This is a genomic window from Aeromonas sp. EERV15 (genome assembly GCF_900079845.1).
Lineage (GTDB): Bacteria > Pseudomonadota > Gammaproteobacteria > Enterobacterales > Aeromonadaceae > Aeromonas > Aeromonas sobria.
In genome coordinates this window covers 1-42,510 of record NZ_FKKY02000027.1, presented here as the reverse complement: position 1 = coordinate 42,510, position 42,510 = coordinate 1, and the positions used below count along the sequence as shown (strand labels likewise).

General features: G+C 56.7%; 40 protein-coding genes. 8 read left to right on the top strand and 32 right to left on the bottom strand.

Features of this window, described 5'->3' with window-relative positions; genetic code table 11:
• Positions 1–172 precede the first annotated feature (172 nt).
• On the bottom strand, positions 173–4,123 hold the full coding sequence (gene purL / locus BN4575_RS19150) for a phosphoribosylformylglycinamidine synthase (protein ID WP_068979375.1): 3,951 nt from the start codon (positions 4,121–4,123) through the stop codon (positions 173–175).
• A gap of 149 nt (positions 4,124–4,272) precedes the next feature.
• On the opposite strand from purL, the gene mltF reads away from it, so the two are divergent.
• Both mltF and BN4575_RS22130 read left to right on the top strand, forming a co-directional pair.
• Positions 4,273–5,757, top strand: coding sequence for a membrane-bound lytic murein transglycosylase MltF (gene mltF, locus BN4575_RS19145; protein ID WP_068979374.1), 1,485 nt, complete (start codon positions 4,273–4,275; stop codon positions 5,755–5,757).
• 175 nt (positions 5,758–5,932) lie between these two features.
• The gene (locus BN4575_RS22130) at positions 5,933–6,079 is read left to right on the top strand and encodes a hypothetical protein (protein WP_162850107.1); all 147 of its coding nucleotides are present in this window, start codon (positions 5,933–5,935) and stop codon (positions 6,077–6,079) included.
• 50 nt (positions 6,080–6,129) lie between these two features.
• On the opposite strand, the gene BN4575_RS19140 is transcribed toward BN4575_RS22130, so the two are convergent.
• From BN4575_RS19140 to trmJ, 20 genes are all read right to left on the bottom strand, one after another.
• Positions 6,130–6,354: a zinc ribbon domain-containing protein gene (locus BN4575_RS19140; protein ID WP_068979373.1), complete on the bottom strand. Its 225-nt coding sequence runs from the start codon at positions 6,352–6,354 to the stop codon at positions 6,130–6,132.
• Between the two features lie 124 nt (positions 6,355–6,478).
• Positions 6,479–7,969 (bottom strand): ribosome biogenesis GTPase Der, encoded by a 1,491-nt coding sequence (der, locus tag BN4575_RS19135; RefSeq protein ID WP_068979372.1) that lies wholly within the window; start codon positions 7,967–7,969, stop codon positions 6,479–6,481.
• A 74-nt stretch (positions 7,970–8,043) separates the two neighbouring features.
• On the bottom strand, positions 8,044–9,228 hold the full coding sequence (bamB, locus tag BN4575_RS19130; protein ID WP_068979371.1) for an outer membrane protein assembly factor BamB: 1,185 nt from the start codon (positions 9,226–9,228) through the stop codon (positions 8,044–8,046).
• Positions 9,221–9,871: a YfgM family protein gene (locus tag BN4575_RS19125; RefSeq protein ID WP_068979370.1), complete on the bottom strand. Its 651-nt coding sequence runs from the start codon at positions 9,869–9,871 to the stop codon at positions 9,221–9,223. Before BN4575_RS19125 ends, bamB begins: the two co-directional genes overlap by 8 nt.
• 3 nt (positions 9,872–9,874) lie before the next feature.
• Positions 9,875–11,152: a histidine--tRNA ligase gene (hisS, locus tag BN4575_RS19120; protein ID WP_042019024.1), complete on the bottom strand. Its 1,278-nt coding sequence runs from the start codon at positions 11,150–11,152 to the stop codon at positions 9,875–9,877.
• A gap of 138 nt (positions 11,153–11,290) precedes the next feature.
• Positions 11,291–12,421: a flavodoxin-dependent (E)-4-hydroxy-3-methylbut-2-enyl-diphosphate synthase gene (gene ispG, locus BN4575_RS19115; protein WP_042019023.1), complete on the bottom strand. Its 1,131-nt coding sequence runs from the start codon at positions 12,419–12,421 to the stop codon at positions 11,291–11,293.
• Positions 12,422–12,431: 10 nt separating this feature from the next.
• Positions 12,432–13,373, bottom strand: a complete 942-nt coding sequence (locus tag BN4575_RS19110) for a RodZ domain-containing protein (RefSeq protein ID WP_068979369.1) — start codon at positions 13,371–13,373, stop codon at positions 12,432–12,434.
• The gene (gene tapF, locus BN4575_RS19105) at positions 13,363–14,154 is read right to left on the bottom strand and encodes a PilW family type IVa pilus biogenesis/stability lipoprotein TapF (RefSeq protein WP_098969695.1); all 792 of its coding nucleotides are present in this window, start codon (positions 14,152–14,154) and stop codon (positions 13,363–13,365) included. The genes BN4575_RS19110 and tapF overlap by 11 nt, the downstream gene beginning before the upstream one ends.
• Before the next feature lie 11 nt (positions 14,155–14,165).
• Positions 14,166–15,269, bottom strand: a complete 1,104-nt coding sequence (locus tag BN4575_RS19100) for a bifunctional tRNA (adenosine(37)-C2)-methyltransferase TrmG/ribosomal RNA large subunit methyltransferase RlmN (protein ID WP_042019018.1) — start codon at positions 15,267–15,269, stop codon at positions 14,166–14,168.
• A 177-nt stretch (positions 15,270–15,446) separates the two neighbouring features.
• Positions 15,447–15,875 (bottom strand): nucleoside-diphosphate kinase, encoded by a 429-nt coding sequence (ndk, locus tag BN4575_RS19095; RefSeq protein ID WP_042019017.1) that lies wholly within the window; start codon positions 15,873–15,875, stop codon positions 15,447–15,449.
• Positions 15,876–16,142: 267 nt separating this feature from the next.
• Positions 16,143–17,426 carry an aminopeptidase PepB gene (gene pepB, locus BN4575_RS19090; RefSeq protein ID WP_068979368.1) on the bottom strand — a complete coding sequence of 428 codons (1,284 nt, stop codon included), beginning with the start codon at positions 17,424–17,426 and terminating at the stop codon, positions 16,143–16,145.
• On the bottom strand, positions 17,423–18,727 hold the full coding sequence (gene pepB, locus BN4575_RS19085; protein ID WP_068979367.1) for an aminopeptidase PepB: 1,305 nt from the start codon (positions 18,725–18,727) through the stop codon (positions 17,423–17,425). Before pepB (BN4575_RS19085) ends, pepB (BN4575_RS19090) begins: the two co-directional genes overlap by 4 nt.
• A 160-nt stretch (positions 18,728–18,887) precedes the next feature.
• Positions 18,888–19,226: an ISC system 2Fe-2S type ferredoxin gene (gene fdx / locus BN4575_RS19080; RefSeq protein WP_042019013.1), complete on the bottom strand. Its 339-nt coding sequence runs from the start codon at positions 19,224–19,226 to the stop codon at positions 18,888–18,890.
• Between the two features lies 1 nt (position 19,227).
• A complete protein-coding gene (gene hscA / locus BN4575_RS19075; RefSeq protein WP_068979366.1) occupies positions 19,228–21,075 on the bottom strand; it encodes a Fe-S protein assembly chaperone HscA in 1,848 nt (615 codons plus the stop codon).
• A 28-nt stretch (positions 21,076–21,103) separates the two neighbouring features.
• Complete coding sequence (gene hscB, locus BN4575_RS19070; protein WP_042019011.1) at positions 21,104–21,622, bottom strand: co-chaperone HscB; 519 nt, start codon at positions 21,620–21,622, stop codon at positions 21,104–21,106.
• Positions 21,623–21,736: 114 nt separating this feature from the next.
• Positions 21,737–22,060 (bottom strand): iron-sulfur cluster assembly protein IscA, encoded by a 324-nt coding sequence (gene iscA / locus BN4575_RS19065; protein ID WP_042019010.1) that lies wholly within the window; start codon positions 22,058–22,060, stop codon positions 21,737–21,739.
• A gap of 15 nt (positions 22,061–22,075) precedes the next feature.
• Entirely contained in the window at positions 22,076–22,459 is a 384-nt protein-coding gene (gene iscU / locus BN4575_RS19060; RefSeq protein WP_040094674.1) for a Fe-S cluster assembly scaffold IscU, read from the bottom strand.
• Positions 22,460–22,501: 42 nt separating this feature from the next.
• Entirely contained in the window at positions 22,502–23,716 is a 1,215-nt protein-coding gene (locus BN4575_RS19055; RefSeq protein WP_068979365.1) for an IscS subfamily cysteine desulfurase, read from the bottom strand.
• A 57-nt stretch (positions 23,717–23,773) separates the two neighbouring features.
• Positions 23,774–24,277, bottom strand: coding sequence for a Fe-S cluster assembly transcriptional regulator IscR (iscR, locus tag BN4575_RS19050; RefSeq protein WP_042019006.1), 504 nt, complete (start codon positions 24,275–24,277; stop codon positions 23,774–23,776).
• A gap of 92 nt (positions 24,278–24,369) precedes the next feature.
• Positions 24,370–25,092, bottom strand: coding sequence for a tRNA (cytosine(32)/uridine(32)-2'-O)-methyltransferase TrmJ (trmJ, locus tag BN4575_RS19045; RefSeq protein WP_068979364.1), 723 nt, complete (start codon positions 25,090–25,092; stop codon positions 24,370–24,372).
• A 186-nt stretch (positions 25,093–25,278) separates the two neighbouring features.
• Here trmJ and BN4575_RS21375 point away from each other — a divergent pair, with 186 nt between their 5' ends.
• Positions 25,279–25,695 (top strand): hypothetical protein, encoded by a 417-nt coding sequence (locus BN4575_RS21375; RefSeq protein WP_042019004.1) that lies wholly within the window; start codon positions 25,279–25,281, stop codon positions 25,693–25,695.
• On the opposite strand, the gene BN4575_RS19040 is transcribed toward BN4575_RS21375, so the two are convergent.
• Entirely contained in the window at positions 25,648–26,181 is a 534-nt protein-coding gene (locus tag BN4575_RS19040; RefSeq protein ID WP_068979363.1) for a ubiquinone anaerobic biosynthesis accessory factor UbiT, read from the bottom strand. The genes BN4575_RS21375 and BN4575_RS19040 overlap by 48 nt on opposite strands.
• 188 nt (positions 26,182–26,369) lie before the next feature.
• Here BN4575_RS19040 and BN4575_RS19035 point away from each other — a divergent pair, with 188 nt between their 5' ends.
• Together BN4575_RS19035 and BN4575_RS19030 are read left to right on the top strand one after the other, a co-directional pair.
• Positions 26,370–27,365 carry a ubiquinone anaerobic biosynthesis protein UbiU gene (locus BN4575_RS19035; RefSeq protein WP_068979362.1) on the top strand — a complete coding sequence of 332 codons (996 nt, stop codon included), beginning with the start codon at positions 26,370–26,372 and terminating at the stop codon, positions 27,363–27,365.
• A gap of 12 nt (positions 27,366–27,377) precedes the next feature.
• Positions 27,378–28,250: a U32 family peptidase gene (locus BN4575_RS19030; RefSeq protein WP_068979361.1), complete on the top strand. Its 873-nt coding sequence runs from the start codon at positions 27,378–27,380 to the stop codon at positions 28,248–28,250.
• Positions 28,251–28,312: 62 nt separating this feature from the next.
• On the opposite strand, the gene nlpI is transcribed toward BN4575_RS19030, so the two are convergent.
• The 7 genes from nlpI to queA all read right to left on the bottom strand — a co-directional run bounded on the left by nlpI (position 28,313) and on the right by queA (position 35,296).
• Positions 28,313–29,257 (bottom strand): lipoprotein NlpI, encoded by a 945-nt coding sequence (gene nlpI / locus BN4575_RS19025; RefSeq protein ID WP_305088051.1) that lies wholly within the window; start codon positions 29,255–29,257, stop codon positions 28,313–28,315.
• A gap of 90 nt (positions 29,258–29,347) precedes the next feature.
• Positions 29,348–29,716, bottom strand: a complete 369-nt coding sequence (locus BN4575_RS19020; protein ID WP_068979359.1) for a rhodanese-like domain-containing protein — start codon at positions 29,714–29,716, stop codon at positions 29,348–29,350.
• A gap of 84 nt (positions 29,717–29,800) precedes the next feature.
• Positions 29,801–30,748 (bottom strand): protein translocase subunit SecF, encoded by a 948-nt coding sequence (secF, locus tag BN4575_RS19015; protein WP_042018996.1) that lies wholly within the window; start codon positions 30,746–30,748, stop codon positions 29,801–29,803.
• A gap of 10 nt (positions 30,749–30,758) precedes the next feature.
• Positions 30,759–32,612 carry a protein translocase subunit SecD gene (secD, locus tag BN4575_RS19010; RefSeq protein ID WP_068979358.1) on the bottom strand — a complete coding sequence of 618 codons (1,854 nt, stop codon included), beginning with the start codon at positions 32,610–32,612 and terminating at the stop codon, positions 30,759–30,761.
• Between the two features lie 18 nt (positions 32,613–32,630).
• Positions 32,631–32,966 carry a preprotein translocase subunit YajC gene (yajC, locus tag BN4575_RS19005; RefSeq protein ID WP_042018994.1) on the bottom strand — a complete coding sequence of 112 codons (336 nt, stop codon included), beginning with the start codon at positions 32,964–32,966 and terminating at the stop codon, positions 32,631–32,633.
• A gap of 55 nt (positions 32,967–33,021) precedes the next feature.
• The gene (gene tgt / locus BN4575_RS19000) at positions 33,022–34,158 is read right to left on the bottom strand and encodes a tRNA guanosine(34) transglycosylase Tgt (RefSeq protein WP_042018992.1); all 1,137 of its coding nucleotides are present in this window, start codon (positions 34,156–34,158) and stop codon (positions 33,022–33,024) included.
• Between the two features lie 70 nt (positions 34,159–34,228).
• Positions 34,229–35,296, bottom strand: a complete 1,068-nt coding sequence (queA, locus tag BN4575_RS18995; protein WP_068979357.1) for a tRNA preQ1(34) S-adenosylmethionine ribosyltransferase-isomerase QueA — start codon at positions 35,294–35,296, stop codon at positions 34,229–34,231.
• Positions 35,297–35,508: 212 nt separating this feature from the next.
• On the opposite strand from queA, the gene BN4575_RS18990 reads away from it, so the two are divergent.
• The 3 genes from BN4575_RS18990 to ahpF all read left to right on the top strand — a co-directional run bounded on the left by BN4575_RS18990 (position 35,509) and on the right by ahpF (position 38,926).
• Positions 35,509–35,955 (top strand): CBS domain-containing protein, encoded by a 447-nt coding sequence (locus BN4575_RS18990; protein ID WP_068979356.1) that lies wholly within the window; start codon positions 35,509–35,511, stop codon positions 35,953–35,955.
• Positions 35,956–36,624: 669 nt separating this feature from the next.
• A complete protein-coding gene (gene ahpC / locus BN4575_RS18985) occupies positions 36,625–37,191 on the top strand; it encodes an alkyl hydroperoxide reductase subunit C (RefSeq protein WP_042018986.1) in 567 nt (188 codons plus the stop codon).
• A 154-nt stretch (positions 37,192–37,345) separates the two neighbouring features.
• Complete coding sequence (gene ahpF / locus BN4575_RS18980; RefSeq protein WP_068979355.1) at positions 37,346–38,926, top strand: alkyl hydroperoxide reductase subunit F; 1,581 nt, start codon at positions 37,346–37,348, stop codon at positions 38,924–38,926.
• Between the two features lie 136 nt (positions 38,927–39,062).
• Here ahpF and BN4575_RS18975 read toward each other — a convergent pair whose 3' ends face one another.
• The 3 genes from BN4575_RS18975 to BN4575_RS18965 form a co-directional block, all read right to left on the bottom strand.
• Positions 39,063–39,779, bottom strand: a complete 717-nt coding sequence (locus BN4575_RS18975) for an SIMPL domain-containing protein (protein WP_068979354.1) — start codon at positions 39,777–39,779, stop codon at positions 39,063–39,065.
• A 55-nt stretch (positions 39,780–39,834) separates the two neighbouring features.
• Positions 39,835–40,395 carry a hypothetical protein gene (locus BN4575_RS18970; protein WP_068979353.1) on the bottom strand — a complete coding sequence of 187 codons (561 nt, stop codon included), beginning with the start codon at positions 40,393–40,395 and terminating at the stop codon, positions 39,835–39,837.
• 86 nt (positions 40,396–40,481) lie between these two features.
• Positions 40,482–42,362 carry a type I secretion C-terminal target domain-containing protein gene (locus BN4575_RS18965; protein WP_141689873.1) on the bottom strand — a complete coding sequence of 627 codons (1,881 nt, stop codon included), beginning with the start codon at positions 42,360–42,362 and terminating at the stop codon, positions 40,482–40,484.
• Positions 42,363–42,510: the final 148 nt, after the last annotated feature.

Below are 42,510 nucleotides of genomic sequence, written 5' to 3'. Positions count from 1 at the left end.
GCCTTGCTGGCGTGGAGGAAGTCGAGAGCTTGAGCGATACGCATAAAAAATCCGAAACCAATCAACAGGTTTCGGATTTTCACACATCAGAAGGATCGGTCAATGGATCCTTAACTGATCGGCATTAGGCCAAGTGGCCGGTTTCTGTTTTTATGCGCTTGCGCCGTCTCTATTAACCCAGACGGACCCGGGCGTTGCGGAACATCCGCATCCAGGCGCCATCCTCGCCCCAGTTGTCCGGGTGCCAGGAGTTGGCCACGGTGCGGAACACCCGCTCCGGGTGCGGCATCATGATGGTGGCGCGGCCATCCGTGGTGGTCACCGCAGTGATACCATCCGGCGAGCCGTTCGGGTTGGCCGGGTACTGCTCGGTCACGCTACCGCGGTTATCGACAAAGCGCAGACCCACCAGACCGCTGGCTTGCAACGCGCTCAGGTGAGCAGCATCGCGCACCTCCACGCGCCCTTCCCCGTGGGAGACGGCAATGGGCATCACAGAGCCTGCCATCCCGGCGAAGAAGGCGGAGGGCGACTCCTGCACCTGCACCAGACTGAAGCGCGCTTCGAAGCGCTCGGAGTGGTTACGCACAAAGCGCGGCCACAGATCGGCGCCCGGGATGAGATCCCGCAGGTTGGACATCATCTGGCAACCGTTGCACACACCCAGTGACAGGGTATCGCCACGCTCGAAGAAGCGCTGGAACTGCTCGCTGGCGTTGTCGTTGAACAGGATGGACTTGGCCCAGCCTTCACCGGCTCCCAGCACGTCACCGTAGGAGAAGCCGCCACAGGCCACCAGGGTCTGGAACTCCTCCAGCTTGATGCGGCCAGAGAGAATGTCGCTCATGTGGACGTCCACTGCCGCAAAGCCGGCACGATCGAACGCCGCAGCCATCTCCACGTGGGAGTTGACCCCCTGCTCGCGCAGCACCGCCAGACGGGGGGAGACACCTCGGGCAATATAGGGCGCAGCCACATCCTCAGACGGGTTGTAACTGAGCTTGGCATGCAGACCCGGATCGGTGGCGTCCTGACGGGCGGCGTGCTCTTGATCCGCGCACGCCGGGTTGTCACGCAGACGCTGCATCTGCCAGCTGGTCTCACCCCAGAGAGTGCGCAGCGCGGTGCGGCTGGCGCGATAGAGCTCCTGACCCGCACGCTGCAAGGTGATGAGATCCCCCTCGCGCACCGTGCCAAGCACATGGGAGCAGGCCGCCAGACCGTGACCGGCCAGCAGGGTCATCACCGCCTCTTTATCTTCGCGGCGTACCTGAATGACGGCGCCCAGCTCCTCGTTGAACAGCGCTGGCAACAGCTCGCCGCCGATGCGATCGAGCTGGATGTCGAGGCCGCAGTGACCAGCAAACGCCATCTCGGTCAGGGTAACGAACAGGCCACCATCGGAGCGGTCGTGATAGGCGATCAGTTTGCGATCGGCCACCAGCGCCTGAATGGCGTTGAAGAAGCCCTTGAGCTGAACCGGATTGTCGAGATCCGGCGCCTTGTCACCCAACTGGCGATAGACCTGCGCCAAGGCGGAAGCACCGAGACGCTGCTTGCCGTTGCCAAGATCAATCAGGATAAGGTCAGTTTCACCGAGATCGGTTCGCAGCTGTGGGGTCACTGTGCTGCGCACATCCTCAACCCGGGCAAAGGCAGTGATCAGCAGGGAGAGCGGCGAGGTGACGCTTTGCTCCTTGCCATCCTGCTGCCAGCGAGTCTTCATGGACATGGAGTCCTTACCGACCGGAATGGTGATACCAAGGGCCGGACAGAGCTCTTCACCCACCGCTTTGACCGCCTCATAGAGACCGGCATCTTCCCCCGGGTGACCGGCAGCGGACATCCAGTTGGCAGAGAGCTTGACCCGTTTAAGGGAACCGATATGAGCCGGTGCCAGGTTGGTCAGGGCCTCGGCTACCGCCATACGGGCTGAGGCAGCGTGGGAGAGCAGCGCTACCGGGGTGCGCTCACCCATCGACATGGCTTCACCGTGATAGCTGTCGTAGGTGGCGGCGGTGACGGCGCAGTCAGCCACCGGGATCTGCCAGGGGCCAACCATCTGGTCGCGGTTAACCAGACCTGTGACGCTGCGATCGCCAATGGTGATAAGGAAGGATTTTTCTGCCACGGTCGGCAGGCGCAAGACCCGCTCGGCCGCGTCACTCAAGGTGACGCCATCGAGCTGGAGCGCCTTGCCTTGGGCGGGCAGGGTCTCCACGTCGCGGTGCATCTTGGGCGCCTTGCCCAGCAACACGTCAAGCGGCAAGTCGATGGGCTGGTTGTCAAAGTGTGCATCCGACAGCGTCAGATGCTTCTCTTCGGTAGCGGTACCGATCACGGCATAAGGGGCGCGCTCGCGCTCGCACAGTGCCTTGAACAGGGGTAACTGCTCCTGCGCCACCGCCAGCACGTAACGCTCCTGGGATTCGTTGCACCAGATCTCCAGCGGGCTCATGCCCGGCTCGTCGCTCTGGATGGCGCGCAAATCAAAGCGGCCGCCACGCTCGCCGTCGTTGACCAGCTCCGGCATGGCGTTGGAAAGACCGCCCGCACCTACGTCATGAATGAAGACGATAGGGTTCGCCTCCCCCATCTGCCAGCAGCGATCGATCACCTCCTGGCAACGGCGCTCCATCTCGGGGTTGTCACGCTGTACCGAGGCAAAATCGAGATCTTCGGCCGACTGGCCGGAGGCCATGCTTGATGCCGCACCGCCGCCCAGACCGATGTTCATCGCCGGGCCGCCCAGCACGATGAGGGCCGCCCCAACCGGGATCTCCCCTTTCTGCACGTGTTCGCTGCGGATGTTGCCGATGCCGCCCGCCAGCATGATGGGCTTGTGGTAACCACGCACCTCGACGCCATTGTGGCTCGGCACCTCCTCTTCGAAGGTACGGAAGTAGCCGAGAATGGCCGGACGGCCGAACTCGTTGTTAAACGCCGCGCCGCCGAGCGGACCTTCTTGCATGATGTCAAAGGCGCTGACGATGCGGCTCGGCTTGCCGAAATCCTGCTCCCAGGGCTGCTCGAAGCCGGGGATGCGCAGGTTGGAGACGGAGAAACCGACCAGACCCGCTTTGGGCTTGGCACCACGGCCGGTGGCACCCTCGTCGCGGATTTCGCCGCCGGAGCCAGTGGCTGCCCCGGGGAAGGGGGAGATGGCAGTCGGGTGGTTGTGGGTCTCCACCTTCATCAGGATGTCGACCCGCTCCTGGTGGTATTGATACTCACCATTGGCCGGGCTCGGGAAGAAGCGGCCACCCTGGCTCCCTTCCATCACGGCGGCGTTGTCTTTATAAGCAGAGAGGACATGATCCGGCGTCTGCTCGAAGGTGTTCTTGATCATCTTGAACAGCGACTTGGGCTGCTGCTCACCGTCGATGGTCCAGTCGGCGTTGAAAATCTTGTGACGACAGTGCTCGGAGTTCGCCTGGGCAAACATGTAAAGCTCAATGTCGTTGGGGTTGCGACCAAGCCGGGTGAAATTCTCCACCAGATAGTCGATTTCGTCATCGGCCAGTGCCAGACCCAACGCCACGTTGGCTTCGGCCAGCGCAGCACGGCCACCGCCCAGTACATCCACATGGGTGAAGGGGCGCGGCTCGTGGTGAGCAAATAGCGCGCTCGCCGCTGCCATGTCGGCAAACACCACTTCCATCATCCGGTCATGGAGCTCTGCGGCAATGGCGCTGCGCCGGGCGGCACTCAGCTCACCCTGACCACCTTTGATAGTCAGGTAATAGGCAATACCTCGCTCCAGCCGCTTGACCTTGGTCATGCCGCAGTTGTGGGCGATGTCGGTTGCTTTGGAAGACCAGGGGGAGATAGTGCCGGGACGGGGGGTAACAAGAAACAGCTGACCACTGGGGGTATGTGCGGGGATAGTCGGGCCATGTGGTGCACCGGAGTGCAGGAGCTGGCCCAGCCTCGCTCGCTCGGGGGGCGACAGGGGGCTCGTCAGCTCGGCAAAGTGCACATATTCGGCATAGACATCCTCTATCTCTAATCCACTCTCTTTTCCACTTTCCAGTTCACTTTTTACCGCAATCTGCGCTAAGCGCTGCAGCAGTTTTTGGACACGAAAATCAGACAGCGCTGGGGCACCACGCAAGATATCCATATAACCTTTCTCACCTAGTTTTAAAGTGGGGGGGAATTGAGACGCGCGTATTATAGGGATCTGGCTCACAGCGGACAAACGTTTTTCTCATTTCATGCTGTGTGACTCGGCGCACACTCTCTGGTATAAAGGTGCCTCTTTTTTGACAAATGCCGATTTTTTCAACAAAGGTACTCACCTACTTGCGATGCATTTTTCGACTGTTTATCGGGTTGTTGTTGACGCTGACACTAGTCGGCTGCGACTTCTATAGCCCCTCCAGCCAGCTGGAGCAGATCCGCCAGCGTGGCGAGATCCGGGTTGGCACCATCTATGGCCCTACCTCTTATTACCAGCGTGATGACCTCGCCCAGGGGTTCGATTACGAGCTGGCGCAAAGTTATGCCGACTGGTTGGGGGTGAAGCTCACCATCATCCCGGTCGACACCACTGACGAACTTGTCGCCCTGCTGAAAAAGGGCAAACTCGATCTGGCGGCTGCCGCCATCATGGTCACCCCCGAGCGGCGCGAGCTGTTTCGCTTCGGCCCGGGCTTCTATCAAGTCTCCCCCAAGCTGGTCTATCGCAATGGCAAACCCAAGCCTGCCTCGTTGAACGACATCAAAGGCAAGCTGGTAGTGGCCGCCGGCTCCACCGGTGAAGACCTGCTCAAGGAGATGAGCAAGGAGAATCCCAAACTGACGTGGAGCACCAGCCACAACGCCGATGTGGAGGAGCTGCTCAAGCAGGTGGTGGATGGCAAGATTGACTACACGGTGGTGCAGGATACCGTGCTGGCCCGAACCCAACGCTACTACCCCGAACTCACTGAGGGGCTGACCCTGGCCCAGAAGCAGACCGTCGCCTGGGCCATGAGCAAGCTGCCCGATGACAGCCTCTATGCCAGTGTCATCGACTTCTTCGGTCAGCGCTTCATGGATGGAGCCATCGCCAAGCTGGATGAGAAGTACTTCGGCCACGTGCAGAACTTCGACTTTGTCGATACCCGCACCTTCCTGCAGCGCGCCAAGAACCTGCTGCCAAAGTACCAGTCGCTGTTCCAGACCCACGCCAAAAATATCGACTGGCGTCTGCTCGCCGCCATCAGCTATCAGGAGTCCCACTGGGACCCGCAGGCCCGCTCCTACACCGGCGTGCGCGGCATGATGATGCTGACTGAACCGACCGCCAAGGCGATGGGGGTCAATAACCGACTTCATCCGGAACAGAGCATCAAGGGGGGTTCCCTCTATCTGCAACAGATGATGGAGAAGGTGCCCGATTCAGTGCCCGATGACGAGAAGGTGTGGTTTGCTCTCACCGCCTACAACATAGGTTACGGCCACATGATGGATGCTCGCCGCCTGACCAAAGAGCTGGGCAAGAATCCCGATGCCTGGAGCGATGTAAAAGAGGTGCTGCCGCTGCTGCAACAAGCACGCTGGCATCGCAAGGTGCGTTATGGCTACGCCCGTGGCAGCGAGGCGCGCAACTATGTCAATAACGTGCGCCAGTACTACCAGAGCCTGCTGTGGCTCGATAACGAACAGCAGAAAGCCCATCAGCGTGAACGTCTCGACAACGACAGCGAGCCGGAAATTGCCGAGCGCCCCACCGTCATCGCCGAGGTGGTGCGCCAGATCACCATGAGCTAACAAGCCATTATTCGGCTATTTTCAGGCACACTTCTCTGTTACCATCTGATTACATCGGAGCCTATCCGAAATCGCATTGTTTTCATCATCTTGATATTTTCAATAACAGCAATTTCTGATGGGCTCCATCAATGACCCATGGCCAGGATGGCCACCCGATTGGGAGGAGACCAAGATGCAAAAACGTAGAAAAATCAGTCTGGTCAGAAAAGCAAAGAGCGGCTGGAGCCCCAGACGTAAACTCAAGCTTAATGACATCAAGCGCAACCTGTGGCGCAGAAATCGTTCATATACCTTGCTTATTGCAGAACCAACAGCATAAACCCGGCATTCGCCGGGTTTTTTTATCTTCATTGTCACCTGACTAACGTCTTACACCAGCGCAGCCTTGAACTGTACCGTCCGCTTGGATACCAGCGAGTTGCAGTGGTTGCAGAAGTAATCCACCGCTCCGCATGCCTGGAGACGCTCCAGCTCCTGCTGGCAGGTGGGGCAAATGGCCGTGACGCGAACATGGGCCTGGCACTGGCCACAAGTCTGCTCCTTGCTACGGGCATCCAGTTCAGCCTGGCATGATGGGCAAAGCAGGGCTTCCATTGTCGACTCCTCATAAAGTGAACCTGTGATGGGCTTGCCCATGGCAGGTTCCCCTCCCCGCCGGACCTAACGCCACTGCAGGGGGAATAACAAAGCGGCTGCCGGTGAGGGCAGCCGCCAGGGCTTATTTCTTCATCTTCAGCAGGCGTTTACGCTGCCGTTCCTGACTCAGGGTCATGGTATTTTTTCTGCCTTCAAACGGGTTGGCCGATTCCTGGAATTCAACCCGGATCGGAGTACCCATGATCTTGAGGGACTTGCGGAAGTAGTTGATCAGGTAACGCTTGTAGGAATCGGGCAAGTCGTTCAGCTGGTTACCGTGGATCACGATACGCGGCGGGTTGTAACCACCGGCGTGAGCATATTTGAGCTTGACGCGGCGACCGTTGACCATAGGCGGCTGGTGATCTTCCTGCGCCATCTGCATGATGCGGGTCAACATGGCAGTACTGGTTCGACGGGTCGCCGACTGGTACGCCTCCTGAATCGACTCAAACAGGTGGCCGACACCGCTGCCATGCAGGGCAGAGATGAAGTGGACGCGGGCAAAATCGATAAAGCCCAAGCGACGTTCCAGCTCGTTCTTTACATCTTCTTTTACTTTCTGATCCAGACCGTCCCACTTGTTGACTACCAACACCACCGAGCGGCCGGAGTGGAGCACAAAGCCAAGGATGCTGAGATCCTGATCGGTGATGGTCTCCTGGGCGTCGATCACCAGCAGGCAGACGTTGGCATCTTCGATGGCCTTGAGGGTCTTGATGACGGAGAACTTCTCCACCGTCTCGTGCACCTTGCCACGACGACGCACACCGGCGGTATCGATAATGACGTACTTCTGCTCGTCACGCTCCATCGGGATATAGACGGAGTCACGGGTGGTGCCGGGCATGTCATAGACGATGACCCGATCTTCGCCGAGCATACGGTTGGTCAGGGTCGATTTACCGACGTTAGGGCGACCGACGATGGCAAACTTGATCGGCAGGTCGGCAAACGGGGTCTCTTTGGTATCTTCCCGGGTATCCAGATCACCGGCAGCTACCATGCGCAGCAGGGCTTCTTCGTCGAAGTCCTCCTCTTCTTCCTGCGCATCTTCATCGGTAGCGGCGTCGACCAGGGTTTCCAGGTGGGGAGCCAGCGCCAGTTCGAACAGGCTCAGTACACCACGACCGTGGGCAGCGGCGATTTGATAGACATCACCCAGCGCCAGGGCGTAAAACTCGGACACAGCGGAATCACCGTCGATGCCATCGGTTTTGTTAGCAACCAGAAACACCTTTTTGTGGGTCTTGCGCAGGTGTTCAGCGATGGCTTGATCCGCCGCAGTCATACCGGCACGGGCATCCACCATAAACAGCACCACATCGGCTTCTTCGATGGCCAGCAGGGATTGCTCGGCCATCTTCAGCTCGATCCCCTCTTCGGAGCCATCGATACCACCGGTATCGACCACGATAAATTCCAGCTCGCCCAACTTCGCCTGACCGTATTTACGGTCCCGGGTCAGACCGGGAAAATCGGCGACCAGGGCATCCCGAGTACGGGTCAAGCGGTTAAACAGGGTGGATTTCCCCACATTGGGGCGGCCCACCAGGGCTACTACAGGAGTCATAAAAGCCTCATTCTCAAGACGACAAAGGCTCCTGGCCAAAAAGCCAGGAGCCGGATATTCACATTAACGGACGATCAAGGACGCTTGAGGGCGTACAACTTGCCGTCACGGCTCTGCACATACAGGGTGTCACCATCCACCAGTGGGGCGGCATAGAGACCACTGCTATCGAGCTGCTGCATCGCCTTGATGGTACCGTCGGTACGATCCAGCCAATACAGGTATCCTTCCACATCACCCACCACCACATAGTCACCAAAGATGACAGGTGCAGTGACGGTACGATTCTCCAGCTTGGTATTAGACCACAACTCCAGGCCGTTGCGACGATCGACTGCAAACAGGTGGCTGCGGCTGTCGGTCAGCACGATGGCATTGCCGGTCATCGCCAGATCGCGATAGCCGGAATACTTGCGCTTCCACACCTCGTCACCGGTCATCAGCTTGCGTGCCATCAGTTGACCATTGTAGGCAATGGCATAGAGCTCATCACCAGCGATCAGCGGGCTGGCATCGACGTCAACCATGCGGTCAAGCTCAGTGGCACCACGGGGATCCGCCACCTTGGATTGACGAACCGGCTGACCGTTGGCCAGCAGGGCAATGCCCACTTTGCCATCGGCACGACCGTAAATCACCGCACCATTGGTGATCACCGGCGCACCGGCACTGCGCAGGGTCAGCGGGGGCTGCTCTTCGGAGAGCGACCATTGCAGCTTGCCCTCATCGGTATCGAGCGCAATCAGGCGGCCAGAGGTGGTCAGCACCACCACCCGGCCATCTTCTACAGCAGGGCTGGCAACCACTTCACCGGGCACATTGGTCTGCCACAGCACCTCGCCGTTCTCTGCGTTCAGGGCATAGACAACGCCGTTTTCGGAGCCTAGGAACAGCTTGCCGTAACGGGAGACCAGACCACCGGAAAGGCGAGCGCTGCGCTTGTCGGCATTGACCGGCAGATCGGCCAGGTCAACGGTCCACAGACGATCGCCACTGACACGATCGAAGGCGGTGACATCACCACCACGGGCAGCAGCATAGATATGCTCCTCTTCCACCACCGGCTTGAGCTGGGAGTAGAAGTTACCGATCCCGTCACCGACCGTCGCAGACCAGGCCGTATCAGCACTGAAGGCAGATTCAACCTGGGGCAGCGGTGCCATCGGGTTGAGATCTTCTTCCGAACTGAACAGGGAGCATCCCTGCAGCGCGAAGGAGACCGCAGCCCCCAGCGCTACCATCTTGAATAGATTACGCATCCGGTGCCTCACCCATTACCACGGCCGGCAAGGCCAGGTCGTCCATCTTCAGTTTGAGTTCCTGGCTGCTTTGCAGGCCGCCAGCATCTGCGGCTGCCTGATAAGCATCACGGGCTTCTTCGCTCTTGCCCTGCTTTTGCAGGATATCGCCACGCACTTCCGCGACTTGGGCTTTGAAAGCATCACTGGTAATAGTGCCAAGCTTGGCCAACGCCTCATCGGCCTTGCCCTGATCATTCAGCACCCGGGCCAGGCGCAGAGCAGCGATGGGGCGAATGCTCTCGTCACCACTGGTGGCCACCAGGGTCAGCTGCTCGGCAGCCAGATCCAGCTTGCCCGCTTTGACAGCAGCAGCCGCCAGTTGCAGGGCGGCCAGCTCACTGTAGGAGTCACCCTTGTTGGCAGTGACAAACTGCTGTGCCTGCTCGAAACCGGCAGCATCAGCTTTGACCAGTTGTTCAATTGCCTGGTTGTAAGCTTGGGAGGAAGCTTCCATGGACTCTTGTTGATGCTGGTTGTAGTAGCGCCAGCCGAACAGGCCGACCAAGCCGATCACGGTCCCGGCGATCACCGATGTCCCGTTCTCTTTCCACCACTCCTTGATAACCTCAACCTGTTGTTCTTCGGTGGTATAAACTTCCACAGCTTACTCTCCTTTGGCTGCCAGCAGGGCGATGGCGGCGTCAACCTTGACGGTCTGTTGCTCAGCCTGACCACGCAGGTATTTGATAGTGATCTCCCCGTTTTGCACCTCGGTTTCACCAAGGATCAGGGCGATAGACGCGCCGCTCTTGTCGGCACGTTTGAGTTGTTTCTTGAAATTGCCGCCACCGCAGTGGCTCATCAGGCGCAGGTCTGGCAGCGCATCACGCAGCCGCTCGGCCAGTTGGAAGCCAGCCTGCTCGGTCCCCTCACCCACCATGGCCAGATAAACATCCACGGCAGGACGGATATCGCCATTGAGCTCGAGGGTCTCCAGCATCAATACCAGACGCTCCATGCCCATGGCAAAGCCAACTGCCGGGGTCGCCTGGCCACCAAGCTGCTCAACCAGACCATCGTAGCGACCACCGGCACAGACGGTGCCCTGGGCACCCAGGCTGGTAGTGACCCACTCGAACACGGTCAGGTTGTAGTAGTCAAGGCCGCGCACCAGGCGTTCGTTCACTTCAAACGCGATACCGGCAGAGGTGAGCAGGCGCTTGAGCCCCTCGAAGTGAGCCAGACTCTCTTCGCCAAGGTGATCGAACAGACGGGGAGCATTAACCAAAATGGCCTGTACTTTTTGGTCTTTGGAGTCGAGTACCCGCAGCGGGTTGCTGTACATACGGCGCTGGCTCTCTTCGTCCAGCTGATCCTTGTACTGCTCCAGATAGGCCACCAGTGCATCGCGATAGGCGGCACGTTCGGCGCTCTGACCCAAAGTATTGAGCTGCAGGGTGACATTATCGCTGATGCCAAACAGGCGCCACAGGCGATGGGTCAGCATGATCAGCTCGGCATCAATATCCGGCCCGTTAATGCCAAACAGCTCGACACCGAACTGGTGGAACTGGCGATAACGGCCCTTCTGAGGACGCTCGTGACGGAACATGGGGCCCATGTACCACATCCGGCGTTCCTGGTTATAAAGCAGGCCGTGCTCGATACCGGCGCGGACGCAGCTGGCAGTTCCTTCCGGACGCAGGCTCAGGCTGTCGCCGTTGCGGTCATCAAAGGAGTACATCTCTTTTTCGACCACGTCGGTCACTTCACCGATGGCGCGCTTGAACAGGTGGGTCTGCTCGACAATCGGCATGCGCACTTCGCTGTAGCCATAGCTGGCAACGACCTGGCGCAGGATCTGTTCAACCTTCTGCCATACCGGGCTCTGCTCCGGCAGGCAATCATTCATACCGCGAATAGCTTGGATCTGTTTTGCCACGTTGATACTCGAGAAAAAGAGGTAAAATTTGGCCGCATTATAGGGATTTTCACCCCCGAGGTAAAATCAGAGAATCCGTATGCGGGATGTAAAATCAGTCACCTGGAACGAGGGCCACCCAAGGTGGCCCCAATTTGTTCAATCCTTGCCCACCAGGATCTGGTTGGCGGGGTCCAGCATGGCGGCTCTGGCACGAATACGCCGTTCCAGGATCGGGATCAGATCCTTGTTATCGAGCCGATCGACCCGCAGGCCCCCTTCATAGAAGGCGCTCTTGTTGGCCGCGCCAGCCAATCCCAGATCGGACACCAAGGCTTCGCCCGGACCATTGACCACACAGCCGATGATGGAGACATCCATCGGGGTGATGATGTCTTCGAGCCGCTCTTCCAGCGCATTGACGGTAGCGATCACATCGAACTCCTGACGGGAGCAGGAGGGACAAGCAATAAAGTTGATACCACGGGAGCGGATCCGCAGGGATTTGAGAATATCAAACCCGACTTTGATCTCTTCAACCGGATCTGCGGCAAGGGAGATACGAATGGTATCGCCGATCCCATCCGCCAGCAGCATGCCAAGACCGACCGCCGATTTCACCGCGCCAGCTCGAAAACCACCGGCCTCGGTGATCCCCAAATGGAGTGGCTGCTCAATCTGTCTGGCCAGCAGGCGATAAGCTCCCACTGCCAGGAACACATCAGAGGCTTTCACACTCACCTTGAAGTTCTGGAAATCAAGGCGATCCAGATACTCGACGTGGCGCATGGCGGATTCCACCAGTGCCTCGGGGGTCGGCTCGCCGTACTTCTCCTGGATATCTTTTTCCAGCGATCCGCCGTTGACGCCGATGCGGATCGGAATGTTCAGATCGCGCGCACAATCAACCACCGAACGTACCCGCTGCTCGTTGCCGATGTTACCCGGGTTGATACGCAGGCAATCAGCACCATACTCCGCCACTTTCAACGCTATGCGATAGTCAAAGTGGATATCGGCAACGATAGGGATACGGGTCTGTTGCTTGATGAATTTGAAGGCTTCCGCCGCTTCCATGGTCGGCACAGAGACACGGACAATATCGGCACCAACTCGCTCGATCCGCTGGATCTGCTCGACGGTCGCCGCCACATCGGTGGTCTTGGTGTTGGTCATGGTTTGCACCGTGATGGGGGCATCGCCCCCGACCGGTACATTACCAACCATGATCTGCCTGGATTTACGACGAATAATGGGAGATTCGTGAGCGGATTTTTCGTGAACAGACATGGGAAACAGGTTACTCCTGCGGCAATGAGAAGCGAGCAGTACGGCCGTTGTTATAACGACTCATATCAAACGAGGTGCCCTTGTAGTCAAGCTTGACCGCCATCGGCGCACCAATGGTGAACTTGAGGGGCTCGGCGCCTTCCAGCACCAACTCGTCATTGGCTTTCTTCAGACCGCTGAACAATGTCTTGCCGTTGCCATCTTTCACATCTAGCCAGCAATCGGCGGTGAAGCTCATCTTGAGTTGTGGCGTCTTGGCTGGCTCACCTTGAACCACCTCCGCTGTTGGTTCTGCCACTGCACTCGGCACAGAGGTATCGGCCACGGCACCATTCACCGGAGCCGCAGAGACTGCCGCTTGAGTGCCAGTTGCCGCAGAGACAGGTGCAGCCACATCAGTGCCAACGGCAGCAGATGGCTCAGCCCCCTCAATAAGCACAGGGCTAATGATCTCGGGCTGCGGATCGGCTGCAGGCTCAGAGACGGTCGCGCTCATTTCTGTTGCGGCAAGGGCTTCGTCACCGGCAGAACGGCGGGCGGTACTCTGCCACCACCAGGCGACGGAGAGCGCAATCAACACCAGGATCACCAGCCAGGTCACCATCTTGAGCCGACTGTCATTGGCTTGCTGGCGAGAACGGCGGGAGAAACTTTGCATGTCGATATTATCAGGTGGCGTCAGACCCAGCTTGTCGTAAGCGGCAAGAATAGTCTCATCCGGGATCCCAACCAGCTTGGCATAGGAGCGCAAATAGCCGCGGATAAACGTATGGGAGGTGTTCTTGTCGTAAGTATCCGATTCAATAGCAGCAATCAGGGTCAGACGAAGGTGAATGCGGGATGCAACCTGTTCTCGTGTCCAGCCAAGCTGTTCACGGGCGTTGCGCAGCAATTGGCCTGGGCCTGCTGCCTGGGAGTCGTCTTGAAAATCGTGTGGCTGTTCAGTAGTCATTGGATAAATAACGCTTGGCTTGTTGCGAAGTGGGATATTGCCTTACCAGCTCAGTCCCGAATTGGTGAATTAATGCCGGTTTGTCCATCGCCTGTGCCAGCCGCAATCTCAACCAGAGACTGTCCTCGTTCTCGTCTGACGCATCGGCAAAACGAGCGAGGTAGGACTGCACATCAGGCAGCTTGCCATCTTTCATGGAAAGCTCGGCCAAGTCCAGCAATAACCTTGGGTTGCGGGGATTATACCCCAAGGCCAAGCGATAGTACTCGCTTGCTTTATCATTTCTGCGATTTTGCTGGGCGCAAAACGCTGCATTTTCATAGGTATCGGAGATTTTCACGTAGCCCGGCTGCTGCACCGCCTGATTAAAGGCCTTATCCGCCTCCTCATAACGGCCACGATCACACAAAAAGGCACCATAGTTGTTCATTGCGTCAGCATTGGACGGATCCATGGCAAGGGCATTCTTGTAATGATTTTCAGCGGCAATGAAATCCCCTACGGTCTGATAGAAGTAGGCGAAACCAATCTGGATTTGAGAGTTGGAGGGGTCATACTGGAGGGCGCGGTCAAGATTGAACTTGGCCTGCTCGGCATTGCCCTGACGCAGGTACTGGATCCCCAGGTCGAGGCGAGTTTGGGCAGCCGCCTTAAGGTCGGGACCCACTTCACGCTGGGTAGAATTCTGGCCAGCGTAAGTGGTCTCGGTCACACAGCCGGGCAGCGCGCAGAGCGCTGCCACTACGATCAATGTACGTGTATCCATTCCCTTTCTATACAATGGCTTAGCATTTAAACCATTTTGACGGAAATCCCATCCTGTTGCATCCGATTTTTGATAGTTCGCTTGGTACGGTCAATTACGTCACCCACCAGCTGACCACATGCGGCGTCGATGTCGTCACCACGGGTCTTGCGCACAATCACGGTGTAACCGTACTCCATCAACACCTTGGAGAAGCGATCGATACGGCTGTTGCTCGGCTTGCCATAAGGATTGCCCGGGAAGGGGTTGAACGGGATCAGGTTGATCTTGCTCGGCGTATCCTTGAGCACTTTGGCCAGTTCGTGAGCATGTTGCATGTCGTCATTGATATGATCGAGCAGTACATATTCGACGGTGACCCGGCCACCATTGGCATTGGACTTTTCAAGATAACGACGGACACCAGCGAGGAAATCCTCAATGTTGTACTTGTCGTTGATCGGCATGATCTCGGAGCGCAACTTGTCATTCGGCGCATGCAGGGAGATAGCCAATGCCACGTCGATCTGGTCGCCCAGCATGTCCAGTGCCGGTACCACCCCTGAGGTCGAGATAGTCACACGACGCTTGGAGATACCATAACCGTAATCATCCATCATCAGACGCATGGCAGGCACCACGTTGGCGAGGTTGAGCAGCGGCTCGCCCATCCCCATCATCACCACGTTGGTGATGGGACGCTTGCCACCGACTACACGGGCGGCGCGCCACACCTGACCGATGATCTCGGACACTTTCAGGTTGCGGTTAAAGCCTTGCTGGGCAGTGGAGCAGAACTTGCACGCCAGCGCACAGCCGACCTGGGAAGAAACACACAGGGTGGCCCGATCGCCTTCGGGAATGTAGACTGTCTCGACTTCCTGATCACCCACCTGCAAGGCCCACTTGATGGTGCCATCAGAAGAGCGCTGTTCCCGGCTGATCTCCGGCGCTTTGATCTCTGCCATCGCCTTGAGGCGATCCTTGAGCACCTTGTTGACGTTGGTCATCTGATCGAAATCATCACAACCGAAGTGATAGATCCACTTCATTATCTGATCTGCCCGGAATGGCTTCTCGCCCAGTTCGACGAAGAAGGCACGCATGGCATCCCGATCAAGATCCAGCAGGTTGATTTTTGTTTCGCTCATCAATGGCCTCAGTTCAAACACTTCATCAATTATTGGCTGACGATGTCAGGGGGCGGCATTGTACAAATAATGGGGCTGGCTTTCCACCTGGAGAATAGAGGGATATTGCGCAAAAGGAGTGACGCCTGCAAAACAACAAAGGGAGCCGAGGCTCCCTTGTGTCTATCAAGCCACACCTCAAGCGCGGGTGTGGAGCTCTTCTTCGTTAAAGAAGTAGGCAATTTCACGCTGGGCAGAGGCAAAGCTGTCGGCACCGTGCACCGCGTTGCGATCGATGCTCTCGCCGTAACAGGCGCGAAGAGTACCGGCCAGCGCTTGCTCGGGATTGGTCAGCCCCATCAGATCGCGATAACGCTGTACGGCATTTTCCCCTTCCAGCACCTGCACCATCACGGGGCCAGAGGTCATGAAGGTCACCAGCGCATCATAGAAAGGACGGCCTTGATGTTCAGCGTAGAAGCCGGCGGCCTGGTCACTGGTCAGACGCAGCATTTTGGCGGCGACGATAGTCAGCCCGGCACTTTCCATGCGGTGGTAGATCTCACCGATCAAGTTCTTGCTGACAGCATCCGGTTTGACGATAGAGAAGGTACGTTCGATGGCCATTGGTATCTTTCCTTAATTACAGGGTCTTATTGTTAGTATCCATGTTCGCTGGCGATTATACGTAAACAAAAAGCGGATAAACACACAAAAAAGCAACTTTTTATTAAACATAACCTCCTTGCAATCAACATCAACACTCATCTTCGCCGAGCAGTGCGGGAAAATATGTGCGCTTGCGCACGATAGCCCTTTTAAGCTGCCAAAAAGACACCTTTTGCTCACTATTCGAACAACATGAAAAAGGCACCCGAAGGTGCCTTGTCTCGCTTATTTGGCTTCCGCCAGCAGGGCGCGCGCTATGGTGCGCATCCCCAGGGTATTGGCCCCCGGCGCCCAGAGAGCATCGCCGTTATCGCTAAAGCAGGCGGCCAGATCGATATGCAGCCAGCCCATCCCTTCGTTGACAACGAAACGGGAGAGGAAACCCGCCGCGTTGGAGGCGCCGCCTGGCCCGCCCCCCTTCACCGGGCGGCTGTTGGCCGTGTCGGCATAATGGGAGGGGCACTGCTGACGGTGCCAAGGCTCCAGCGGCAGCGGCCAGGCAGGCTCCTGCTCGGCATCGGCATAGGTCATGGCCCGGCTTACCAGCCCCTTGTCGAGGCCAAACAGGGCATTGTAGCGACCACCCAGCGCCATCACGGCGGCACCGGTCAGGGTGGCAGCGTCGATGATCAGCGGTGCGCCGCTGTCACTGGCCAGTTGCAGGCCATCGGCCAGCACCAACCGCCCCTCGGCGTCGGTATTCACAATCTCCACCGTGGTGCCGTTCTTGTAAGTGAGGATATCCCCCAACTTGTAGGCATGGCCGGAGACCAGATTCTCGGCGCAGCAGAGGATCAACTTCACCCGCTTGTCGAGGCCGCGCAGCATGGCCAGCGCCAGCGCACCGGTCACAATGGCCGCGCCCCCCATGTCGCACTTCATGGTGAGCATCCCCTCGGAGCTCTTCATGGAGTAGCCGCCAGAGTCAAAGGTGATCCCCTTGCCCACCAGCGCTGCAGCTACCGGCGCTCTGGGATCCCGCGCCGGATTAAAATCCAGCTCAAGCAGCACTGGCTCGCGCTCACTGCCACGGCCCACCTGATAGAGGCCGACCCAGCCTGCCTGTTGCAGCGCTTCACCTTTCAAAATACGGTGACTCACCTTGTCTGGCGCCAGCTCGGTAATAAAAGCAGCGGCTTCGACCGCCAGCTCCAGCGGCCCCAATTGCTCTGGTGTGGCATTGGTCATCTCACGCACCCAGCGCCCACATAACCAACGCGCTTCCAGCTCTTCTCTGTCCTCTTCCGAGGACATGGCCCATTGCAGTTGCACCTCCACCTTGGGGGTTTGTAACCCCTGGGCAAAGGCCCACTGCTGCTCGCGATCCCAATGCCCTGCAAGCGCTACTTTCTGGATCCCCTGCTGACAGAGGCGGCGCGCCGCCTGCTGAATATCGAGCAGTGGGGAAGCGGTGATCAGGTGGATCACCACACCGTCGGCACGGTATGAGAGCAAGGCCCCGTCCCCCCATTCCGCCGGGGCAAAATCACGACTTAACCAGACATTCATGCAGTTACCTCCTGTAACCAGCGCGCGATAGTACGCACGCCGTGGCCTTTAGCACCGGTAGCCCACAGCTCGTTGCCCGACTTCTGATATGCCGCTGCCAGATCCAGGTGTACCCACCCCTTTCCTTCATTGGGCACAAAATGGGACAGGAAGGCGGCCGCAGTGGTGGCGCCGGCCGTGCCTTCGGCGGAAGCCACGTTGCCCAGTTCGGCAAAGGCCGAGGTGAGCTGGCTGGCATGCCAGGGTTCCAGCGGCAGCGCCCACGCCTGCTCATTTTCGGCCTTGGCAGCGGCCAGCGCACGCTGTTGTTCGGTCTCATCGAGGGCAAACACGGCGTTGTAGTCGCGGCCCAACGCCATCTTGGCAGCGCCGGTCAGGGTCGCGGCATCCAGGATGTAGGTCGCGCCACTGTCGGAGGCAGCCATCAGACCATCGGCCAGCACCAAGCGGCCTTCCGCATCGGTATTCTGGATTTCAACCGAGATACCATTTTTGTAGGTAAGGATATCACCCAGTTTGAAGGCATGGCCGGAGACCAGATTCTCGGCGCAACAGAGAATGAGCTTCACCCGCTTGTTCAGGCCACGGCTGATGGCCAGCGCCAGCGCGCCGGTGACCATGGCGGCACCGCCCATGTCAGACTTCATCGGCAGCATGTTGTCAGAGGACTTCATGGAGTAGCCACCGGAGTCGAAGGTGATGCCCTTGCCCACCAGGGCAGCGACCACTGGGGCGTTGCGATCCCCGGTCGGGTTGTAATCAAGCTCCAGCAACACCGGCTCGCGCTCGCTGCCACGACCGACCGACCAGATCCCGATGTGGCCCGATTCGCGCAACGCTTCGCCGGCAGTGATACGGGCGGTCACCAGATCACCGGCCAGACCGCGAATGAGCAGCAGGGCCGATTCCGCCAGACTCATGGGGTAGATCTCTTCCGGGCAGCCATTGGTGATGTCACGAGCCCAGCAGCTCGCCTTGATCAAGGCATCCAGCTCGCAGCTATCCGCCTCACTCTGGTGGCCAAAGTCCAGTTCACGCACTCCTTTAGCGGCATAAAAGCCCTGGGCGAAGGCAAAACGGCGTTCCAGATCCCAACCATCTCCGACCAGCTTGACCCGCTTGATCCCGGTGGACTCAAAGCGGCGGGCCGCACGCTGAATGGCACGCAGTGCATCTTTTTCCTGACCAACCGACCCCAGATGGATGTCAGCTCTGTCACCATTAAAACTGAGTAGCGCACCCTCGCCCCAATGGGCGGCAGCAGCCTGGGTAGATAACGCTACGTTCATCATGTTAGCCATCGTGTTTGCTTCCTTTTTTACTGGCACGATTTATAAGCACTCTTCATAGGCAAAGAGGGAATAACGAATACAAAAAAGGCCGTGCCCTTTAAGGGGCACGGCCTTCACCATATCACTGAAGCACCACGGGATGCTGCACGTGCAATGCACTCATGGGTAATTAATGGCGTTCAGATGCAAGGTTCAGGGTGTACTTGGGCAGCTCGACCACCAGATCCTCGTCCTCAAGCCTGGCTTGGCAACTCAGCCGTGATTCCGGTTCCAGGCCCCACGCCTTGTCCAGCATATCGTCTTCCAGCTCGTCGCTTGGCTCGAGAGAGTCAAATCCCTCTCGCACCACACAATGACAGGTGGTGCAGGCACAGGACTTCTCGCAGGCATGTTCAATCTCGATCCCATTACGCAGCGCCACGTCGAGAATGGTCTCACCACGTTGCCCCTCAAGGGCGACACCATCCGGACAGAGTACAGGATGAGGAAGAATGATCAGTTTTGGCATATTACACCTTGTTGACGTTTTGTCCGGTCAGCACCTTGCGGATGGACGCATCCATCCGACGTGCTGCAAATTCACCACTGACAGCATCTGCCGCCTCAATGGCATCTTTGATTTGATTGGTGGTGCCTGTGCTGCGCATGATCAGCAGGTGGGCGATGGCGGCATCGATCTCGGCGCGCTCGGCAGCACTCAGCAATGACTCACCATCGGCGGCCAAGGCAACGTTGAGGCTCAGGGCAACCCGATCAGCTTCTACCTGCTGCTCTGCCAGCATGCGAGCATCCATATCTTGCTGGGCATGCTCAATGGACGCGCTCAACATGGTAAGAATGTCCTGCTCCGCCAGACCGTAAGATGGCTTGACCTGGATCTCGGCCTGCACGCCGGAGGATTTCTCCATGGCACTGACCGACAGCAAACCATCCGCATCCACCTGGAAAGTGACACGAATATGGGCTGCGCCCGCCACCATGGGTGGAATACCGGTCAGGGTAAAGCGGGCCAGTGAGCGGCAATCGGCGACCAGCTCGCGCTCTCCCTGCACCACATGGATGGCCATGGCAGTCTGACCATCCTTGAAAGTAGTGAACTCCTGGGCGCGGGCTACCGGAATGGTAGTGTTGCGCGGGATCACCTTCTCGGCGAGGCCACCCATGGTCTCCAGACCCAGTGACAGCGGGATCACATCCAGCAGCAGCATCTCGGCATCGGGCTTGTTGCCCACCAGAATATCAGCCTGGATGGCGGCGCCGATGGCAACCACCTTGTCCGGATCAATGCTGGTCAGCGGCGTACGCTGGAAGAAATCCCCTACCAGTTCGCGCACCAAGGGCACCCGGGTGGAGCCACCGACCATCACCACTTCCAGCACTTCCACCTGCTCAAGATCCGCATCGCGCAAAGCGCGGCGGCAAGCCAGCAGGGTTCGCTTCACCAGCGGTGTGATGAGTTGTTCAAACTGGCTGCGGGTCACACTGCCCTGCCAGCCAGCGAAGATGCAAGCCACCTGCTCAGCATCGGTCAGGCCGTGTTTGATCTGTGCCGCCACATCCAGCAACTCACGCTGCAAATGAGCATCCAGATCGCCGGAGAGGCCAGCCTGCGCCTTGATCCAGTCCGCCAGCAGGTGATCGAAGTCATCACCGCCGAGGGCCGAATCGCCGCCAGTGGCCATCACTTCAAACACACCGCGATGCAGACGCAGGATGGAGATATCGAAGGTACCGCCACCCAGATCGTAAACGGCAATCACCCCTTCCTGACCGGAGTCGAGGCCATAGGCAATCGCGGCGGCGGTAGGTTCGTTGAGCAGCCGCAGCACGTGCAGACCGGCCAGACGGGCCGCATCCTTGGTGCCCTGACGCTGGGCATCATCGAAATAAGCAGGGACGGTAATGACCACACCGTCGAGATCGCCACCCAGGGAGGCCGAGCCACGCTCGGCCAGTGTTTTCAATATTTCGGCCGATACCTGTACCGGATTGACCAAGCCCTGGCAGGTTTGTAGCTGGGGCATACCGTTCTCGGCGGCAACAAACAGATAAGGTTGCTGACGGGTGTCAATATCGGCCAGCGCCTTGCCCATCATCCGTTTGACCGAGACGATGGTGTTGTGCGGATCAAGGGCTGCTTCGCGCTTGGCATCAATACCCACTCGAATAGCATCGGTCTGATAATGCACCACCGACGGGAGAAGATCGCGCCCTTGCTCATCGCAAAGGGTATCGGCGTGACCGCTGCGAACCGCAGCAACGAGAGAGTTGGTGGTGCCGAGATCGATGCCGACGGCACGTTTGTGCTGATGAGGTACAGCGCTCTGGCCGGGCTCGGCTATTTGCAGTAATGCCATGGGTAATCAAACTTCCAGCGTTAAAGGATCAAGACTCGAGGAGCGAGTCTTCGAATCGTTCCAGCTCTTCGAGGAGCTTGTCGACAAACTTGAGTTTGCGGACGCAGTCAGCCGCGCCCAAATCTTCGCCTGCGGCGAGATACGCGGTCAACTGCTGCATCAGCAGCTGATGATCATGCCTGATTTCAGAGCGAAAATCCTTGATGGCACGCTCAGGGTCAGCGTCGTCTTTCAAATCAGCCAGACGTTCACGCCACTCCAGTTGCTGCATCAGAAATGCGGTATCTTGCAGTGTTTGCTGCTCACCACGAATATCCGTACCGCGTAAGGAGAGCAGATATTCCGCACGGCGCAGCGGGGCTTTGAGAGTGGTGAAGGCCTCGTTGATTTGAGCTGCATGCTGCACTGATGCCAGCTGCTCCCGCTCGGGGGCCGTAGCAAAACGATCGGGGTGGAAGCGGGTTTGCAGTTGTCGGTAGGTATCCGCTAACTGCCGGGTGTCTAGTTCGAAGCCTTCAACCAGCCCAAACAGCTCGAAATGGTTCATACAAACCTCTTGGCAACGGTCGTCATAACCACTCTCGATATAGCGGCAGAAATAGCACGGTTGAACTGGCGGTCAGATGCCAGTTCAACCGTCACATCCGTCAGGTCACCCCTGTCAGACATTAAAGCTCTCGCCGCAACCACATTCGCCTTTGGCATTGGGATTATTAAACTGGAAGCCCTCATTGAGGCCCTCCTTGACGAAATCCAGTTGAGTACCGTCCAGGTGGATCAGACTCTTGGCATCGACAATAATTTTCACACCCTGCTGCTCGAATACCTGGTCTTCCTCGGCCAGCTCATCAACAAACTCGAGCACATAAGCCAAGCCAGAGCAGCCGGTGGTCTTGACGCCGAGGCGCAGGCCAATGCCCTTGCCCCGGTTAGTCAGAAAAGAAGACACCCGTGCCGCTGCGGCATCTGTCATGGTAATAGCCATACTGCTCTCCGGCGCTTAGAGACCTTTCTTCTGCTTGTAATCGGCGATAGCAGCCTTGATGGCATCCTCAGCCAGAATCGAGCAGTGGATCTTTACCGGTGGCAGTGCCAGCTCTTCGGCGATATCGGTGTTCTTGATGCCAGCCGCTTCGTCCAGGGTCTTGCCCTTGACCCATTCGGTCACCAGGGAGCTGGAGGCAATGGCAGAGCCACAGCCGTAAGTCTTGAACTTGGCATCTTCGATGATGCCCTCATCGCTGATCTTCAGTTGCAGCTTCATCACGTCGCCACAAGCCGGAGCACCAACCATGCCGGTTGCGATGCTGGGATCATTCTTGTCAAAACCACCGACGTTACGGGGGTTTTCATAGTGGTCGATTACTTTTTCACTGTAAGCCATATCTCACTCCTGCTAATTCCGTTGTTCACTGACCCTGTTGGATCAGTGATGAGCCCACTCGACCGTGTTCAGATCGACGCCATCTTTATACATCTCCCACAGTGGAGACATCTCGCGCAGACGGCCAATGGAGTCACGAATAAGCTTGACTGCGTAATCAATCTCTTCTTCGGTGGTAAAGCGACCCATGCTGAAGCGAATGGAACTGTGTGCCAGCTCGTCATTAAGACCCAGCGCACGCAACACATAGGAAGGTTCCAGGCTGGCAGAGGTACAGGCCGAACCGGAAGAAACCGCCAGATCCTTCAGCGCCATGATCAGGGATTCCCCTTCCACATAGGCAAAGCTGACATTGAGGTTACCCGGCACACGCTGCTCCAGATCACCGTTGATGTAGACAGCTTCAATATCTTTGATGCCATCCCACAGACGCTGACGCAGTGCCATGATGTGCGGCGCTTCGCTGGCCATCTCTTCCTTGGCGATACGGAATGCTTCGCCCATGCCGACGATCTGATGAGTTGGCAACGTGCCAGAACGCATACCACGCTCGTGACCACCGCCATGCATCTGGGCTTCCAGACGAACACGGGGCTTGCGACGGACATACAGGGCACCGATCCCCTTGGGACCATATACCTTGTGCGCAGAGACGGAGAGCAGATCGACTTTCAGTGCCTCGACGTCCACCGGAATTTTGCCCACGCTCTGGACTGCGTCCACGTGCAGCAAGATCTTGCGGGAGCGACAAAGCTCACCGATGGCAGCGATGTCTTGCACCACGCCAATCTCGTTGTTGACATGCATGATGCTCACCAGAATGGTGTCATCACGCAAAGCCGCATTGATTTGTTCGATGGTAAACAGACCGTTTGGCATAGGTTCAAGGTAGGTCACCTCGTACCCTTCACGCTCCAGCTGGCGGCAAGTATCAAGCACTGCCTTATGTTCGGTCTTGGAGGTGATGATGTGCTTGCCTTTGCCGGCGTAAAAATGTGCAACGCCCTTGATGGCCAGGTTGTTGGATTCAGTAGCACCTGAGGTAAAGACGATTTCGCGCGGGTCTGCACCGATCAGCTCTGCCACTTGATTACGGGCCAGATCAACCGCTTCTTCGGCTTGCCAGCCAAAGCGGTGGGAACGGGAAGCCGGATTGCCGAACAGGCCATCCATGGTGAGACACTGCATCATTTTTTCTGCGACACGCGGGTCCACCGGACAGGTTGCCGAATAATCAAGGTAAATAGGCAGTTTCATGTATTTCTCCGTTACAGCCTTGTTCGCACATCGAACGACTGTGGAAAGCACGTTTGTTTATAGTTGGACTTTCAAGCTCACATTGCCGCGTTCTGTCCGTTCAACCAGGGACAACGCGGTTTTCATCTGTTCATCTTGCTTGCCGGCAATCCGGCGTACATCTGCCTGGCGAACCAGTTCTGCCAGGGTGATATCGCCGAGAAAACTGGAAATTCGCTCACTGAGATCACGCCACAAAGAGTGGGTCAGACACTGGGTGCCGCCATGGCAGCCACCCTTACCGAGACACTTGGTGGCATCAACCGACTCATCTACTGCGGTGATCACCTGGCCAACAGATATCTCGTCGGGAGCCAGTCCCAAGCGATAACCACCACCCGGACCACGTACGCTGCTCACCAGGCCATGCTTGCGCAGGCGGGCAAACAGCTGTTCGAGGTAGGACAAGGAGATGCCCTGACGCTCGGAAATATCGGCAAGGGGCACAGGCCCCTGCTCTGCATGCAGTGCCACGTCGAGCATGGCGGTTACAGCGTAACGTCCTTTAGAAGTCAGTCTCATGAGCCTTACCGTCTTGCGAAGCAATTTGATGTGGCACATGGTCACATACCCGACAAAAACAGTCAAGTATTATGGTTGAGTAAAACAGTCGGTTAATCCGGTGTTTTCATTTTCTGAACCGAGGTCAAAATGCCGCGCAAGATATTGAGTTCAGATGCTTCCGGTCGTGCACGATTGAACAGCCGACGCAGTTTGCTCATCACATGCCCCGGGTGATCATCGGCAATGAAACCGGTCTTTAGCAGTGTTTGTTCCAGGTGCAGATAAAACCCTTCCAGTTGGGCAGCACTCGGATAGGCCATCTCCTCTTCGGGTTCGACTGCCTGCTCTTGCAGCCAGTGCATCCGTATTTCGTAACAGAGGGTCTGGACCGCCATGGCCAGATTGAGGGAGCTGTATTCCGGATTGGCCGGGATAGCCACATGGTAGTGGCACTTTTGCAGCTCATCATTGGTGAGACCGGTACGTTCACGACCAAATACCAGCGCGACCGGGTGCTGCATTCCCTCAAGCACCAACTTCTCGCCCGCTTCACGGGGATCGAGCATCGGCCAGCTCAGGGTTCGGGAACGCGCACTGGTGCCAATGACCAAACCACAGTCAGCAATCGCTTCATCGAGCGTCGACACAATGCGCGCATTAGCAAGTACATCGCTGGCCCCTGCCGCCAGGGCGAAGGCATTGTCATCCGGCAAGGCTTGTGGATCAACCAGCACCATCTGAGTCAGCCCCATGGTCTTCATGGCCCGCGCCGCAGACCCCATGTTGCCGGGATGGGAAGTGTTTACCAAAATAATACGAATTTGATCCAGCATGCCCTGTCAATCTACAGTCAAAAATGGCGCGTAATAGTAACATAACCAATCGCTATTTTGGCACCGTAAAAGGTGCGCCATTTCAGAACAAAAGCGGTGATTTGTATAACAAACAAGCATGAGGCAATCGAGGTGGGACACTAAACTTGAAGGATACCTGTTCTATGAGATCGGAGAAATCAAGCCATGCTCCCTCCATTTATCTACGAGAGATTACCCAGCCTCTATCTGCTGGCAGCCGTTGCCCTGATTATGCTCAATGAGCAACGACTACTCTGGTTTGCTGGCGCCTTGCTATTTATCGTGGGCGCAGTGACCTGGATGATGCGTTCCAGCTATCGTCGTACCGATCTCATCATCTTTCCTGCAAAACGCTGGCTACAACCCGAGTGGCTTTATGAAGCCCAGCCCTTTGTGTTGCTTGCGCTGGGGTTGGTCATATCGCAACTGGCTGCCCCGATAGCGCTCGCAGCGTTTGTGCCCTGCTTGTGGGCATGTCGTTGTCTCTGGGCACGGCACCGTTATCGCCACCATGCCCATGTGGTAAGCAATCACTTAAAGCGGGAGCCGGCTCGGCGCCGCATGCACCGGAGCCTGCGCTGACTCGGCGCGGGCGCGCTCGATAAAGGTCGCCAAGTCCATCAGGGGATACTTCATCAGGCTCGGCAAGCCATCGAGATCCAGACTGTCCATCAGGTTTTTTACCTCCAGACCCAGCTCGGTATCCCCTTCAATCTTCAGCTTGCGCTGAAAAAACAACGAATCAGGATCCTCTTTACGCCCGGCAATCAGGATCAGATCGTTGACCGTACCGCTGAAACAGACATCCGCCTTGGCACATTCGCGAGCCACCACCAGCTGACCATTCTGCTCACTGATAAACCAGCACAGCTCCAGATCAGAGACTTCTACTTTCAGCCACTTATCTGCCAGAAACTCGAAATCGCCATCTTCGATGGCTTCCTTGAATACCCGAGCCAACAGGCTCTCCATCAACTGTTTTTGCAGATTGAAGGGGACCAGCTTGAGGGGATGGCGCAAGAAGCGCGGAGCCTGTTCGACCAGGCGATGTTGCAGTTGTTGAAACACAATAGACTCCCTTTTTTCGCATTCAAACACAGGGCCACTGCAAAGATCCTGTTGGAAATCAAACTTATGCAGGGTTACCTCAAGATGGACAAAGCCACACAAAGCTGCCTCAGGTCAAAAAGCGGGAGTGCATGCCTGCATACAATCAGGGCTCGTTTGCCCTTCATATGCACTCTCGGAGCGTACCAATGGAATTACTCTGTCCGGCAGGCAGTTTGCCGGCACTGAAAACCGCCGTGGATAACGGGGCCGATGCGGTTTACATCGGCTTCAAGGATGACACCAATGCCCGCCACTTTGCCGGTCTCAACTTTACCGACAGCAAACTGGAAAAGGCGGTGGATTATGTGCATCAACATGGTCGCAAACTGCATATTGCCATTAATACCTTCGCCCACCCGGGGGCCGATACCAGATGGAAACAGGCTGTTGATCGCGGGGTGGCCCTCGGCGCCGATGCGCTGATCATCGCCGATCTGGCGGTGCTGGAATATGCCAGCAGCCACTATCCGGAGATGGAGCTCCATGTCTCGGTACAAGCCAGTGCCACCAATGCCGCCGCCATTCGCTTCTATCAGCAGCAATTCAATGTCACACGGGTGGTGCTGCCGCGGGTGCTCTCCATGCATCAGGTCAAACAGCTGGCCCGCGAAACCGATGTGGGCCTGGAGGTCTTTGCCTTTGGCAGCCTCTGCATCATGGCCGAGGGGCGCTGCTATCTCTCCTCCTACATGACTGGCGAGAGCCCCAACACCGTCGGCGCCTGCTCACCGGCCAAGTTCGTACGCTGGGAAGAGACCCCGAGCGGCCTCGAGTCACGACTCAACGAAGTGCTGATCGACCGCTATGGCCCCGGTGAAAACGCCGGCTATCCGACCCTGTGCAAGGGACGCTTCGAGGTGGATGGCCAGACCTACCACGCACTGGAAGAGCCGACCAGCCTCAATACCCTTGGCCTGTTGCCGGAGCTGTTCCAGACCGGGGTCCAGTCGGTCAAGATCGAAGGACGTCAGCGCAGCCCCGCCTATGTGGAGCAAGTAACCCGGGTCTGGCGAGCGGCCATCGATGCCTATCAGGCCAATCCCGAGGCCTATCAGGTCAAGCCTGAGTGGGATGCCCAGCTCGCCCGCGTCTCCGAAGGTAGCCAGACCACCCTCGGCGCCTATCATCGTCAGTGGCAATAAGGAGCCCACAGCATGCAATTTTCTCTCGGGCCTGTGCTCTTTTACTGGCCCAAAGCGGATACCGACGCTTTTTACCATGCCGCGGCCAACAGCCAGGCCGACATCATCTATCTGGGGGAGACCGTCTGCAGCAAGCGACGCGAACTCAAAGTCGATGACTGGATTGCGCTGGCTCGTCAGGTGGCCAGCTCCGGCAAGCAGGTGGTGCTCTCTACCCTCGCCCTCATCTCTGCCCCCTCCGAGCTTAAAGAGGTGAAACGACTGATCGATAACGGCGATCTGATGGTCGAAGCCAACGATCTCGGTACGGTGCAACTCGCCTGGGAGGCGGGGATCCCCTTTGTCTGCGGCCCGGCCATCAACGCCTACAACGCCGATGTGCTGCGGATGCTACTCAAAAAGGGGATGAAACGCTGGGTCATGCCGGTGGAGCTCTCCCGAGACTGGCTGATCCAGCTCAATCAGGATCTGGGCCCACTGCGCGACCGGTTCGAGGTGGAGGTGTTTGCCTACGGCCATTTGCCGCTCGCCTACTCGGCGCGCTGCTTCACCGCCCGCTCCCTCGACAAGCCAAAAGATAACTGTGAACTCGCCTGCATCCACTATCCGACCGGACGACTGGCCAACAGCCGCGAAGGGCAGCGAGTGTTCAACCTCAACGGGATCCAGACCCAGTCTGGTTACTGCTATAACCTCGGGAACGAGCTGGCAGGCATGGAAGACCTGGTGGATGTAGTCAGGCTCTCGCCGCAAGGGATGGAGACGCTGGAGATGCTGGCCCGCTTCAAGGCTAACCAGCAGGGCAATCATCCCCTCGTTCTGCAGCAGGATCGCGATTGCAACGGCTACTGGCGCCAGATCCCCGGCATGAGCCTGGTGGAATAAGCCCGCCATTCGCCCAACAAAAAGGCCTCATCGCGAGGCCTTTTTTACAGCTGTCGTGTGGATCAGGAGGGCTTATCGCTCTTGCTGCGGGCACTCTGAGCACCCGGTGGCAAGGGTTTACGCGCCATCAGCTCCAGCTCCAGCAACGCATAGCGGTGCTCGATAAAGTCATAGACGTTGTTGGAAAGCGCCAACTTGAAGTAGCTGATGGCTTCCTTGCGGTTGCCTCTGGCCAACTCGAACTTGCCCAGATAGAAGTAGGTTTCACACAAGCGCTCGGCGAGCTCCCGGTTATCCTTAACCCCTTTCACTACATTTCCCATCAACTGGGAGGCATTGATCTCGCCGATATAGAGGCGAACCAGATCCCAGTTCCAGGCATCGTCATCGTATTTGTTAAGCCGTTCGCGCATCCGGCTCATGGCCGCAGGGGCGTCGAGTTTTTGCTCGGCCAGATAGAGCCAAATCACCCGATAGGGGTCTTCTGGCTGCGCTTCATAGAAGCGCTTCATGTCCGAGCTGGCAAGCTCGGGACGGTTACCATAATAGAGCGCTATACCACGATTGAGATAGGCATAGTCATAATCAGGTGCCAGCTCGAGGGCAGAGTCGAACGCCTCATAGGCTTCGTCATAATTTTGCTGCTGTACCAGATAAACGCCGATGAAGTTATAGGCTTCGGCAAAATCCGGTTTTTCACGCAGGGCTCGGTTAAAGTCGAGCCGCGCGAGGGAACGAAGGCCAACCCGGTCAAATACCACAGCCCGTTCATAGAACAGCTCAGCCCGTTGCTCGGTGGTCAATTCCATTTCACCGAGCATCTGCCCGAGTCGCGCCAGCGCCAACTCACTTTGGTAGGAGACCTGCAGGGGGGTCGCCAAAACCAGTGAAGCAGGCTGCTGCTTGGGAACCTTGGGGGTGTTAACTTGACTGCTACTGCTGCAACCCCACATGGGGAGCAACAACAGGATACCAAGGAGGTATCCAATCCCTTTCCTGACGTTCAATGAACACTCCGACGCTTACGCTTGACCCCGCATATGGTAAAGGTCAACTGCCACTTTGTCATGTAGCTGTGTCCCTCTGCCTCAAATAAATCAGGATTCGACAGGGTATCCGGCTTCCAACCACCCCCGAAAACCGCCATCTACGCTGACTACCCGGCGATAACCCATCTGTTGCAGATGATCCGCCGCCAGAATGGAGCGAAAACCACCACCACAATAGAGGTAGAGTTCGGTCTCGGGATCAGGGAAACGGGTCTCGATATCCCGCTCAATCACCCCACGCCCGAGGTAGAGGGCGTTTGGCAAATGCCCCTTGCCCCACTCGCTCTCTTCTCTCACATCGATCAGATGAAAAGCGCGCCCTTCATCCTGCCAGCGCTTGATCTGGTGAACGTCAGTCTCGGTAACGCGGGAGCGGATCCCGTCAACCAGCGCCAAAAAACGAGGATTGTGTTGCATCATAAACTCCTGTTGCTTGAAACCTCTGCATCCGCAAGCGGCCTACGGAGATAAGAAAAGAGCGCCTTACGGCGCCCTTCACTGTTACGGCAGGATTTCCTGTTGTTCCGCACCCTCTTTCTCTACCTGGGTTGGCAGCATGTGCTCGCGCTTGACGCCGAGGAACATGGCAAATGCACTCGCCACATAGATGGAGGAGTAGGTACCGAACGCCACACCGATCACCATGGCCACGGCAAAACCGTGGATCAGCGCACCGCCCTTGAGCAGCAGCGCCAGCACCACCACAAAGGTGAGGCCAGAAGTGATGATGGTACGACTCAGGGTCTCGGTCATGGAGAGATCCAGAATGTACTCGGTATCCCCTTTACGCACCTTGCGGAAGTTCTCCCGCAAGCGGTCGAACACCACTATGGTATCGTTCAGGGAGTAACCCACCAGGGTCATCAGCGCCGCCAGTACGGTCAGGTCGAACTCGTACTGGAAGTAAGCGAACACGCCCAGGGTGATCACCACGTCGTGCACCAGAGAGAGAATGCCCCCCAACGCCAGACGCCATTCGAAACGCACCGCCACATAAGCCATGATGCAAAGGATGGAGGCTAGCATCGCCAGCGCACCGTCTGTTGCCAGTTCATCACCCACAGAAGGGCCGACAAACTCAACCCGTTTCAGCACTGCGCCCTCGTCGAGCAACTTGGCTGCCGCCAGCACTTCGTTACCCTGTTGTTCTACCTTAACCCCCTCTTTCGGGGTCAGGCGGAACAGCACGTCACGGCTGGAGCCAAAGTGTTGCAGGGTTGCCCCTTCAATCTTCTGCTCTTCCAGTGCGTCGTGGACCTTGTCCAGGCTCACCGACTGCTGGAACCCCACCTCGATGGTAGTACCACCGGTAAAGTCCAGACCCCAGTTCAAACCCCGATCAAACAGGAAGAACAGGGCAATCACCATCAGCACGGAAGAGAAAACCACACCCGGCTTGGCATAGCGCATAAACGGGATCGGTTTTTCAAAATGTAGAATCTGAAACATTTCTCTATCCTCAGATGGGCAGCTTGTCGATGCGCCGTCCACCCCAAGCCAGGTTGATAATGGCACGGGAAACTGTGATGGCAGTAAACATGGAAGCGGTCAGACCAATGCCCAGCGTCAGGGCAAAGCCCTTGATGGCGCCAGTACCGATACCGAACAGGATCACGCAAGTAATCAGCGAGGTAACGTTCGAGTCGGCGATGGTGGCGAATGCCCGATCAAAGCCCAGATGGATCGCTTGCTGAACACCACGACCGTTGCGGATCTCTTCACGAATACGCTCGTAGATCAGCACGTTGGCATCCACCGCCATACCGAGCGTCAACACAATACCGGCAATACCCGGTAGCGTCATGGTGGCACCCGGGATCATCGACATGATGCCGACAATCAACACCAGGTTCATACAGAGCGCCAGGTTGGCTACCCAACCAAAGGCACGGTAGTAGATCCCCATGAACAGCACGATCACCAGCATGGCCCAGCCGATGGCTTCCATACCGCTGTCGATGTTCTGTTGACCCAGGCTCGGGCCAATGGTGCGCTCTTCCACGATCTGGATCGGGGCGATCAGGGCACCGGCACGCAGCAGCAGCGCCAGGTTGTGAGCTTCGTTGGCGTTATCGATACCTGTGATACGGAACTGGCTACCAAGACGCGACTGGATGGTGGCGACGTTGATCACCTCCTCCTGCTTGCGGAACTTGCGCTTGCCATCCGGACCCGGCTGACCCACCGGCTTGTACTCGATGAACACGGTCGCCATCCCTTTACCAACGTTGTCCTTGGTAAAGTTGGCCATCTTGTTGCCACCCTGGCCATCAAGCTTGATGTTGACCTGGGGACGGCTGTACTCGTCAAAACCGGACTGGGCACCGACGATATGGTCACCGGTCAGGATCACCCGCTTTTGCAGCACCACAGGACGACCGTTGCGATCGTTATAGACCTTGGAGCTTGGCGGGACACGACCATCGGCAGCAGCCTGGATGTCGGCAGTCTCATCGACCATATGGAATTCCAGGGTCGCGGTTGCACCCAGGATCTCCTTGGCACGGGCGGTATCCTGAATACCTGGCAGTTCAACAACAATACGCTCGGCGCCTTGTTGTTGCACCAACGGCTCGGCTACACCCAGCTCATTGACCCGGTTCCGGATGATGGTGATGTTCTGCTCGAGGGCATACTTTTTCACTTCCTTGATCTTCGCTTCACTCAATGCAGCCTTGAGGATGAACTCATCCCCTTTCTGCTCGGTGGTAAAGGTCAAATCAGGGTTCTGACGACGCAGATGGGAAGCGGCACGTTCTTGATCCGCCTCATCGCGAAACAGCACCTGCACCTGATCACCGGTACGGCGAACGCCTGAGTAACGGATCTTCTGGGTGCGCAGTTCGGTGCGAAAATCCTGCACCATCTGCTCTTGCTGCTTGGTCAGCGCTTCAGCCATGTCCACTTCCATCAGGAAGTGCACACCACCGCGCAGGTCCAGGCCGAGCTTGAGCGGCGCAGCACCGATGGCTTCGAGCCAGGCGGGGGTAGAAGGAGCCAGGTTGAGTGCAGTGATGAAGTTATCGCCCAGTTTGTTGGCAACAACGTCGCGGCCCTTGAGCTGGTCTTCAGTATTTTTGAAACGGATCAGGATGAAGCCGTGCTCAAATGCAGCATGTTTAACCGGGATCTTGGCCGCTTCAAGCGTCTCTTTCACCAGGTCAAGGGTATCTAGCTTGACTTCGGCACCACGGCTGGCAGATACCTGCAAGGCCGGGTCTTCGCCGTAAAGATTGGGGGCTGCATATAGAAAACCGATGGCGATCACCAGGACCACCATCAGGTATTTCCACAGCGGATAGCGATTCAACACGCTGTGCTCCTTGGGAGATTAAAGGGACTGGATAGAACCCTTGGGCAGAACGGCAGAGACGAAGTCCTTTTTGATGGTGACTTGAGTCTGGTCGTTCAGGGCGATCACCAGGTAATCGCTATCTGCAGCCACTTTGGCAATCTTGCCAACCAGGCCACCGGAGGTGAGCACTTCATCACCCTTGGACAAGGAGCTCATCAGATTGCGGTGATCTTTGGCACGCTTGGCCTGGGGACGATAGATCATGAAGTAGAAGATCAGGCCAAATACGGCCAGCATGATGATCATTTCCATACCACCACCCTGTGCACCCGGAACTGCGCCTTCTGCATATGCCTTGGAGATAATGCTCATTTAACAACCTCTTGTTGATGTAGATATACAAAGATAACGAGCTGATACGCTGTTGTTATTTCACGTCATTTTCAGCTAACGGAGGCACAGGCTTCCCTTGCCGACGGTAAAACTCAGTTACAAAGTCGTCTAATTTACCCTGCTCGATCGCGTCCCGCAAACCTTGCATCACTCGCTGGTAATAACGCAGGTTGTGAATGGTGTTCAGACGGGCACCCAGGATCTCGTTGCACTTGTCCAGATGATACAGGTAGCTACGAGTGTAATTTTTGCAGGTGTAGCAATCGCAATCCGCATCCAGGGTGCTGGTGTCGGTGCGATACTTGGCGTTACGGATCTTGACCACCCCATCGGTGGTGAAAAGATGACCGTTACGGGCATTGCGAGTCGGCATCACGCAGTCGAACATATCGACCCCACGGCGCACCCCTTCCACCAGATCTTCCGGCTTGCCAACCCCCATCAGGTAACGGGGTTTGTCGGCCGGAATTTTCGGGCAAACGTGCTCGAGGATGCGATGCATATCCTCTTTGGGCTCACCCACTGCCAGGCCGCCGACCGCATAGCCGTCGAAACCGATCTCCAGCAGGCCATTGAGGGAGACATCCCGCAGCTCTTCATAGACCGAGCCCTGGATGATACCAAACAGGGCATTCTTGTTGCCCAGCGCATCAAACTTGTCACGGGAGCGCTTGCCCCAACGCAGGGACATCTCCATGGACTTGCGGGCATCTTCGTAGCTGACCGGATAGGGGGTGCACTCGTCGAAGATCATCACGATGTCGGAGCCCAGATCGTACTGGATCTCCATGGACTTCTCGGGGTCGAGGAAGATCTTCTCACCATTGATCGGGTGACGGAAGTGGACGCCCGCTTCGGTGATCTTGCGAATGTCGCCCAGGCTGAACACCTGGAAACCACCGGAATCGGTCAGGATCGGGCCCTGCCAGTTCATGAAATCGTGCAGATCGCCGTGGGCGCGCATCACTTCCTGACCCGGACGCAGCCAGAGGTGGAAGGTGTTGCCCAGCAGGATCTCGGCGCCGGTTTCACGCACTTCTTCAGGGGTCATCCCCTTGACAGTGCCGTAAGTACCGACCGGCATAAAGGCCGGGGTCTGGACAGTGCCACGTTCGAACACCAGTTGACCGCGACGGGCACGGCCGTCGGTGGTTTTCAGTTCAAATTTCATTACTACCTCGATTCAGTCAGAGAAACAGTCTGACAATGGAGGGCCATCCGGCCCGATATAAAGGCGAAACTTACGCCTCGCCCCGGCGACGGGTGACAAACATGGCGTCCCCGTAGCTGAAGAAACGGTACTGTCCGGCCACCGCAGCCTGATAGGCCGCCATCACGTTGTCATAGCCGGCAAAGGCGCTGACCAGCATGATCAGGGTCGACTCCGGCAGATGGAAGTTGGTGACAATGGCATCGACAATCTGGAACTGGTAACCCGGGAAGATGAAGATGTCGGTGTCGCTGAAAAAGGGCGCCAGAGGTTTTCCCTGAGCCAGGGTGACCTTGGCGGCGCTCTCCAGCGAACGTACCGAGGTGGTGCCCACCGCGATGACCCTGCCACCGCGGGCACGGGTCGCCGCGATGGCATCCACCACCTCTTGCGGCACTTCGGCATATTCCGAATGCATGTGGTGATCTTCAATCTTGTCCACTCGCACCGGCTGAAAGGTCCCCGCCCCTACATGCAGGGTCACGAAAGCCGTTTCAACCCCTTTGGCACGAATTTTCTCAAGTAGCGCCTCATCAAAGTGCAGACCGGCGGTCGGGGCTGCCACCGCACCCGGCTTTTGGTTATACACCGTCTGATAGCGCTCCTTGTCGGCATCCTCGTCGGGACGGTCGATATAAGGCGGCAGCGGCATGTGACCGATCGCTTCCAGGATCTCCAGCACCGGGCGCGGGTCGAGGAAATGGATCTCGAACAGCGCATCGTGACGGGCACGCATCTCGGCCTCGACACTCTTGCCGTCCTGACCTGCATCCATGATCAAACGGGTGCCCGGTTTAGGCGCCTTGGAGGCACGGACATGGGCCAGCACGCTGTGCTCGTCCAGAATGCGCTCTACCAGCACCTCCAGCTTGCCGCCGCTGGCCTTCTGGCCAAACATGCGCGCCGGAATGACACGGGTATTGTTAAATACCAACAGGTCGCCCGGATTGAGCTGATCCAGCACATCGACAAATTGACCATGGCGCAGGGCGCCGGTTTGACCATCGAGCTGCAACAAGCGGCTGGCGGTGCGCTCTGCCATCGGATAGCGGGCAATCAGCTCGTTGGGCAGATCAAAATGAAAATCGGATACTTGCATCTTTCACCTCGAAGGGAATCGGCGGCTAGTCTAGTTATCCCCATCTTCCAAGGCAACCCAAAAGACCAAAAACCCAAGAGAGACAAGGGATAGCGAGCAATATTGATACACCCATCCGGTTAATGATTCTTTAATGATCTGTATTGACCCTGATCATGTTTTGCCAGAGAGGGGTGGGCTAGGGTGAAGAGAGATACACAAGGAGGCTCACCATGATGACCTTATCCGAAATCATGACCGAACATCCCTTCACCCTGGGTCCGGAAAACAGTGTCAAACAGGCGATGGAGCTGATGCAGCAGGAGCGGATCCGCCACATTCCCATCGTTGACGAGCAGCACCACCTGCTGGGGTTGGTGACCCTCACCGATATCCTGGCTACCCGGGAATCCAAACTGCTGCTCATCAGCCCGGAGCGGGAAGCCGAGTTTACCGACAGCGTGCAACTCGACGAGATCATGACACGGCAAGTGGCAAGCGTGGACCCCCACGCCGGCATCAAAGAGGCGGCACTCTACCTGCAGCGCCACAAATATGGCTGCCTGCCGGTACTAAAAGGACGCAAGCTGATCGGTATCGTCACCGAGTCTGATTTCATTGCGGTTGCCATCAACCTGCTGGAGTTGATGGAAGAGCAGGAGCCACCCACCGATTTCTGACGGAATAAATGTAATAAAATTACAATAAAAGCGTTTTCAGCATACCTAATCGGCAAAAATGCTGAAAGTTTTTCATTTTGATTGAAAAATTACACCACATGGTTGCTTTGTGATCTTCGTCACACTATTATCAGCTCATGCAATAGTTGCCGAGAGGGAGACGAGGGATTGTGCACCCACACTCTTCCTTTCATATGTCTGCAAGTTTGCACACCCCGTAGTTAGTCTTTGCTGTAAAGCATTTGTTTATATCGCCATTCCTTGTTTGATGACCCGGCCCTATCGTTGCGATAGCGCCGGGATTTTTTTATCCGCGCTTTTCTGCCTCCCTCGATTGCCAGCACATCCCCCATCGCCGCGACCAGTTGCCTCAACCTCCTGCTCCACCGTTCATCTCATCGCGGCTGCGCTCGGCTTGCCCTGCCTTGAAAAGGCGATGTACCGCACAGATATTGAACCGCGACAAGGAGTTATCTCTGTACGCCAGAGATATTCATGTTAGGTACAGCCATAGTGAGTTATCTAATAAATAGATTTAAGCGATTCAAAAATGCGGCTTTTATCGATTAGCAAAAGTCCCTATGATGAATCCATCGAAAGTTAAACGCCTCGTCTGGCCAACCTTTGCAACACCAGACCGGCATATGTACATCACCAAGGAGCTAATAGATGTCTACCTATATCAATACTGAAATCAAGCCGTTCAACGCTACCGCTTATCACAATGGCAAATTCGTTCAGGTGTCTGACGCTGACCTGAAAGGCAAGTGGTCCGTGGTGTTCTTCTACCCGGCTGACTTCACCTTCGTTTGCCCGACCGAACTGGGCGATCTGGCTGACAACTACGCTGAATTCCAAAAGATGGGCGTCGAGATCTACTCTGTCTCTACCGACACCCACTTCACTCACAAAGCGTGGCATGACACGTCTGACACCATCAGCAAGCTGCAGTACCCGATGATTGGCGACCCGACTGGCACCATCACCCGCAACTTCGGCGTAATGATCGAAGAAGCCGGTCTGGCTGACCGCGGCACCTTCGTCATCGACCCGCAGGGCATCATCCAGATCGTTGAAATCAACGCTGGCGGCATCGGCCGTGACGCACTGGAACTGCTGCGCAAAGTCAAAGCTGCCCAGTACGTGGCATCCCACCCGGGTGAAGTGTGCCCGGCTAAATGGAAAGAAGGCGAAGCCACTCTGGCCCCGTCCCTGGACCTGGTAGGCAAGATCTAAGCCTCCCGCTTCCAAGACCGGCCCGCACAAGGGCCGGTTTTGTTTCCGGCCCTCAGAAAACGCGCGGTCTGCTTTCCGGCCTGCGTTAAATGTGCCGGTCAGCTTTCCGGCTCAAATTTCACGCCGACCCGCAATCACAAGAAGGAATTCGAAGATGTTGGATACCAACCTCAAACAACAGCTGAACACCTATCTGCAGTACATCGTCAATCCCATCGAGATCAGCGTGTCCGGCAATGACAGCGACAAATCTGCAGAGCTGCTGGCACTGGCCAGCGAGATCAGCGAGATGTCACCCAAAATTTCCATGACCGATGGCACTGCCGCGCGCAAGCCTTCCATGAGTGTCGCAGCACAGGGCCAAGCCCCGCGCGTTCACTTTGCCGGCATTCCCATGGGTCATGAATTTACCTCTTTGGTGCTCGCCCTGCTGCAAAGCGGCGGCCACCCCTCCAAGGCCGATGCGGCCGTGCAGGAGCAGATCCGCAATCTCAAGGGCGAGTTCCATTTCGAGACCTATATCTCCCTCTCCTGCCACAACTGCCCGGATGTGGTGCAGGCGCTGAACCTGATGGCGACCCTGAACCCCGGCATCACTCACACCATGATCGATGGCGCCCTGTTCCAGGAAGAAGTCGCCGAGCGCCAGATCATGGCTGTACCGAACGTCTACCTGAACGGCCAACCATTCAGCCAGGGCCGTATCTCGCTGGAAGAGATCGTTGCCAAGCTCGATACCGGTGCCAGTGAGCGCAAAGCGGCTGAACTCAATGAAAAAGCGCCCTACGACGTGTTGGTGGTGGGCGGTGGCCCGGCTGGCGCAGCGGCTGCCATCTATGCCGCTCGTAAAGGCATTCGCACCGCCATCGTCGCCGAGCGTTTCGGTGGTCAGGTGATGGACACCGTCGGCATCGAGAACTTTATCTCCGTGACCTACACCGAAGGCCCCAAGCTGGCCGCCAGCCTGGAGCAGCACGTCAAGCAGTACGGTGTGGAAGTGATCACCGAGCAGCGGGCCGCCGCCATCAGCAAAGATGGGTATGTGAACGTGGATCTCGCCTCCGGTGCCACCTTGAAGAGCCGTGCTGTGATCCTGGCGACCGGGGCCCGCTGGCGCGATCTGAACGTACCGGGCGAAGTCGAGTACCGCACCAAGGGCGTGGCCTATTGCCCGCACTGCGATGGCCCCTTCTTCAAGGGCAAGCGAGTAGCGGTGATTGGGGGTGGTAACTCCGGCATCGAGGCTGCCATCGATCTGGCAGGCATCGTTGAGCACGTCACCGTAGTGGAGTTTGCCGATACCCTTCGTGCCGACGAGGTACTGCAGAAGAAGGCCCGCTCCATGGGCAATATCGACATCATCATGAGCGCTCGCACTACCGAAGTGATCGGTGATGGCAGCAAGGTGGTCGGTATGGATTACGAAGACCGCACCACCGGCGAGATCAAGCACCTGACAGTGGCAGGCATCTTCGTCCAGATTGGACTGGTGCCGAACACCGAGTTCCTGAAAGGGGGCGAGATTGCCCTGACCCGCTTTGGCGAAATTGAGATCGATGCCAAGGGCGCGACCTCCCTGCCAGGTGTCTACGCCGCAGGGGATGCCACCACGGTACCGTTCAAGCAGATCATTATCTCCATGGGTGCCGGTGCCACCGCCGCACTGGGGGCGTTTGATTACCTGATCCGCAACCCGGCACCGGAAGTGACCAAGGCTGACGCAGTGACCGCCTGATAAACCCCGCTTAACAAAAAGCCGACGCCCGATGAAGTAAACACGAGCGTCGGCTTTTTTACATCTGCATCGACACGACATAAAAACCCCGCAGCAAATGGCGGGGTTGTTCATGACAGGGCTTAAACGACTGGCATCACTCCAGCAAGAAAACGGCCTCGATATTATCGCTTACCGTGATCTGCTGTTGCTGATAGCTGTTATCCGCCATATCCGGCGCCGGGGCTGCCATCGCCATGGCTTGCACCACCTTCAAGTTGCGGCTGTAAGCGGTGATGGGCGAGGAGTTGCGATACTCCACGCTGTATAGCTTGCCCAACTTCATATCGAATGCCTTGGCCAATGACTCCGCCTTGGTTTTGGCATCGTTCACTGCACTCAACCGCGCCTGCTCCTTGATGACTTGAGGCGATTTCAAGCCATATTCAATCTGGGATACGGACTCCAGCCCGGCTTTGAGGGCCGTATCCATCAAGGGGCTCAATTTATCCAGTTGATAGAGTTTGACCGCCAATTGCCGCTGGGCACGGTATCCCAGCAATACCGGCTTCTTATTCTCGCCATACTGATATTCCGGAGAGACCATCAGGTTGCCAGCCTCAACATCGCTGCGCGTGATCCCCAGCCCTTCCAGTTGGCTGAAAAAGGCAGCGACCTTGGTATCGACCTGCTGCTTGGCCTTGAGGCCCTGCTTATCCAGTGCACTCACCGCGACATTGAGGGTAAGCATATCGGGTTCGGTCTTCTGCTCGGCATAACCGCTCACCACCAGATGGGGCGCTTGCGGCACTTCAATCGCCAGCAGCGGAGCACTGACAACCAGAGCGGAAAGAGTAAGAAGGGGACGCCACATAGAAAAAACCTCAATCGGAAAGATTGAGGTGATTATGCCAGTGCAGCTACGGGATTCATATATCGTGCAAGGGGGGGATCTGATCCAGTATCTGATTGGTCAGATCGAGGCTGATGGTGACCATGCTGCCGGGCTCCTGGCTCTGGTTTGCCATATCCAGCGCCGGTGCCGCGCCACAGACCAGCACCTCATCATCGAAATGGAATGAGTCCCACGACAGAACGTGTCCTTGCACCGCCTGTCCAATATCGGTGCCAGCACTCTCCTCCTCCATCGCAGACCAGGCGATGGTATCAGACGGCCCCAGCAAATCTTGCAACAACGGGGAGTGAAAACTGGCCAGCGGATACTCCTGCTGACCCTGATCATGGCCAACCAGAATCATGTTATGGGCAGACTCGGTATCCATGACCGGCACATAGGTGATAGAGGCCGCTGCAAAGTCAACATAGAGCGACCCCGCTACATCACCAGCCTCATTCTCTATCTCCATCCCATCCAGCCGATCACCCGCGATCGAGGCCTGATAGCCAAACTGGCCGGCACAGGTAATGTTCCCCTGCCCATCCCAGCTATAACGGATGCCATCAATGTCGACCCAGTTGAATGACTGCATGATTACCCCTCTTGTCTACTGCCTGTATCTTATCCATCCCCTAGGGGAAAAAACAGGGGCCAGGCAAGCCCGGCCCCGAGACAAGGTTACGGATCAACCTTCAGATTTCCCTGATTCAACAGATCTTCAATGATGGTTTGGTCGCTACGTGAACCTCCTAGTGTCAGATCGATGCTGTCAAACTGGATAACATGGGTCGTGCTACCACTTCCCGAGCCATCCAGATCGATGGTGAGAGTAGATTTACCTGTACCCGGACCACTGGTGAAAGTGAGATAGGCATCAAGCGATGTTTTGTCGGCATGTTCACCTGTGAGCAACTCACTGATATCCAGCACATCCCCGCCAGTTCCGGTGGTGAAGTCCTTGATCACATCGGTACCACCCGCATCTGCGGCGCTCCACTTGAAGGTGTCCTTACCGCTTCCCCCTGTCAGCATATCGTTACCGATACCGCCAATCAGCAGATCGTCACCTTTCTGTCCGTACAGAGTGTCATCGCCGGTACCGCCATCCAGAATGTCATTGCCACCAACCGAACCGCCCTGACCAAAAGAGACATGACCTGCGGCAATCAACGCTCTCAGTTCACTACTGGTTGCTCCAGGATGTGCTGCGGCAAAGGCCGCCCAACCACCGTCGATACTGTCAGCATAAATACTGTCGCCAAAGAGGATATCGTTCCCATCACCTCCCCGCAGCACATCACTGCCGACTACTGCGACATTGATTAACCCCCCGGTAATATTACCGATAATATCCGTCAGCTGATTGGCGGTAGTGACGTTATTAGCACTCCCCCCCATCCCTTCGACATCGGTTAACAGTGCTAGAGCACTATTGGACACATTGATGCCAACCGACTCAATGGTAAAAGCCTGTGCCGTACCTGAATCAGCCGTTTCGATGAGCCCGACCTCACTGACATTATCATTACTACCTGTGCCAAGGACATGTTGCATAGCCTCGGTAGGGTCGACTGTTACGACAGAGCCAAAATTATTTAGTGCTCGATTTGGCACACCATCAGATACAAAAATCACCTTATTAACATCTGCGGCCAAAATAGGGGAGGATGACTCAATCCAGCTATTCGCTTGGGCCAAACCAGCCTCATAGTTAGTATATTCGCCACTGGTTGCACTGCCATTTGACGTCATTGCATTAATAAATGCGATAGCAGCGTTCAACTGTTCGAGATTATCAACACCCTTAGCAGTCAGCGTGAACGTACTGCCAGCAGGTGCAATTGTCCCGAACTTAACCAAATGAACCTTGATATCGCTGGCATCTGAGCCGTACAGATTATTGAGAGACGCAATAACAGATTGCTTCAATGCCGCAAGACGAGTGATCTCACTGGTAACACCTTGAGCATTAATGAAATTAATTCTGCTATCCATGCTGCCAGAATTATCTAGCACATAGACAATGTTAGCTTTCTGACCTGGTAATTGGTTGGAGCCACCAACATCCCCAATCAACACATCACTGCCCATAACCCCCTGGATAACCCCGCCAGGGACCCTATCGAATGGACTAGCTATTTGGTGCGCAACATGTGATGAATCCATATCACTGGCATTGTTACCAACAACCAGAACAGACTGGTTGCTTCGGATGCAAATCTCCAAGTTTGCAGGCACCTTATCACCATCCCCATCAACCAAGGTGTAGGTAAACAGCTGCTTCACTGCACCATCATCACCAAAGATCGCTGGTGATAAATTGGCCTTGGCAACAAAGCTATATTCCCCCACGTTGGTACCTTGCAGGTCGAACTTGAGAACTCCGAGCTCAGTATTGAGGCTCAATACTTTGGTCACCGCGTCGAAACTATGAGTTACCCCCCCCGCGCCCAAGATGTCGATGCCAGTACCATTAGCATTTAGGGTATAGGTTTGAGCACCAACAGAGACTGATGCTATAAATCCTACTCCATCAGCACCGGAGTTATCGTTAACCAATACATTGCCGGTTACCCCACCGCCCAGGGCCGACGCATGATCATTCTTTGCGCTAGTTGATCAAGTATCGATCAGTTGAGCGGCGCCAAGTACGATTTTAATTGTACCTTGCGTTGCCAAGCTGTAAATAGTCGAGATCTTAACTAAC

Bases quoted from the DNA above. Each gene is read 5' to 3' on its own strand.
- BN4575_RS18970 (WP_068979353.1), bottom strand. From the start codon at position 40,395: ATGCAGTCATTCAACTGGGTCGACATTGATGGCATCCGTTATAGCTGG.
- der (WP_068979372.1), bottom strand. From the start codon at position 7,969: ATGACTCCTGTAGTAGCCCTGGTGGGCCGCCCCAATGTGGGGAAATCC.
- purL (WP_068979375.1), bottom strand. From the start codon at position 4,123: ATGGATATCTTGCGTGGTGCCCCAGCGCTGTCTGATTTTCGTGTCCAA.
- BN4575_RS19140 (WP_068979373.1), bottom strand. From the start codon at position 6,354: ATGGAAGCCCTGCTTTGCCCATCATGCCAGGCTGAACTGGATGCCCGT.
- iscA (WP_042019010.1), bottom strand. From the start codon at position 22,060: ATGGCTATTACCATGACAGATGCCGCAGCGGCACGGGTGTCTTCTTTT.
- tgt (WP_042018992.1), bottom strand. From the start codon at position 34,158: ATGAAATTTGAACTGAAAACCACCGACGGCCGTGCCCGTCGCGGTCAA.
- BN4575_RS19100 (WP_042019018.1), bottom strand. From the start codon at position 15,269: ATGAGCGAAACAAAAATCAACCTGCTGGATCTTGATCGGGATGCCATG.
- BN4575_RS19030 (WP_068979361.1), top strand. From the start codon at position 27,378: ATGCAATTTTCTCTCGGGCCTGTGCTCTTTTACTGGCCCAAAGCGGAT.
- ndk (WP_042019017.1), bottom strand. From the start codon at position 15,875: ATGGCCATCGAACGTACCTTCTCTATCGTCAAACCGGATGCTGTCAGC.
- secF (WP_042018996.1), bottom strand. From the start codon at position 30,748: ATGTTTCAGATTCTACATTTTGAAAAACCGATCCCGTTTATGCGCTAT.
- BN4575_RS19020 (WP_068979359.1), bottom strand. From the start codon at position 29,716: ATGCAACACAATCCTCGTTTTTTGGCGCTGGTTGACGGGATCCGCTCC.
- queA (WP_068979357.1), bottom strand. From the start codon at position 35,296: ATGCAAGTATCCGATTTTCATTTTGATCTGCCCAACGAGCTGATTGCC.
- ispG (WP_042019023.1), bottom strand. From the start codon at position 12,421: ATGTCTGTTCACGAAAAATCCGCTCACGAATCTCCCATTATTCGTCGT.
- fdx (WP_042019013.1), bottom strand. From the start codon at position 19,226: ATGCCAAAACTGATCATTCTTCCTCATCCTGTACTCTGTCCGGATGGT.
- hscA (WP_068979366.1), bottom strand. From the start codon at position 21,075: ATGGCATTACTGCAAATAGCCGAGCCCGGCCAGAGCGCTGTACCTCAT.
- pepB (WP_068979367.1), bottom strand. From the start codon at position 18,727: ATGGCTAACATGATGAACGTAGCGTTATCTACCCAGGCTGCTGCCGCC.
- BN4575_RS19055 (WP_068979365.1), bottom strand. From the start codon at position 23,716: ATGAAACTGCCTATTTACCTTGATTATTCGGCAACCTGTCCGGTGGAC.
- BN4575_RS18990 (WP_068979356.1), top strand. From the start codon at position 35,509: ATGATGACCTTATCCGAAATCATGACCGAACATCCCTTCACCCTGGGT.
- BN4575_RS19035 (WP_068979362.1), top strand. From the start codon at position 26,370: ATGGAATTACTCTGTCCGGCAGGCAGTTTGCCGGCACTGAAAACCGCC.
- mltF (WP_068979374.1), top strand. From the start codon at position 4,273: ATGCCGATTTTTTCAACAAAGGTACTCACCTACTTGCGATGCATTTTT.
- pepB (WP_068979368.1), bottom strand. From the start codon at position 17,426: ATGAATGTCTGGTTAAGTCGTGATTTTGCCCCGGCGGAATGGGGGGAC.
- BN4575_RS21375 (WP_042019004.1), top strand. From the start codon at position 25,279: ATGCTCCCTCCATTTATCTACGAGAGATTACCCAGCCTCTATCTGCTG.
- bamB (WP_068979371.1), bottom strand. From the start codon at position 9,228: ATGCGTAATCTATTCAAGATGGTAGCGCTGGGGGCTGCGGTCTCCTTC.
- BN4575_RS22130 (WP_162850107.1), top strand. From the start codon at position 5,933: ATGCAAAAACGTAGAAAAATCAGTCTGGTCAGAAAAGCAAAGAGCGGC.
- iscU (WP_040094674.1), bottom strand. From the start codon at position 22,459: ATGGCTTACAGTGAAAAAGTAATCGACCACTATGAAAACCCCCGTAAC.
- trmJ (WP_068979364.1), bottom strand. From the start codon at position 25,092: ATGCTGGATCAAATTCGTATTATTTTGGTAAACACTTCCCATCCCGGC.
- ahpC (WP_042018986.1), top strand. From the start codon at position 36,625: ATGTCTACCTATATCAATACTGAAATCAAGCCGTTCAACGCTACCGCT.
- BN4575_RS19110 (WP_068979369.1), bottom strand. From the start codon at position 13,373: ATGACTACTGAACAGCCACACGATTTTCAAGACGACTCCCAGGCAGCA.
- yajC (WP_042018994.1), bottom strand. From the start codon at position 32,966: ATGAGCATTATCTCCAAGGCATATGCAGAAGGCGCAGTTCCGGGTGCA.
- BN4575_RS18975 (WP_068979354.1), bottom strand. From the start codon at position 39,779: ATGTGGCGTCCCCTTCTTACTCTTTCCGCTCTGGTTGTCAGTGCTCCG.
- ahpF (WP_068979355.1), top strand. From the start codon at position 37,346: ATGTTGGATACCAACCTCAAACAACAGCTGAACACCTATCTGCAGTAC.
- hscB (WP_042019011.1), bottom strand. From the start codon at position 21,622: ATGAACCATTTCGAGCTGTTTGGGCTGGTTGAAGGCTTCGAACTAGAC.
- iscR (WP_042019006.1), bottom strand. From the start codon at position 24,277: ATGAGACTGACTTCTAAAGGACGTTACGCTGTAACCGCCATGCTCGAC.